Raw genomic sequence first — 55,746 nt, forward strand, 5'->3', positions numbered from 1 at the left:
GGCGGACCAGGCGTTGCGCCAGCACGCCCAGCAGTGACGAGGCCAGCAGGAACGGCTCGACGCCCATATCGATCAGGCGGTTGACCGCCGACACAGCATCGTTGGTGTGCAGGGTCGCCAGCACCAGGTGCCCGGTGAGCGAGGCCTGCACCGCGATTTGCGCGGTCTCCAGGTCGCGGATTTCACCGATCATGATGATGTCCGGGTCCTGACGCAGGATCGCCCGCAGCGCCAGGCCGAAGGTCATGTCGATCTTGGCATTGACCTGGATCTGGCTGATGCCCGGCAGGTCGTATTCCACCGGGTCTTCCACGGTGAGGATATTGCTGGTGCTCGCATCCAGCCGTGCCAACGCCGCGTACAGGCTGGTGGTCTTGCCGCTGCCCGTGGGCCCGGTGACCAGCACAATGCCGTGGGGCTGGCGGATCAAGGTGTCGAGGCGCGCCAGCAACTGCGGCTCCATGCCCAGGGTCTCCAGTTGCAAACGCCCGGCCTGCTTGTCGAGCAGGCGCATCACCACCCGCTCGCCATGCCCGGTGGGCACCGTCGACACGCGAATATCAATCGGCCGCCCGGCCACGCGCAGGGCGATACGGCCATCCTGGGGCAGGCGTTTTTCGGCGATGTCGAGCTGGGCCATGATCTTGATCCGCGACACCAGTGCGCCATGCAATGCCTTACGCGGCGACACCACGTCACGCAGGGTGCCGTCGACGCGGTAACGCACCACGGAGTGGGTTTCATAGGGCTCGATATGGATATCACTGGCCTCGTCCCGCGCGGCCTGTGTGAGCAAGGCGTTGATCATACGAATCACCGGCGCGCCATCCTGGGTGTCGAGCAGGTCGGTGATCTCGGGCATGTCCTGCATCAGGCGGTCGAGGTCGACCTCGTTCTCTGCCGCGCCCACCACGGCGGCGGCGCTGCCCGTATCGGCATAAGCACTGGCGAGAAGGCCGTCGAGTTCATCGTCGCGTACCTGCTCAACCCGCGACTGGCCGAACTGGCGCCGCACTTCGCTGATCGACCAACCGGGGGTGGAGGGGCAGACGGTCAGCAGCATGCCGTCGTCGCCGGGACGCAGGAGGATGCGTTGGCATTTGGCCCAGGCGTAGGGGAGCAGGCTCACGAGACATCCTCTTGACCGAGCGCGGTCCAAATGTGGGAGGGGGCTTGCTCCCGATGAGGGTGTGTCAGCCAGCCAATTTGAAACTGACCCACCGCTATCGGGAGCAAGCCCCCTCCCACATTTAGATCTCCACTCGAACTCATGGCCGTGCATTTCCAGAAACCGGCACCGCGCGAATCACCGCCCTCGGCCCCTGCTGCTGCCCGCCCGGAATAGCCTTCTCCACCGCCGGCAATTGCGGCGCCTGCACATCCGGCATCGCCCAGCTGTGCTCCGGCTGCAACCCACCCTGGGCACGACGCATGAATTCATAGCGGTTCAAGGTAATGCTACGCCCCGCGCCACTGTCGCGAATAATGTAAGGCCGCAAAAACACCATCAGGTTGGTCTTGCTCACACTGCGCTTCTCATTGCGAAACAACGCCCCCAACCCCGGAATATCCGAGAGCCACGGCACCGCGTCATTGCTCTGGCTGTAGCCGTCCTGCAACAGCCCGCCCAGCACCATGATCTGCCCGTCGTCGAGCAGGATGCTGGTATCGATCGCGCGCTTGTTGGTCACCGTGCCCGCCGACACCGACGCCCGTGTGTCCACGGTGCTGACCTCCTGGTAGATATCCAGCTTCACCGTGCCACCTTCGGAGATCTGCGGGCGTACATTCAGCTTGAGCCCCACCTCTTCGCGCTGCACGGTCTGGAACGGGTTATTGCTGGTGCCGCCGCCACCGGTCACATAACTGCCGGTGACGAATGGAATGGTCTGCCCCACGAAAATGCTCGCCGCTTCGTTGTCCAGGGTCAGCAGGTTCGGCGTCGACAGCACATTGGTGCCGCCCTTGCTCTTCAAGGCACGGGCCAGCACCTTGAGGTCGAGCACCTTGCCGATCCCCGGAATATCCACGGTGCCGTTGACCACGCCGATATTCAGGCCCTTGGGCAGTACGTCGATGCTGGTGGGACTGGCGGGCGTGCCGTTCACGCCGCTGCCACCCAGGTTAACACCACCAAAGCCACCTTTGCCCGCCAGGTTGCCGGCCTGCCATTGCACACCGAACTCGGTGGCATCGTCCTCGCCCACTTCCACGATCAGGCTTTCGATCACCACCTGGGCGCGGCGCTGGTCAAGCATGTCGATCACTTCCCGCAGGTTGCGGTACAGCGGGTCCGGCGCGGAGATCAGCAGGGTGTTGGTGGTGGCGTCGGCCTGGATGGTCACGCCGCCGGCGCTGAACGCGGTGTCCTGCTCGTTGGCGGTATTGCCGGTACTGGTACCGGTGCTGGAACCGGTGGCTTGCCCATAGCCCGACTGCACGCCACTGCCGGTGGGCGTGCCGCTGCTGTTCTGGGCGTTGCTCGTGCCCTGGCTGTTCTTGCTATTGCCGCCCATGGCACTGAGCTTGCCACGCGCATCGTCGCTCACCCCGGAATCACTCTCGCCGGTGAGCAGCCCGCGCAGCGACTGGGCCAGCTTGCCCGCCTGGGCGTTGCGCAGGTACACCACGTGCATATTGCTGGGGTTGCTCTGGGCATTGTCGAGCTTGTAGATGAGGTTGCGCGCGAGCTCCGTACGTTCGGGGCTGCCGGAACGGATGATGATCGAATTGGAGCGCGGGTCACCGACCACGTTGATCTTCTGGGTCTGGTCGGCGCCCTGGGTTTCCAGCAGCTCGGAAACCATGGCGGCGATGTCCACGGCAATGCCGTTCTGAATCTGCACCACATCGGTATCGATGGCGCTGGGGGTGTCGATGCCGCTGATGATCTGGGCGACCCGCGCAAGGTTTTCCGCATAGTCAGTGATGACGATGCTGTTGTTGCCGGGGTAGGCGTTGATCGGGTTGTTCGGCGACACGATGGGACGCAGCACCGGGATCAGGTTCACCGCATTTTCGTATTGCAGGCGGAAGGTGCGCGTCTGCATGCCACTGCTGCCGGCACTGTAGATCGGCCCGCCGAGCAACTTGGCATCGGCCTCCGGCACCACCTGGGCCACGCCGCCCACATCCACCACACTGAAACCCTGCATGCGCAGCGCCGCCAGCAGCATGTCGTAGGCCTGATGGGCCGGCACCTGGCCTTCGCTGACCAGGGTGAGCTTGCCCTTTACCCGAGGGTCCACCAGGAACTGCTGGCCGGTGGCACGGGACAGCGCACGCACCACCGCCTGGATATCGGCATCGACGAAATTGAGCTGCACCGGCTGGTCACCCAGCGGGTTGCGCGCCTTGACCGGCGCCGGGGCCTGGCCACGGACGCTGTTGGTCACCGGGTGCTGGACCCGCGGTTTCGGTGCTTCGTCGCGCTGGCGATCCAGCAGGGTATCGCCGCTGCGCCGGGTATCGGCCAGGGGTTGGCCAAGCTCACTGTCCACCAGTAACGGCGTGGTTGACGGGCTGCTGCACGCACTCAAGGCCAGCAACAGCAACGGCGCGGCCTTGCGAAAAGGGAGGACTGACCACTTCATGAAGCTTCCTTAGCGCCAGGCGCCTGATCCATGCGAACGGTCCCGGACACAGTGCCGGCCGAGTTATCGACGGCATCCGCAGCACGTTGCAAACGCGCCTCGGACACCTCCAGGGAAAATGAACGGGCATTGCCCAGCAGCCAGGCCACCACGGCGTCGGCCGGGGCGTTGTCGAAGGTCAGGCGCCAACCGCCGGCGTCCAGCGCCTGCACCTGGTAATGCCCTTGCAGGCCGGCACTGTCCAGGGCCTGGCGCAACGCGGCTTCGTCGGCCTGGCGCGGCGCGGCGACGTCCTGCAACAGCACCTGCAAGGCTTCGGCCTGGGCGCGCAGCCTGGGGGTTTCGGCCTGCCAGTAGTCGATCTTTTTCAACGCCGGCTGCACCAGCACCAGCCAGGTCAGCAGGCTTGCCAACACCAGCCCGGCGCCGATCAGCAGGCGTTTCTCGCGCAGGGCCAGGCCGCTCCAGAACACCTGGGCCTGGGTGCGCAGGCGCAGCCACCTATTCATCGCCGGCCTCCGGTTTTTCCGTGGCCGGCGCCGGGCCGATGCTCCAGCCCTGCTCATCGCGCGTGGCCGCAAAACCGGCCTGGGCCAACGCGGCCTGCCACTCACCCTCGGCCGCCGGGTTGCGGCTGTCGGCGAGTAACGCCAGGTGCAAGGTGCCCTGCTCAAAGTTCAGGTTATCGACGCTGCCCACCATAAAGGGCAGGTTGCTGCCTGCCAGTTGCAGCAGGCTGCTGAAGCGTTGGCCCGAATCGGCAGTCGCGCCGCTCTGACGTGCGGCCAACTGTTGACGGGCCTGCTGCAAAGGGTTGAGCACCACCGGTAATTCAGGAAACGCCTGGCGCACCTGTTGGTTCATCAACGCTTTGAGCCGTTGGCCTTCGTCGACCTGGCGCGCGGCATACAGGTTGAGGCCGACGGTCCAGATGGCAGCGGCCAGCGCCACACAAGCCAGCGCCCTGACCCATCCGGCACCGGAGGCTTGACCGAGGCGAGCATGCAAGCCCCAGCCAGGCACCGCGCCGCTCCAACGCTGCGCCTCCGCCACCAGCGGCACGTCGAGCGCCTGCAACCCCAGCGGGTGCACAGCGCCCTGTTGCAGGCTGTCGCGGGTCAACAGATAGCCGTCGTCCAACGCCGCCGCCCCCACCGGCAACGCATAGGGCGCCGGGTACAGGCCGCGCAGCTTGAGCTGCACCTGGGCCAAGACCTGGCCCAGTCGCTCCAGCCCGGCCTTGGGCACCCAGCCCACCTGCACGCGCCCATCGCTTTCGCGCGGGCCGTGGGCCACGTGCATTTGTTCCACCGGCCCGAGGATCAGCGCCTGGGCCGCACAGGCCACCGCCGCCTGGTTTTTTGCTGCGGGCAATGGCGGCAGCTCCAGGCTGGTGAGCAGGCTGTCATGCGGGTGCAGAAAGCAGTCCACCGCCTGCCGGCTCTTGCCCAATTGCGCCAGGCTTTCCTGCCCCTCGGACACCACCACGCCACGCTCGATCCAGGCAAATTTCACCTGGCTTTCAGCACTGACCTGATCCAGCGGCGGCAAGGCAATGCGCAAGCGTTTCATACGCCCACCCGCGACCAGATCACCTTGGGCTCACGGTCTTCGGGGCGGTGCAGCAACGCGTCGATTGTCACCCGCCGGCGCTCGCGTCGCGCCTGGCCCTGGAGGCGAAACCACTCGCTGGTAATGCCCACTTGCACCGCTTCCAACTCCACCTGGGGCAAGTGCAGACGGTTGACGAAATCCCCACGGTTGATAAACCAATGCCCGTTGTCGCGCTCGGCCACCAGCCCGTGGGCCTGGGACAGGCTGAGCTGCGGCACCACCGCGCTGAGCACTTCGGCGCTGGCAGTGTTGCCGTTGACCCAGGTATTGCCGGGCAGCACGCTGACGTACGCCTGCAGGCGCTGCAACACCTCCGGGGTCAGGCCTTCGAGGCCACTGAGGTCGTCGAGGCTGCGCAGCATCGGGTATTTGGCGGGCTGCCCGTTCTGTTCATAGGAAGCAATCACCCGCTGGCTGATGCGCCGGCTCACGGCCGGGGCCACGCCCAGGGTGCGGCACAGGCGCTCGAAGCTCTGCAATTGCTCGGCGTCGGGCTGCTGGCGGTTAACCAGGTTGCGCAGGTTGAACTTGCCCTGTTCATCGTCTATCCGCCCCTCGAACACGCCGGCCTGGGCCCGCGCCCAAGGTTGGTCAAGGCGGGTCAGCACGTCCTTCTGGCGGGCTTCCCAGAGCATCTGCCGGCTGCGTTCAAGACCACCGAGCAACAGCCATTGGCCCTGCACGCGCGACTGTTCGGCTTCCAGGCTGCGGGTGAATACGGTCTGGCGCGTGAGCATGCCGCCGGCGATCACCGCCACCACCGCCGCGATCAGCAAGGCACTGATAATCGCCATGCCGCGCTGCTTCGCCGCTGGGGGCGAATACCCTTTCATGGCGCGCCTTACAACTGCCAGGAGCCGATATCGGCATTGACGCCATCGCCATCCGGTTGGCCATCGGCGCCCAGGGAGAACACATCGACCTCACCGTTGGCGCCCGGATTGAGGTAGTGGTAAGGGTGGCCCCAAGGGTCGTTGGGCAAACGCTCGAGGTAGGCGCGCCAGTTATTGTTCTTGGCATCCGCCGGGCGTTCCACCAGCACTTTCAGGCCCTGGTTCATGCTCGGGTAAGTGCCGTGGTCGAGGCGATACAGCTTCAACGCCTGCATCAACCCGCCGATGTCCTGTTTCGCGGCGGTGGCCCGCGCCTGGTCCGGGCGATCGAGGACCTTGGGCACCACCATCGCCGCGAGGATCCCGAGGATGACCACCACCACCATGATCTCGATCAAGGTGAAGCCACGCTGGCCGCGAGGGCCTGGCAATGGGGATGTTAGGCGCGCGATATCCATCTCGACATTCCTTGGCTTGGGTACATTTCGTGGCGCAGTGTTGCAAGAACACATGTCAGTCGTATTGAAAATCCTCGGGAGTTTCGGTCGCCAATCGGTCAACTGCCGGCGCTAGTCTGCGGGCCTGTTTCCCGGCTTTGAGAACCCCATGTACGGCCGTCGCAAGGAGCAAGGTTTTACCCTGATCGAGGTGCTGGTGGCGCTGGCGATTATCGCTGTGGCGATGGCTGCTGCCATCCGCGTGGCCGGGTTGATGACCCAGGGCAACGGCCTGCTGCGGGACAAATCCATGGGGTTGCTGGCGGCGCAGAGTCGCCTGGCGGAGTTGCGCCTGGAAGGGCATTTGCGCGACGGCACAAAGACCTTCAGCTGTGACCAGGGGCGCTTGAAGCTGCGGTGCGAGCAGACCATCAGCCGCGATGGCCGCCTGTTTCAAGTCAACGTGCAGGTGCTCGACGCCAGCCACGAGGCGCCGCCGCTGGCCCGCGTGGAGACACAGGTCAGGGCCGAGTGAGCCGCGGCAAGGCCGGCCCATCGGGCAATTTGTCGAGGTTGACGCGCAGCTTCTCGCCGCCGCGCTCGATCTCGACTCCGTCGCCCTCGATGGCCGTAAGCCGCACGCCGGGGCTGAGGCGCTCGCCCAGCAGGAAACTGCGCGGCGGGCCGTCGTTGAGACTGAGGATCGCCACCGCACCGCGCGCCCCGGCCAGCACCCCAGAGACCTTGACCTGCAACGCCGCCGGCGCATTGGAAAACCATTGCAGCGCCGGATTATCGCTGCGCGCCGCCAGCACCTGGGGCGCGGCCTGGGGCGTATGGGACTCGGCGGACGTCAGCAACAGCGGCGTCCAGACCGCCACACCGGCCAATGCCGCCAGCAACGCCACGATCTGTACACCGTGGGCCGGTGAGAAACGCAGGGTAAATGCCATGGGAAGGACCTCCTGTTTGTCCATGGCACCAGCCTACAGGCCAATTCGCACGTTTTTATTTCACAAGCTCACCAGCTTTCGAGGGGCCTACCGATGAAACAGCAAGGCTTCACCCTGATCGAGTTGATGGTGGTGCTGGTGATCATCGGCATCGCCAGCGCCGCCATCAGCCTGACCATCAAGCCCGACCCGCTGCACCTGCTGCGCAAGGACGCCGAGCGCCTGAGCCAACTGCTGCAAGTGGCCCAGGCCGAAGCCCGCGCGGACGGCCGCCCGATCACCTGGCGCGCCGACGCCAAGGGCTTTCGCTTCAACCGCCGCACCGATGGCAGCGGCGTCGAAGCGTTCCAGGGCGACACCCAACTGCGTCCGCGCCTGTGGGAAAGCACGCCGATGCACATCGATATCGAACCCCGGCAAACCCTGGTGCTCGACGCCGAATGGATCAACCCACCCGTGCGCATCGTGCTGTCCGACGGCCAACACAGCCTCAGCCTGCAACGCGACACCGCCGGCTTGATGCGCGTTGTGAGCCAGCCATGAAGCGCTCCGAACAAGGCTTCACCCTGATCGAAGTGATGGTCGCGATCATGCTCATGGCCGTGGTCAGCGTAATCGCCTGGCGCGGGCTGGACAGCGTCACCCGCGCCGACCAGCACCTGCAGGCGAGCAGCGAACAGACCGAAGTGCTGCTGCGCGCCCTCAACCAACTGCAGCGCGACATCAGCCTGCGCGCCAGCGTCGAACTGAACACCCCGGAGCCCTCAAAGAACAGTGCAGAAAAGCTCGATGGACCGGCGGCGGTCACCGTGCGCAGTTCCGACAGCAAAGGCTTTCGGCTGGACATCATTCGCAGCGCACCCATCGCCGGCGATGGCCTGCAACGGGTGCGCTGGTGGCTCAAGGGCGACAGTTTGTATCGCGCTGCGGCACCCGCGCGGGATCGCTATCCGCTGCCGGCGGCGAAGGATGGCGTGGTGGTGTTGAGCGGGGTCCGTGACCTGCAGGTGCGGGTGTGGGAGGCGGATAAGGGCTGGCGGCAGTTGAGCGGGAATCGGCGTGAGGATCCGTTGGGGCTGGAGATCAGTTTGGTGCGGGAGACGCCGCAGGGGGTGGAGAAGTATCGGCAGGTGGTGGGGCCATTGAGATAGCCGTCCCCCACTCGCGCTTCTCATGCTAGTTGTCGAGCGCAAGCCATTGCAGAGCAGTCGGTTCACTAACTGACCATCCTGAAGAACGACATAGTTATATCTTCCTGCGCCTTGAGTCAACTTTGTCTCTGAGATTAGCGTTGGAACACCTGTTGGGTGATCTGGAGATCACTCGGTCAGACCCCGTTTACCCCCCACTTAACTGCATAAAGTGTGCAGGTAGGGTGCAAAAACACCGACGCAAGGCCGGTGTCAGTGGAGCAAGTTTAAGAGAACTCTATTTTGCACTCTGAAAGAGGAATGGAGCGGCCATCGGTAATAACAAATTGATTACCTTCGATTCGAGCCAGCAGCAACCCGAGGCCTTCGGCACCGGCTTTAATATCCTTTCTCCAGCCGTCAATATCACCGTGATATATGACAGCGTGAAACAGATGGGCCATCTATACGTCTCGAAGAGCCCCCTCGTAACTTTGTACCTTATCAATTGCGCACTTCCCAGTCACGACAACAGGACTGGTTGTCTCTAGAGCCGTTACTGCGCCTTTTGCACCATCAACTATCTTGCGTCAATATTCTTACAAAACTCTCAAATGCCTGAGAAACAGATTCTTCCTCTTCTGGAGAAAGCAACACATTCATAACCTGCTCATCAAGAGCACAGTCATATATATCAATACCCACCCAACCTTTAGACCAAAATTCGACAGTTCCTAGCTTGTTAAAACCTTCCAGCTCTATCCTTTCAAGGTTACCAAAATCCCCATCAGCAAATAATGAGCACTCTAGAGAAAACCCCTTCAAAAGTGGTTTTACGCTTTCATTAAACCAGGAGCCATCCATAAGACTTCTCACTTCTTATCTAGAATTTCAATGTTCTTGACCGTCGGAAGATGCTCGCCGCCCTGTTTATTAAGCAAGAACTGCTGAGACTTACCTTCATCAGGGCCAATCATTTTAAACCAGCCATCTTTCCCGCCCTGAAGCAAGCTGTTAGCTGGAAAATCAAACTCAACATAGACAGAGCCTCTGGGTGCAGCTTCTTTAAGGTCGGAGATGCCATTAGTCGAAACAAAGGTTTGTCCTCCAGCGCCTTGCACCACTTTATTTGTATTTTGCATCTGCACCAGCTCATCAGGAGGCATCCAAATCCGCCAAGGCCCTCATTTACTCCGACCAGAGGACGGGACCACTATGGCCCAGCGAGGAAAACCAGACACACCTTAATGTAACCTTAACGCCATTCGACTGCTGAATCAGTCTCAACGACTCTCGATGGGGAGTGTTTTTTACCAACCAATCCACATGTTCTCTAATATCTTTTGAAAGAAAACATCCCTCAATAGATACAAACCAACCTGATTCTTTCACTCTCCTTGTTACTCCACGACTATTAGTAACACTACTCCCCACAACATTAACTGAAATCAGCACAACCGTCATAAGGCGAGTGATTTTTTCCAGACTCATACCCCCAGGATATATCATTAATTTTACATAGCATTCGGCACACGTCTCAAACTCTGGCGAAACAAGAGTTATTCTAGACTTTTTATCCATGGCAATTAACCTCTTAGGACCACTTGGGATCAGGCCTCGTCTACCTTTAACGAACGTAATATTTTTCGAGGAGTATATTAATTTTTCGCCACCTCCTAGAAGTCGACTCCATGCAAACTTTAGAAGAACTGCTCCATCCATGGCTTTTTGACCAACTAATATTCCACAACTCCATCTACAGCTTCTCCCTTAATAGCTACTCGCCTCCAGTCACCGGTTAGCTCATAGCCACCATTACAACCAACGAAGCTCCGACAGGGTGTAAGAAACATCTCCCGAGTCGCGCCAAACTCCATTCGCAAAGCTTATCGGCCGCTGCGGATAACAAACCAACAACCCTTCGACGAACTGACGAAACGACAAGTCAAGTCGCGTTATCCAACGCATATTGTCGATTTCCAACAATCGCCAGCTGTCTCCACTGTCGAAACCGAAAGCAGTCCCGGTGCTATCCCAGCCGAACAGCCACACCTCGCCCTTAGCACCCGATTCATAGGGTCCGTCTTTATAAAACCCATCATCACCAAAGTAGTCTGCCGCCGGACACAATATGGGTTGAATAGTCAAAAGCGACAGCGCGCAGTCGTCCTCCTTTATCTCACCATGCCCCCGCTCCTGCATAAAAGTAAAGTAATCATCGGGAGCCGCTGGCCACTGCTGTCGCATCCCACTCACGTCACCAGAAGAAACAGGGGTCAGACGCTCTAATAGCACGCATGCGAGTGCATTGAAGGCTTCTAATTTTTCGTACATGGTCATGGTCGCCTCGGAGGGTTCTGCGGAAATGCTGTAGTTGTTGGACTTGCTGGGGCATGAACGCCACCTTGGTGAGCACTTCCACCCGGCACCGGATGCAAATTCCACCATTGGTTAGGTCCACCATACTGCTGTGGTATCACAAGGTGCGCTTGGAAATCCACACCACTCTCCGTCTTCGGCCATATCAAGCCAGTATTCAACTCCCACTCACGCTTGAGATTATTTCGCTGGCTATTGTATTCACGCTGTAAGGCTTGATAGTCGCTTCTGGGTGCGACATAAGTGTGATCCACCTGACGCAACTCATCTGCAAGTTGCGTGCGCTGATTAGAGGGCATCGGCACACCTGAATAGTACTCGACGTCCCGGACCACCGCGCGAGCGTCACTCGAGATGTTCGTCCATCCTAATGTGGATGTTGCTGTAAAACTCGCATCATCAGCCGCTGGTGTACCGTTATCGACTAATTTCGTTTCACCAGACGGCAAGCCGCTCGCAGTTCCTTTTGCATCTAATCAGCAGCTGTAAAAAAATGTTTATCTAGATCAACAGGAGGAAACTGACCAGGTAGAATTTTTGACGAAATATCTCTGCTAAGCAGCTTTAAAATAAACTCAACACAGCCGAAGTTGTAGATTTCCTCTTCCCCCTGATCCGAGCTATGAATAGCAACTTTCCATGAGTCTGGCTCCCCATCAACCAACCAAACAAAAGTTTCTCCATTATCCGTTACCGCCCAAGGAAGAAAAGAGCCTTCCGCAGGGTAATCTGGTCTTGGATAGTCCGATAAAAATTCCTGCCTCATTAAAGCGTACGCATCTATAAAATATTGGCTTTTGTCAAAATTCAAATTTGAGTTTTCTGAAAATGGATCTAACACCCATACGAAATCGTCTACTGCTCCACATCCGTAAATTGATATGAACTGTTTAAAATCAGATGGTAATCGCAGACCTCCCTCAGATTCAAAGGTCGCCCAAACCGCATTATCAAAGATTCGCTGAGAGGGTGGTGAAAGGAGAGCAATCAGTTTATTTATCATTCTTACTTAACTCCACTCACGTTCGGAATTTATACATCAAGAGTAAAACCGCCTGCCCCACGAGCAGACAACATTACACCGGTTGGCATTGGGTTTGTACCTGTATAAATGGGCACAGCACTATAGCTTACTGTTTCACCACTGGTCCGGTCGATTGGTTACGAATGGCGCAGCTCGTTTGTAAACAGTCGGTAACGTGCCTCAACAAAAACGTGCTGACCCCACACCCGAGAGAAGTTGCACTGAGTTACTCTAAGTTGCTCTGACTGGCATTAATTTTCTTTAAATCGCACTAATTTGCAATAATCAAGAATTTTCACGCCAACCTATTTACCGCCTTTAAGTTCGAACGCCCATGCATTCACCATAGATTTCCAAGTATCTTCATTTAAGTTCCCATTCATGGGAAGAAGGTTCAATCTCTCCCAAGGTCCGTTGAACATACTAACAATCAAGTGCCCACCCTCGCCCCCACTGACGCCGCACTTGCCTGCCACACATTGCTGATATGTACTCCGATCATATTTTATTAATGAAAGATTTGACTCGACCCTCTCAACGTGGCTCAAGCCATCTGTTGGGAAGTTTTTATTCACATAGACCTTATATACGGTATTCGGCACAGACTTATTCAACTCTTTATTCCACGCACCTTTACTGCCAGAAACAATCTCAACTTCCCGTAAAGCTTGCCCTGTTCCTTTTGCACTTTATGAATTCCCAACATAAACAATATTATTCGGAAGAGTCATTACCCAAGGCTCGCAAACAGAAGAGCAAAATACATCAAGCCTTCTACCATCAGAAAGTGCAAGAGATGGATCTACGGGCTGATTCTGGGCGATCCACGAAACACTTCCAACTGAAAGACCTACCAACTCTTTAATACGCACACTTGCCTGATCATCCCTACATGCAAACAACATGTCGTCATCCTTAGACACCCTCCAGGCACTACTACTGCTAAAGCTCCAACCGTCTCCAGAAACGTTCAAAAAATCACCATCCCACTCAATACTATTAATACGAAGTGAGGAAAATGACATGACAAGCTTTAAAAAATCAAACATTAGTCCACCTGCTCAATATGCGTTCTTTCTCTAATCCACTGTTTTCTTTCGATTTTAGAAATACCTTTCGGTGGCTGTGGTGGCTTGCACGTTGTTGGATCTATTGGCCCACCATTAGCATTTTCAAACGAAGCCCTCTGAGGACTACGGCTATCTGCTTGCATGACACGGACACGCGAACCATCCGGCATCGTAGATTGCGTACCAACCAATTTTCCTACAGGTGTTGATGGATAACCCCCAGTCTCAAAACTGGCAATCATCTGAGATCACTCGGGGTCAGACTCCGTTTAACTTGAATCGAAAAATCTAGCGCTTCTTGACCATTAACCGGAGCTCGACCATTAACTGCATTCTCGACTTTTCCGTGGTAGGGAGCACCTTCATAGTCCAATCGGCGCATGGCGCCTGCACTTTCACCGGCACCACCTGTCGCTTTTGCCCCAAATCGATTCGACATTACAAAAAGATCATACTATTGAAACAAAATCCGGCCGAGGTACTTTAGGCATGTTTTCGTATGCTTTCAAAACAGTTTGTAACGGTGTCAGAGCTTCATCGTTGTGCCAGTAGACAATCTTGAGCCACGTAGCTGCACGAATATATTGCCCACCGCCCAACCAAGTTTTTTGCAAATTGGCCTGAAGCATTTTTCTACCAGCTTTAAAAAGTTCGTCTTCATTAAACTCCTGACGGGCCGTTCGATGAAGGCACAAAGCATAGCCAAAGTCTCGGGGCTTCAAAGTGCTGGATAGCAATATTTCTCTTTTGCCACTCCAACGTTGATACATCTCAATACCTGCCTCAAAGCCTTCGTCGTGTTCGCCGCTCTGATATGCAAAAGCCATGTAGTCATCCAGGCCAGTTTTGACAATATGATGCGTTGACCAAGGGCGTTTTTCGTAACGCCAGCGAGCTTCCTCATACACACGGGCCGCGCCCCATTCGCCTTCAGAATTCCAGCCCGTTTCCATCCATTCACCCAGAGCTTTTGCCCAGTGCAATATTGTCCTGTGAGCATTAATGTCTGGCCCGAATTCCTCGTCGTTTTCTATGGCCTTATCTATCCATTGCAGAGAGCGGGGAAGTACCGGTGCAATCTCGCCTTGGAGGCCAACTAGCCATGCTGAAATCACATCGGACAAATCAGACTTGGCAACATTCCCCATTGGCCGTTTTGGATCATACTGCGTATCCAATTGCCATTTAAGCATTGCCTCACTGAAACCATTAAATCTGGTTTTGACTGGGTCAAAGAGCATGAATTATCCTCAACAAGGGTTATTTCCGCAAAACCTAACAGGTGTTGAATTTTTCGCAGCACCCGAGCCCACTGTATTGGCATTGAAATTACCATCTCTCAAATTTTGAATGGCTTGCTGCTTTACTGAATCCGGCAAATTTGAATTTCTGATTGCTGTCTGCGCGTTGGAAACTGCTCCATCCAGCGCATTCGAACCAGGCGTAAACGTTGGAGAAGATGGCACACTTTGAGCACTGCTACGATACTTGTTATCCCACAAAGTGACTTCACCTGTAGCTGAGTTGACAGACACCAGATCTGCGCCGCGCGTACCTATAGCATCGCCGTACCGGACTACCGTTTGATTGGGCAAGGCGGCAACATCATTTGCCAATTTCAACTCGCCGACATAGCCGTTAACCTGGGAGTTAGCAATGTTAGGATTGGAGGAACTCAGCGTTTTTGGCGTGTACTCCAGGCCAGCCACTGGATCAGGTAGACGCGGATCAAGTGGAACACCGTTGCTCACTCGAGGTAAAGCGGCGCCGGTGTCACCTGTCAGGCCCTGCGAGACTTTTGTACCACGCGCCACAGCCCGCCTATAAGCCACCACCCCCGCCGCTGTCCCCACCCCAACCGCCAGCGCGATCTTCAAATTGTCCGCAATGTCCTGCGCCTGAGCGTCGCTCAGTTCCCATTTCGCCTTGAGCGAATCGACCATCGCACCCACCGAGTGCTCGGTCGTGGCGGTCGCTAACATTTCCTGGAATTCGTAGTTGCCGTTGATGAGGTTCTGTACTGCTGCCCGGGCCTCAGGCGAGGCGTCGTCAGCGATATCGCGGATGGCGTTGAGGTTCGCCTGGGTGTTGGCGACTTCCATGGAGCGTGCGGCGCAAGAGTCGGGGTCGGCCTGGCAGCTGACTATCGCGTCAATGTCCTGCTGCAGGCTCAGTTCTATGAATTTGCGCGTCGCGTCTTCGATGCAGGAGGCGTCGGTGCATCGCGTTATCTGCTTGGCGGCTCGCTCCAGTTGGTTGTGTGACAGGTAGTTGTATTGCGTGGCGTTCTTCGCCACCCAACTGCCGGTCTCCAGCTTGGCTGCGTCCGTATCGCTCTGCGCCGCAGCCGCGAGCACGCCGACGATCTGCGAGCTCATGGTGAGCAGGTTGTCGTTGCCCTTGACCAAGTCATCCAGGTGGCCAACCAGCGCTTCGCTCGCCGCCGCAGCCAATGCGCCGGTTTTGAAGTCGCCGCCGGTGGCTTCTGCCAGCAACCCACCGACCATGGCGTGAATCACCACCTTCGGGGCCGAGCCGTCCACCAGGAGGTTTTTCGTGTAATCCCCGACCAGGTTGAAGCTGGCGGCCGCCAAGGTGTTGAACAAGGCATTTTTCAGCGCGTCACTGACACTGCCGCCCTGCCCCAGGGCTTTGTTCAGCAACACAGAGGTGCCGTTCTGCAGCGCCTGGTTGGCTGCGAACTGGCCGACACCGCTCCAGGTGCCCAGCGAGCCGGATGTAACAATTTTGCCTATGTCGGTCTGGGTGTGGGTGCCGGTCCATCGATCGAAATGGCCCACCGTCAGCCCCGCAGTGATCGCCGAAATCCCATAGCCCTTGATGGCATCGGACGCCGTCACATCCTTGAGAACCGCACCGAGATTGCCCCGGTTATTGACCACGCTGACGCCGGCATTGGTCGACGCGCCGGTGGCTACTGCACCGACCATGGCGCCGCCTACGCCGCCCCCCGCGGCAGCCGCCGCCATGGGCCCGATGACTGCCGACATCACGATGGCAATGATCATTTGCGAGGCGGGGCCCAGCCCGGAGTGGCTGTACTTGAAGCTGTCGTGGACTTCCCTGACCTGACGCCAGTCCACGTCCCCGCGTTGCTCTGCGTCCTTGAGCCAAGCCAATTGCGGGTCGGCCTTGACCATCGCATCGATGGACTGGGTGACGCTCTGCTGGTTGACCTGCTTGATGTCGATCTTCAAACCGTCGACGGCTTTGATCGCAATGGCGCCCCCGGCAACCAGCTGACTCTGGCGCAGCGTTTCGTCAGTGCTGCCCTTGCCCTTGGATGACACCCAGAATGCGTTGTTGTTGGTCTTCTCGTGGCTCTCCTGATGCAGGTCCTTCACCGCTTCGAAGGTCACCGCTCCACCACTGGTGATGGCGATGTCCGCAGCGCTTTCCAGCCTGGCCCCTTGATAAAGCTGGTCACCGCCGCTGATCAGGTTGAGGTTGCCGCCAGTGGTGACCTGGCTGCCCACCGCGCGCAGGTCGGTGACTTCGTCGCGTTGGGTCTTGAGTGCGCCGAAGCTGCCTTTTTTCTTGTAGTCATACAGGCTGTAGTCGCTGTCATTGGCACTCAGCAGCTGCAACTGCCCACCGGCCACCAGATACGCATCCTTGCCGCTGCGAACCTGGCTGGCGTGCAGCACGATGTCTTGCCCCGCACTGGCGGTAAGGGTGCCGCCGGCAGTGAGCTGGCTGCCCACGTGGCGGACCTGGGTGGTTTGCTCATGGACCCTGGCGCCGTCGCGTTTGCTGTTGACCTCATGATCGGTTTCGTTGGCGGCGGCCAATAGGTGGAGGTTGCCACCGGCGGCGACGGTCAGGTCTTTGCCGGCGTTGGCCTGGCTGGCCAATAGCGTGATGTCGCGCCCGGCGTGCAGGCTCAGGTTACCGGCGGCGTTGAGGTTGGCGCCGAGCTGTTCAGTGCGGCTGTGTTGGGTGACGCGGTGGCCGCCGTTTTCCGTGGTGCGGACCTGTTGGGTGTCGGTGACGGCGATGAGGTTGATGTCGCGCCCCGCACTCAGGCTGGCATCGCCAGCGCTGTTGATATCACCACGGTTGGTGATGTCACGACCGGCATTGAGCGTGAGTTGCTGTCCGGCACTGATCCGGCTGGCGGTGTCGAGATGGGTGACGAGGGTGCCGTCGCCCTGATGCCTGGCGTGGGCGGTGCGTTCGTTGAGGATGTCGCCGCTCACGCTGGTGAGATCGATGTGACTGCCACGGATCTCACCGGCCATCGCATTGCGGATACTGTCGCTGGCCAGCAGGCTGATGCGGTCACCGGCGCTGATCGTGCCGCCATTGAGCAGGCTGCCATCGCTGATAGCGGTCAGATCCTGCGAGGCTTTCAAGGTGCCCACGCTGACGATATCGCCACCGCTGACCAGGTTGACATCCCGGCCTTGCACCAGGCTGCCGCCCCGCAGGTTATGGGCATCGACCGTTGCCAGGTACAGCACCGGCACCAGCACGTCTTCGCCCTGCACCTGGCGTTTTTCCATCCACACGATGTCGTGGGTCAGGGCCGCCACCTGCTGCGCGGTGAGGCCGACGCCGACACTCAGTTGCAGGCTGTCGCGGGCGCTGAGGCCGTTGTCCATCAGGTAGCGGAACTGTTCCTCGTCGCTCTCCAGCCCGGCGAGAAAGCGTTGGCCGGTCTTCGCCAGCACGGCGTCACGGATCAGGCGGCTTTCGTAATAGCCGTCCCCCAGGCGCCGCCAGGCTTCGTCGTTGTTGTAGCCGATCTTGTCGAGCAGGTACTGGGAACTGAGAAAGCTGGCAAGGTGGGTGAAGAGGGGATTGGTTTCAATCAGGTAGGGGCCGCCCGGATTCCTGCTGGGGATAAACAGCCCGTATTCACCGCTGGGCAGTTGGAATTCCGGCGGTTGGGTCAGGTCTTCGCTGAGGCGATCAGGGCTCAGTTCGAGGTCGTTGGGGTTGTGGCCTGTTTCGCCCGTCAGTTGCGCCAGGGTGTTTTCACGCAGGGTGCCGTTTTGCAGGTACTCGCTGGCCTGCAGGTTGAGGCTGCCGCCGGCTTGCAGGGTGGCGGCATAGACTGCGCGGCCATCCTCGCGCCAGGTCGTGAGTGTGCCGGGGTTGCTGAAGCCCTCCCCTGTCGAGCGTGCCTTGAGTTCGGCAAAGCGCACCGGGTCGAACGGCGCGTTGTTGAAGGCCGGCAGGTCGTGGAACTCCATCTGGTCCCACAGGGCTTTGTCGATGCGCCCGGGGGTGCCGATGATGGTGCTGGAAGTACCGGTCTGGGAGGCCGCGCCCTGGTTGATAAGGCGGTGGGCGGCGAGGTGCATGTCGCCATTGGCGGCGAGCAGGCTGTAGCGGTTTTCCAGGGTATGCGCGTCGATACTCAGGTGTTTGCCGGCCACCAGTCGCGCGGCCTGGGTGGAGTTGGGCGCGGCGGTTTCGCGCCAGGTTTCGCTGATATAGATGGTGCCGCGCTTGAAGCTGTCGTCGCCGTCGCAGTGCTGGCCGCAGACCCACTGGATGCTGCCGCCGACCAGTTCGCGTTCGAGGGCAAGGTGGGTGCGGGCGTTTTCGAACTCGCGGGCGTTGATGTGCAGGTTGCCTTCGGTTTCCACGCTGCCGGAGAGGTTACTGAAGCGCGTGCCGCTGAAACTGAAATCACCGACGCTGTAGAGATCACCTTCGAGGTTGCTGAAATGCTCGCCGCGCACGTGCAGGTCGCCGCCGCTGAACAGCAGGCCGGTGTTGGAGACGTTGGCAGTGAGCAGGAAATGACCTTGGCTGCCGACGCTCCCATGGTTATTCAACTGAGCGGCATTGATCTGCATATGCCGCGCTGCACTGAGCACGCCGAGGTTGTGCAGTACATCGCGCACGCGCAGTTGGATGTCTTGACCGCTGAGGATCTGGCCGTGGTCTTGGGTGAGGTTTGATGCGCTGATGACGGCATCGCCTTTGGCGGCGATGAGGCCGGTGTTCTTCAGATCGCCATCGATCTGCAGTTGCAGACGGTGGTCGCCGAGCAGTTCGCCAGCGTTGGTGAACGTGCCGGCCGCAATACTCAGCTCACTGCCCGCCCCCACGATCTTGCCGCTGTTGTCGACGGTGTCGGCGACCAGGCTCAGATCGCCTTCGGCATGAATCGTCCCGGCGTGGTTGACGGCATGATGGGCGACAATGTCCAGTTCGCGGGCGGTGACGACCTGGCCGTTGTTTCTCAGGGTCTGGCGTGCGTCGACCCTGGCGCTGCCGGCGGCGATCCGGCCGTTGTTATCGAGGCTGCCGCTGGTGATTTCCAAGTGGCCACTGGCGTTGAGTTCGCCCTGGTTATCCAGGCGCTGGGCCTGGATGGCCAGCTGTTTGCCCGCGATACGCCGATCTTCCAGGATGCCGCTGACAACCTTGCCCTGGTTGCTGACCGAGGTGCCTTCCACGCTCACATTCCCGGCACTGGCCAGGGTTTGCCGCACCACCAGGTCACCCTGGGCCTGCAGGTCGACATCCCCCATCGCAAAGGTCGGGCCCTGCAAGTCAATCGACTCGGCCTTGGCAGTGAGTGCGCCGACGCTGGTGGTATGGGACAGGCTCAGGCCGCCATTGGCGTTGATCACAATGTCGCCGGCGGTGCTGGCCATATCGCCCGCCAGCCTTACGCCTACGCCCTGTTCAGTGCCCACCAGGCGAATCGTCCCGGCGTACATCCCGCCGAGTGCGCTGGCGTCGATGGCCAGTTGCGGTTTGTCCCGGCCATCCTCGGCATGGGCGTGGGCCTGCAAACTGTCGGCGCTGACATCGTTACGGCCGGTGATGACGGTGAGGTGGTCGGCATGCAACTGCGCATTCAGCTTGGCCGTACGGGTAATCAGGTCGAACTGGCTGACATTGCGTGCATTGAGCCCGGCGCCCTCCACTGCAATATCGCCGCCCTCTACGCGAAAGTGATCCAGCCGCCCACCCTCGATCACTGGCTTGCCGGTGGTCAATGTCGCGCGAGGCGTATTGATAAATCCGCAGCCATTGCAGGTGATGCCATGAGGATTGGCGACGATCACCCGCGCGGCCTGCCCGGCCACCTCGGTGTAGCCACCCAAGTGGCTGCGGTTGCCACCGGTGACTTCGTTGAGGATCACGCTGGCGGCTCGCCCTTGCAGGCCTGGGTTGCCGAGGATCACACCCCCCAGCTGGGTGTGTTGCGTGGCCTGGGTGGCGTTGTTGAGGATCAGCCCCTGGCTGCCGACGTTGTAGTCGGTGAACAGGTTATGGGACAGCCCGCTGCCATTGGGCCCGGCGATATTCACCACCGGCACGCCATTGGGTGCATGGCCGACGCTGGTGCCAGGGCTGGCTGGGTCCACGCTCAGCTCTGCGGCGGCGGCAACAATGGGGTTGAGGAAGATAATTCCCGCCAGGCTCAGGGCCAGGCACTGGTTAAACGGGCTGCGCACGTCCATAGGCAAGGTTCCTTGTTGTTATTAGAAAAACAGCTCGATTCGGGCGTAGATCGGGTGTTCGCGGCGCTCAACGACGGCCGGGCGCTCCAGGGAACGGGCGAGCACCAGTGACGCCGCAAGGTGAGTGCCGCGTGCGCTGAACTCCCAGGCATGGCCGGTAAGGCGCCCGGCGACCCCGGGGTTATGCGGGCCGCGGCTGATCACACCGACGTCGTAGCCAAAGCCCACGCCCACTTCGTGCACCCAGGGGCGCAGCGCATCCCAGGCAACCGGTTGGCGCCAGCGCACCTGGCTGCGCCAGTAGCCGCCGCTGTTGCCCGACAGGTTCTGTTGCTGAAACCCGCGCACAGCACCAAGGCCGCCGACGCTCAGGCGTTGTGGTCCATAGAGTTCGTCTTCGGCGTGTTGGCCGGTAGCAAGGCTGTCGACACTCCAGTACTGGCCCAGCCAGCGAAAGGACTGCAAATAGCTGAGGGTCAGGGTGTATCTCTGATAGCGCGAGGTAGGCGCGCCGCGCTGCCTGGAGAGATCGCGCTGGGCGTCCAGGGCACCGATGCCCTGTTGCCAACCGGCATCGAGATTGAGAAAGGCATTGCCGATTCGGCGGCCATGGTTGAAGCCCAGTTGACGCTCAGTGATGCGATGGCTGGAGGTGCGCAGCAACGCGTCTTCCAGGTAGTTGCGGGTGCGCAGGTGGCTCAGGCCCAGGTTAAATGCCGTCTTGCCCAGGTTATCGCGGTGCAGCACGCGTTCGGCGCGCAACTGCTGGCTGGAGGTTTCACCTGACAGCGCAAAGGCAAACCCGGAGAGGTCGTTACGCGTGCGGTAGTAGCTTTGGCCGTGGCTGAAATTGAAGGTCCACCAACCATACGGCAGGCTGTAGAACAGGTTCTGGCTGTGGGAATGGCGCCAGCGGTCGCTGACGGTGTCGCGGTTGGCCCGCAGGTTCAACTGATCCGCCAGGCCCAGGGGGCTGTCCCAGTCCAGGCCGATACCGGCCTGCTGGCGACCGGTGCTGGTATCGCCATGGTTGTTACGGTTGGCCGAGACGCGCCAGGGTTTGAAGCGCTCGCCTTTAAGCGTCACGCGACTGCCGCCCACCGCCTGCCCCGGCAGGACCTCAAGCTGCGGCTGGCGCGAGGGCAAGCGCGACAGCTGATCCACCCATTGCTCCAGCTCACGCAGGTCGAGCACCTCACCCACGGTGCCGGGGAAGGTCATGGCGGACTCCAGCGGGCTGGCCAGCGATGAGCTGTCGAGTCCTTCAAGGCGTCCTTCCACCACAATGATGGTCAGCTCGCCATTTTTCAGGTCCTGCTGCGGCAGGTAGGCGCGGGTGGTGACGTAGCCGCGATGCAGGTAATGATCAGTGAGACTTTTGAGCGCTGCGTTGAGTTGAGGCACCCCCAGGCAACGCCCCTGCCAGGGTTCCAGCAGCGCCTGCCGCTGGGCCGCCGACAGCAACGCAGCGCCTTCGACATTGATGCGCGTGAGGGTGATGCACTGGCCGTCGTCCAGCGGCGCGGGGGCGGTTGGTGCAGTGATCTGGCCCGGCAGGTGTTGCAGCTCTTCAAGGCGGCGACGCTGTTCTTCCAACACTTTTTGCTGACGCTCACGGGCCAGTTCACGGTCGCCGGGCGACACGGTGGACGCGGCATAAAGCGGACCTGAAAGCAGCGCCATCCCCAGCAGCGCAGGTCGGAAAACAGCTGGCATCCCTTCACCCTCACACAGGTACTCAAATGGAAAGAGCACCCATGCTGCCGAGGCTGAAACGCTTAAGGAAAAGAGGAAAAGTTACAAAAAGTTCGGCGTTTTTGACGTCGTCGCCCTGCCTGTCACACAGCCGTTCGAGGACTGTCAGAGGCTTCCGAACAATGTAAGTCGAAGGAAGAAATCGGATAGGCAGTGAGACTTGAAGAGCGTGTTTCCTGGTTTTTTCATACGTTAAAAATCTCTTCCCCTACAAACAAAAGAGAAAATTCAGAGAAGATAAGAAAGGAGGTCTGTCAGAGGGGAAAGACCGGTCGCTCAGCCCATGAGCACACAGGCATACCTGAAAGCGACAGGCGTAGAACAACGGGTGATCGCGGCTCTTTTACAGCGTAAAAATCGGAGTTACCCGACGAGCGGCAGGCCTCAACTCAACAACACCACCCCACCCGGCAACTCCGTACACTTGGCCCCATACGCATCCCGAATCAACAACGCCACCCCTGCCAACTGCTGCAGGCTGAACCGTGCCTGTACGCGCCGTTGGCCAAGTTGCTTGTTGAGCAGCACCAGCATCCCCGGGCGGTAGCGGTTGATTTCGTCCACCACCGTGGCCAGGGTGGCGTTGTTGAAGACCAGCACCTGTTCGCGCCAGGCCACGACCGCCTGGGTGTCCACCACCACCGGTTCGCCCAGGCCGGCCACGCCGTAGGTCAGTTGCCGGCCGCTCTCCAGCCGCACGCTGCGCCCGGCCACGGCCACCGACAGCCAGCCCTCGATACAGGTCACGCACACCGTGCGGTCGGTGTTGCGCAGATTGAAACGTGCCTGCGCCGCGCTCACCCAGCCTTCGCCCGCCAGCACCTTGAGCGGTTGTGCGGAATGGGCGATCACCTCGACTTCGCCTTCGAGCAATTCAAGCCCCTGGCCCACGCGGCTGACGCGCGTCTGGGTGTTGAGTTCCAGGCTGACGCCGTCGCTTAACAGCACTTGGCGCTGTTCGCCGACTTCGGTGCGATAGTCCGCGGTGAGGCCGGCAAAACCACCGGGGGAGCCGACCTGCACCATGAGCATGGCGGCCGATGCGGCAATCGCGCCGCCCAGGAATGCACGGCGGCCAAAGCTGCGCGGTTGCGAGACTTGCTCAAGGGCCGGGGCCAGTTGCTGCCACATCGCCTTGGCCTGCTCGAACGCCTGGGCATGCTCGGGGCTTTGCGCACACCAGGCCTTGAGCGCCTTGGCATCGGCCACGGTGGCGCGGCCCGAGGTCAGCAGGACCAGCCAGTCGCGGGCTTCATCGTGCAGGGGGCTGGCGGCGGAGTGCCGGGGGGCACAGAGGCTAAAAATGTTCAAGCGCGCAAATACTCACGGTTTTATCAGGGACTCGACTCTAAGACGGTTTTCCGGCCCCGGGACCGAACCGCTGGATCACTTTTCTTTCCAGGCGCTTGGCGCAGTGGCCCAGGGCGGCCTTGATTTCCTTCTCGACCATGCGCGTGGAAATGCCGAAACGCTGGGAGATTTCCAGGTGCGGGGCTTCTTCCAGGCGGGCGGCGATAAGGATCTTGCGGCGGCGGGCCGGCAGTTCGTAGAGCGCCTTGACCAGGGACTGGATTTCTTTCTGGCCGCCCACCACCCGTGACGGGTCCTGGGCTTCGTCGGCGCTTTGCAGCAGTTCTTCCAGCTCGCTGCCGGTGAGCAGGCGCGCGTCGGCCTGGCGGCGGTCGGCGGCGATGTTCAAGGCCATGCGGTACAGGTAGGCATTGGGTTGCGCCAGGTTGGGCGGCACTTCCATGCGGTCGACCCGCAGGTAGGTTTCGTGCAGCACATCGTTGGCCAGGTCCTCCGAGCCCAGGCGCTTGCGCAAACGCACCTTGAAGTCGTCGTAGGAGGCCAGGAACAAGCCGACCATCGTACTGTGCCCGGTATTTTTCATCCGCCCCAGGCTCCGTTTGCTGCTGTGCATTCCATGCGCATTCCTGTGGTGTCGGGCATCAAAAGTAAAGTCACCGGTTGACGCAGCGAGCTCGGTGCCGGTCGTTCGACCCGCGTGGTGCCCAGGTTGCGTACCAGTGCTTCATCGCGTTGTTCGTCGCCGGTGGAGCTGACCAACCGACTGTGTTCGATCAGCCCTTGGGGGTTGACCCACACCTGTACCAGCGCGCGGAAACTGCCGGGCCGGGTCAGCGGCGAGCGGCACAGGCTGGCCTCGATGGCCTGCTGCAAGGCCGTGGCGTAGCTGTTGTTGATCCGTGCGGCGTTGCGTGCCGCCGCACCACGGGTGGCAGGCGGCTGGCTGACCGCGGGCAACTGCAAGGTGAACGCATCATCGCGTGCATAACGCGCCATCAGGCCACTCCCCGTCAGCAACATCGCCAGAGCCTCCTGCGCCGTAAAACGCCCGCGCACACTGATGGAACGCCGGCCCCGCGTCAGTTCGCGGTCGACCAGCACCGCCATTCCGGTGGCGCGGCTGTACGCTTGCAGTGCATGTTCCAGGTCCTGCGCCGGCAGGTTCAACAGCAGCAGCGATGACTCCGCCTGCGCGACGCGACCACCGGCCAGCAGCAACAGCAAGAGCAGGGCGCATACGGCGCGCCTCCAGCCCCCCTGTTCACCCCCTGCTCTGCATCGCTGCACGGCCGACGCGCCCTAGAAAACCGTCATCCTGAGGCCAATTTATGAACCTGATGTTACGGTGATAGCAAAAAAAACATCACGGTGACGAGAGGCCCGCTGCACTAGACTTGTACACCAACCGGCCCCCCCCTCGGGCCCGCCAGGAGGCCTTGATGAAACGCTTACCGCTCCTCGCCAGCCTGTTGCTGTGCGCGGCCCTGCCCTTGCACGCCCACGCCGGCAACTGCGCCGAAGTCTCGGTGGATGGCTACAAGGCGCCCGACTATGGCTGCCTGAGCCAGCAGATGGGCAACGACACGAATGCGGCCAAAGCCGCGAAGAAAAACCGCGAGGCGCAAGGCATTGCCGTGGAAAAACGCCAGCCGAACAAGGTCGGCCTGGCCACCCCGGCGGCGACCAGCGTGCGCATGGGCAATACCTTCGGCACCTCGGTGAAACCACAGCGGCCTTGAGTTGTTCGATAACTGTTTGAGCAACACGGCACCCATGTGGGAGGGGCATAGGTATCTACACAACTTTGACTAAACGCTGTCCCCCCGGCAGATAGAGCTGTTGTGGTGAGCGGGCTTGTCGAATCGTCGCACCGCCCGCGCTGGGCTGCGAAGCAGCCCCAGGAAAGAAGAACGCGGTGTATCAGACACTCTGTAGAGGCTGGTTTTGGGGCTGCTTCGCAGCCCAGCGCGGGGCAAGCCCGCTCACCACCACCACCACCACCACCACCACCACCACCACCACCACCACCACCACAGTTACAGTGTTCCTCCTTAACTGACTGGCATCAGGGCAAGCCCCCCTCCTACATTGCCCCCAGTGTTTCCCGGAGCAGTTTTCAAGCCGCATGGCTTTCCTTTTTCAAGCTGTCCATATCGATCACGAACCGGTACTTCACATCGCCCTTGAGCATGCGCTCATACGCCTCGTTGATGCCCTGGATGTCGATCATCTCCACGTCCGAGACAATCCCGTGCCTGGCGCAGAAGTCGAGCATGTCCTGGGTCTCCTGGATCCCGCCGATCAGCGAGCCGGCCAGGCTGCGGCGCTTGAAGATCAGGTTGAATACGGTTGGCGACGGGTGCGGGCTGTCCGGGGCGCCGACCAGGGTCATGGTGCCGTCGCGCTTGAGCAGGTTGAGGAACGCATCGAGGTTATGCGGCGCGGCGACGGTGTTGAGGATGAAGTCCAGGCTGTTGGCGACCTTGGCCATTTCGTCCGGGTTCTTCGATACCACCACCTGGTCGGCGCCCAGGCGCAGGCCGTCTTCGCGCTTGTTGGGCGAGGTGGTGAACAGCGTGACATGGGCGCCCATGGCATGGGCGATCTTCACCGCCATGTGCCCCAGGCCGCCCAGGCCCACCACACCGACCTTCTTGCCGGGCCCGACCTTCCAGTGGTGCAGCGGCGAATAGGTGGTGATGCCCGCACACAGCAAGGGCGCGACGGCGGCCAGGTTGGAATCGTCGTGGGAGATGCGCAGCACGAACTTCTCCTTGACCACGATGCTGTCCGAATAGCCGCCAAAGGTATTTTCACCGCCGAACACCGGGCCGTTGTAGGTGCCGGTAAAACCGCTCTCGCAGTATTGCTCCTCGCCTTCGGCACAGGAAGCGCAGTGCTGGCAGCTGTCGACCATGCAGCCGACACCGGCGAGGTCGCCGACCTTGAATTTGCTCACATTGCCCCCCACCGCCGTCACGCGGCCGACGATTTCGTGGCCGGGTACCGACGGGTACAGGGTGTTGTTCCACTCGTTACGCGCGGTGTGCAAATCGGAGTGGCACACGCCGCAGTAGAGGATGTCGATCTGTACGTCGTCCGCCCCCGGCGCGCGGCGCTCGAAGGTAAAGGGCTTGAGGGCATCCGTGGCGTTCCGGGCGGCGTAGCTGTAGGTCTTGGCCATTTCGTTCACCTGTGTGATCTGACGGTAGAGGTCAGTGGACCAGCATAGACGCTGAACCGTTCAACCGAGCACGTTTGTACAATTTCCATCGCGTCCCTGCCCCTAACCTCACGGCTTTCAATCCCGTAGAAGTGCTGGAGAGTGGGCATGGGCAGCAAAGCAATCAAGGTATCTGTGGCATTGACGCTGCTGGCGAGCGCAATGATGGGCAATGCCTTCGCGGCAACCCCGAGCGTGGCCGTGGCGCCGCAATACGACACCAGCCACGTGTATGTGGCCCCGGCGGATGTGGAGCGTTTCGCCCAGAGTTTCCTCGCCACCTTTGGCGGCAAGAGCACGCCCCAGGTGGTGGTGAACGTGCTGCCGGTGCCGAGCAGCACCACCTCGCAACTGCTGCAGACGCCGGCGGGCACGGTGTCGCTGTTCGGTTTCACCACACCCATCCCGCACCCCTTCGGCCAGGAACGCAACGGCTACCTGGTCAAGGACATGGACGCGGCGCTCAACGCCGCGCGGGAAAACGGCGCCGCCGTTATCGTCAGCGACTTCCCGGACCCGATCGGGCGTGACGCCGTGGTGCAATGGCCGGGTGGCGTGAACATGCAGCTCTACTGGCACACCAAGACCCCGGACTACGCGGCGTTCCAGACCGTGCCGGAAAACCGCGTGTACCTGTCCACCGATCGCGCTGACGCCTTTATCAAAGCGTTTCTGGGTTTCTCCCACGGCAAGGTCCTGGCCGATGACAAACACGCGCCTGGCGTCGATGTGGGTCAGGCCACTGGCACTTACCGTCGCGTCGATATCGAGTCGCCATTCGGGCGCATGGCGGTGCTGGTCACCAACGGCCACCTGCCCTACCCCTTCGGCCACGAGACCACCGGTTATCAAGTGCCTGACCTGACGGCCACGCTGGGCAAGGCCACCGGTTCCGGCGCCAAGGTCTTGGTGCCGGCCTTTGACAGCAAGGGCCGGCGCAGCGCCGTGGTGGAATTCCCCGGCGGCTACGTCGCGGAAATTCACCAGCTCCACGCCGCAAAATGATTCGCCGCACAGGCTGGGGCCTGGCCGTGCTGTGGCCGCTGCTGCTCGGCAGCGCCCACGCCGACGAGCAACCGACACGACCGGCCATCAAGACCAATCGCTGGCAGGAGGACTGGTCGGTGCTGCGTGACCCGGCGTTACGCACGCAACCGCTGGACAGCTTGAAGTACATCCCGCTGTCCAGCGCCAACCCGTTCACCTATTTGTCATTGGGGGCGACACTGCGTGAGCGCTTCGAGATGAACGATGCCAGTGGTTTTGGGGTGAAGGACGTGAAGCGAGATCGCTACCTGATCCAGCGCTTCCAGGTGCACGCCGACCTGCACTTGAACGAATACTGGCGGCTCTTCACCCAACTGGAAGACGTACGCGCCTACGACAAGACCACGGTCGGCGGCGCCGACCAGAACCGCGTCGATCTGCGCCTGGCCTTTGCCGAATACGTCAATGCCTTCGGCAGCGGCACGCTCAAGGCCCGTGTCGGGCGCCAGGACTTCGCCTTCGACTTGCAGCGTTTCATCTCATCGCGGGATGGCCCGAATGTGCGGCAATCCTTCGATGCGCTGTGGGCCGATTGGGAAACGTCCAACTGGCGCTTTATCGGGATCGCCAGCCAGCCGGTGCAGTATCAGGACGAGCGGCACTTCGACGACACATCCAACCGTGACGCGCGCTTCCACATGCTGCGGGTCGAGCGGCTGGTGGGCGGCAAGAATGAGCTGTCGGCCTACTACGGCGTGTACGAACGCAGTGCCGCGCATTACCTCGACGCGGACGGCGATGAAACCCGCCACCTGTTCGACGCACGCCTGGGCGGTGCGGCCCTGGGGTTCGACTGGGACATCGAAGCCATGCTGCAAAGCGGCTCGGTGGGCAGCAAGGATATTCGCGCCTGGGCCGGGGGCAGCCGCACGGGGTACACCTTCGAGAGCCTGGCGTGGAAGCCGCGCATCGGCCTGCAACTGGACATTGCCTCGGGCGACCGCAAGACCGGTGACGGCACCGTCGGCACGTTCAACCCGCTGTTCCCCAACGGCTACTATTTTTCCCTGGCCGGCTATACGGGCTACAGCAACCTGATTCACGTCAAACCGTCGATCACCGTCAAGCCCATCGACAAGCTCAGCGTGCAGACCGCCGTCGGCCTGCTGTGGCGCCAGACCACCAGCGACGCGGTGTACACCCAGCCGAACCTGCCCGTCGCCGGAACCGCAGGCCAGGGTGAACGCTGGACCGGTGCCTATGGTCAGCTGCGTACCGACTATGTGTTTACGCCGAACCTCACCGGCGCGGTTGAAGCGGTGCACTACGCCGTGGGCCGCACCTTGCGCGATGCCGGCGGCGATGACAGCAATTACCTGGGGGTCGAGCTCAAGTTCAGTTGGTGACCCCAGGCAAGCACACCCGTACAAGCCCCCGGCCCGGTTTCGGGCAATAGTGAGGCTGGTTTTTCAGTCCCTCAATCAAGGAGTTTTCCATGAGCACATTCGTTGCCAAAGACGGTACCCAGATCTACTTCAAGGATTGGGGCAGCGGTAAGCCCGTGCTGTTCAGCCACGGCTGGCCGCTGGATGCCGACATGTGGGAATACCAGATGGAATACCTCAGCAGCCGTGGCTTTCGCACCATCGCGTTCGACCGCCGTGGCTTTGGCCGCTCGGACCAGCCGTGGACCGGCAACGACTACGACACCTTCGCCGACGACATCGCGCAGCTGATCGAACACCTGGACCTCAAGGACGTGACCCTGGTGGGCTTCTCCATGGGCGGCGGCGACGTGGCCCGCTACATCGCACGCCACGGCAGTGCACGCGTGGCCGGCCTGGTGCTGTTGGGCGCAGTGACGCCGATCTTCGGCCAGAAGCCCGATTACCCCCAGGGCGTGCCGACCGAAGTGTTCGACGGCATCAAGGCCGGGTTGCTGAAAGACCGTGCGCAGTTCATCGCTGACTTCAACACGCCGTTCTTCGGCATCAACAAGGGCCAGGTCGTTTCCGAAGGTACGCTGACCCAGACCCTCCAGATCGCCATGCTGGCGTCCCTCAAGTCGACCGTGGATTGCGTCACCGCCTTTTCCGAGACCGACTTCCGCCCGGACATGGCCAGGATCGACGTGCCGACCCTGGTGATCCACGGTGACGGCGACCAGATCGTGCCGTTCGAGACCACCGGCAAGGTTGCAGCCGAGATGATCAAGGGCGCCGAGCTGAAGGTGTACAAGGATGCGCCCCACGGTTTTGCCGTGACCCACGCTCAGGCCCTGAACGAAGACCTGCTGGCGTTCCTGAATCGCTGAAACACCCGCTCCTTTGGCCGGCACGCCACTCCCCTGTAGGAGCGAGCTTGCTCGCGAAGATCGTCAACGATGACGCAGTAAATCAGATTTGACGCGTCGCTATCGAGTTCTTCGCGAGCAAGCTCGCTCCTACAGGAGTTGGTTTACCCGGCCTTTTTTTCCAGTGCCAGGCGCCCTGGTCCGGCAATCAGGATGCTGGTGAACATGATCAACAGCAGCCAGCCGAATTGCCCTTCCAGCAGCGTCCACTCCGGATGCACCACCACCATAGCAATCACCAGCACCGCCAGAATCGGCAGGCACGCCAGGCGCACCAGCACCCCGGCGATGATCAGCAGCGGGCACAGCACTTCGGCGAAAATCGCCAGCAGCAAGGTGACATGGGCGCCTAGGTGAAACGGGTCTTCGATCTGCTTCAACTGCTCGCTGTAGTTGAGCAACTTGGGCAGGCCATGCACCCACAGCAGGAACAGCGCCCCGCTGCCTCGCAGAAACAACAGCCCCAGGTCCTGGTGTCTTGATTCGTTCATATGCGCTCCGGTGGGTTGACAGGTTATCGACGTCGATTGTGTCCACGGCGCGGTACGCATGCTTGCAAGCCTGTGCTGACTAATCCCCCGTTCCGGCAAACCCCGCGACGATTTCATCGATCACCGCCCGCACCCGTGCGGTGTGGCGCAGGTCGGCGTGGGTCACCAGCCAGACGTCGTAAGGCAACGGCCGCGCGCGCTCCGGCCACAGGCGTACCAGCCCGTCGCGCTCGCCGGTGAGGATCGGGATTTCGCCGATGCCGATCCCGGCGGCGATAGAGCGGCGCACCAACAGGCTGGAACTCAGGGCGGCGACGATGCGCCCACGGCCCAGGGGTTCCGAGACCAGGGTCATGTCCTTCTGGGTTTGCAGGTACGGTTGATAGACCACAAGATCATGCCCTTCAAACAGGCTGTCCGGCTCCGGCGTACCCTGGCGATCGATATAGGCCTGGGACGCAAACAACCCCACCGGCCAGCGCGCGAGACGCCGGGCGATCAGGTCGGGGCTGTCCGGGCGGGTGTTGCGCACGGCGATGTCGGTCTCGCGTTTGGCCAGGCTCAGGAACTGGGTAGACGCGTCGAGCTGCACGCGCACATCCGGGTGCTGGACGTGCAGGCGCGCAATCGCCGGGATCAGGAAGTCGATGGCCAGGGAGTCGGTGGTGCTGACCCGTACGGTGCCGGTCAGGCGGTCATCCAGGCCCTGGATCTGGCGCTCCAGCTCCAGGGCCGAGCGTTCCATTTTTTCCACCGAATACAGGGCGGCCTCGCCGACGGCGGTCAGGGCGTAGCCTTCGGAGGTGCGCAGGAACAGCGTGGCACCCAGGGACTTTTCCAGGGCGTTGACCCGCCGCCCGACTGTGGCCTGGTCGACCCCCAATACCCGTGCGGCCCCGCGCAACGTCGACTCGCGGCAGACCGCCAGGAATACCCGTGCATCATCCCAATTCATGCTGCCTCCTTATGCTGCATATCTGCATCACAGCGACGTGTATTCGCTGCATTATTGCATCCAAAAACCTGGATATGCTGGGCACCAGAGAAAAATACCCAGGACCGCCATCATGCTCGACACTCACGCCCCACCCCGCCGCTCCGTGTGGCTGCCGATCTTCGCAGGCCTGTGCGCCAGCCTGGTCAGCATCGGCCTGGCACGTTTTGCCTATACGCCATTGATTCCGTCGCTGATCCAGGCCCACTGGTTCAGCGCCAATGACGTGGTGTACCTCGGTGCCGCCAACCTGGTGGGTTACCTGATCGGCGCGCTGATCGGGCGGCCCATCGCCCAGCGCACCTCGAACAGGACCGCGCTGCGCCTCATGATGGTTGCGGTGACCCTGGCGTTCTTCGCCTGTGGCTTCCCGCTGTCGGTGGTGTGGTTCTTCGCTTGGCGCCTGCTGTCGGGGATTGCCGGTGGCGCAATCATGGTGCTGGTGGCGGCGACCGTGTTGCCCCATGTACCGGCCGCACGCCGGGGTCTGGCCAGTGGGGCGATCTTCCTCGGCATCGGCCTGGGCATCGCCGGCTCCGGCACCCTTGTGCCGCCGCTGCTGAGCCTGGGTTTGCAGCAGACCTGGCTCGGCCTCGGCCTGTTGGCCCTGGTGCTGACCGCCGCCAGCTGGTTCGCCTGGCCTGCGGGCACGCTGCATGAAGACGCGCCGCCATCCGGCGCGGCCGTAGCAACGCCTTCCGGCGTGTACCTGCTGTTCGCCCAATACGCCTTTATGGCCGCGGGGCTGGTACCGGCGATGGTGTTCCTGGTGGATTACGTGGCCCGTGGCCTGGGGGCCGGGGCGCATATCGGCGCGATGATCTGGGTGATGTACGGCCTGGGGTCGATTGTCGGGCCGGTCACTTACGGGTTCCTCGCAGATAAACTGGGGGCGCGCTTGAGCATCCGCGTGGTGCTGGTGGTGCAGGCGATTGCCGTCGGTGCGTTGCCGTTTGCCGGCTCGTTGACTGGCCTGGCGGTGCTCGCGGTGATCCTCGGTTCTTTCCCGCCGGGCATCGTGCCGTTGGCGCTGGCGCGGGTGCACGAACTGCTCCCCAACCATCATCAGCAGCAGGTCGCGTGGAGCCGTGCCACGGTGTCCTTTGCTACTTTCCAGGCACTCTCGGGGTTTGCCTATTCCGCCCTGTTCAACGTCAGCGGAGGCCAGCATGCGCTGTTGTTCATGATCGCCGCGGGGGCGATAGTGGTCGTCCTGGCCCTGGAACCGGGCATGCGCCTGCTGAACCGTCGGCCGTCCGACGCGGTCCCAACCCATACGCTCATCGCTGCAGGTAATCTGAAATGACGCTTCCCAAAGAAATGACCCTGATCGAAATCACCACCCCCGGTGGCCCCGAGGTGCTGCAACCACGCCGGGCAGATGTACCGGTGGCGGGCCCCGGCGAGATCCTGATTCGCGTGCATGCGGCCGGTGTCAATCGCCCCGACGCCCTGCAACGCGCCGGCAAGTACCCGATGAAACCCGGCATGAACCCGCTGCCTGGCCTGGAAGTGGCAGGCGAAGTGGCCGCGCTGGGCGACGGCGTGACCGAATTCGCCGTGGGCGATAAGGTCTGTGCCCTGACCAATGGCGGCGGCTATGCGCAGTTCTGCACGGTGCCCGCCAGCCAGGCGCTGCCGATTCCTGAAGGCATGGACTGGATTCAAGCCGCCGCCGTGCCGGAAACCTTCTTCACCGTGTGGGCCAACCTGTTCGGCCTCGGCGATGCCCACACCGGCCAGCGCGTGCTGATCCACGGCGGCACCAGCGGCATCGGTACGACCGCGCTGATGCTGTGCCGCGAATTCGGCATCCAGGCCTTCGCCACCGCCGGCAGCGCCGACAAATGCGCGGCCATTGCCCAGCTGGGCGGGGAGCCGATCAATTATCGCGAGCAGGATTTTGCCGAGGTCATCGCGCAACAGACCAACGGCCAGGGTGTGGATGTGATCCTCGACATCATGGGCGGCTCGTATCTGAACAACAACCTCAAGGCCCTGGCCATGGACGGCCACCTGGTGATGCTGGGTTTCCTCGGCGGCGCCAAGGCCAACGACGTCGACCTGTTGAGCATCCTCGGCAAGCGCGCGGTGATTACCGGCTCGCTGTTGCGTGCGCGCAGCAAGGCTGAAAAAGCCGCGATTGCCGAACAGTTGCGCGAGTACATCTGGCCGGTATTGGAGGCCGGGCGTTGCCTGCCGATCATCGACAAGGTGTACGCATACACCGACGCCGCCCAGGCCCATGCGCGGATGGAAGGTGGGGACCATATCGGCAAGATTGTGTTGCGGGTGGAGTAACCAGCAGGCAACACAAAGCAAATGTGTGAGGCGCAAGCAGCAACCTGTAGTGAGCGGGCTTGCCCCGCGCTGGGCTGCGCAGCAGCCCCAAACACAGCCCCGGAGCTGCCTGACACACTGCAGCGCTCTTATTGGGGCCGCTTCGCGGCCCAGCGCGGGGCAAGCCCGCTCACCACAAAAAGCCCGCTCACCACAGTTATAGTGTTCCTTCTTAAATGGCTGGCATCAGGGCAAGCCCCCTCCCACATTGACCGCGTTCTTACCCGGAATAGGTGGGGTAGTCGATGTAGCCAACCTCACCCCCACCATACATCCCCTCCTCCCGCAGCGGGTTCAACGGCCAGCCCTTGAATAGCCGTTGCGGCAGGTCCGGGTTGGCAATGAACGGCCGTCCGAACGCAATCAAATCCGCCAGACCGGCGTCCACCAGTTTCGCGCCGCGTTCAGCGGTGTAGCGACCGGCGTAGATAATGCGACCGCTGAAGGTGCTGCGCACGGCTTCACGGAAGCTGTCGGGCAGCACGGGGGCGTTGTCCCAGTCCGCTTCGGCGATGGACACGTAGGCGATGCCCGACTGTTCCAGCACCTTGATCGCTTCGATGTAGGTGTGATGCGGGTCTTCTTCCACCAGGCCGATGTACACACGGTCCTGGTCGGTGCCGCTGAACAACGGCGAAAACCGCACGCCCAGGCGCTCCGGCCCGACCACCTTGCTGACGGCTTCGACGATCTCGCGCAAAAAGCGCAGGCGATTGTGCAGCGAACCACCGTACTCATCGTCGCGCTGGTTGGAATGGGCCGAGATGAACTGGTTGACCAGGTAACCGTTGGCCGAATGAATTTCCACGCCGTCAAACCCGGCGTCCAGGGCATTGCGTGCGGCCTGGGCGTAGTGCCCGACCAATTCTTCAATCTCGAGCACGCTCAAGGCGCGAGGCACCGGCGGTTGCTTCAATTCACCCGTGCCAGGCCCGGTCTCGATAAAGGCCTTGGCTTGCTGGGCTTGAATCGCCGACGGTGCCACCGGTGCGGCGCCGTCAGGCTGCAAGGCGTTATGGGACACACGGCCCACATGCCACAGCTGGGCAAAGATCACCCCGCCTTCGGCATGCACCGCGTCGGTGACCTTGCGCCAGCCGTCGATCTGCGCCGGGGTGTAGATGCCCGGCGTCCAGGCATAACCCTGGCCACGGGGTTCGATCTGCGTACCTTCGCTGACCATGAAACCGGCCGTAGCGCGCTGGCGGTAATACTCGGCCATCAGGTCGGTGGCGATATCGCCGGGCTGGGCGCTGCGCTGGCGTGTCAACGGTGGCAGCACGATACGGTTGTTCAAGGTGTGATGACCCAGTTTGACCGGGGTACTTAAGATGCTGTTAGTCATTGGGGTATTCCAAATTCGAGACGAGCAAACGCATTGGCGACTGTTGCAAGTCGCCAATGAATGGAAGGGTTAATTAACTTACGCGGTGAGTTTGAGCAGCGCCTTGGCCACGTCACTGGAACTGGCAGGGTTCTGTCCAGTGATCAGCAAACCATCTTCGAGCACGAAGGATTGCCAGTCGGCGCCCTTCTGATAGTTGCCGCCCAGTGCCTTGAAATCATCTTCAATCAGGAGCGGCACCACCTCGGTCAGGCCCACCGCCGCTTCTTCCGAGTTGGAGAAGCCGGTGACGCGACGGCCCTTGACCAGCGGCTCGCCATTGACCGCCTTGACGTGGCGCAAGGCGCCCGGTGCGTGGCAGACAAAGCCGATGGGCTTGCCGGCACGCTCGAAGGACTCGATCAGGGCGATGGACACCGGTGACTCTGCCAGGTCCCACAGCGGGCCGTGGCCACCTGGGTAGAACACGGTGTCGAAGTCGGCGGCGTTGACCGTGTCCAGCTTGACCGTGTTGGCCAGGGCCTGTTGCGCGGCAGGATCGGCGGCAAAGCGGCGAGTCTGCTCGGTTTGCGCATCGGGCGCGTCACTCACCGGGTCCAGCGGCGGCTGGCCACCGGCCGGGGAAGCCAGTACCAGTTCGGCGCCGGCATCCTTGAACACGTAATAGGGTGCAGCAAACTCTTCGAGCCAGAAGCCGGTCTTGCGGCCGGTGTCTCCAAGCTGGTCGTGAGAGGTCAGTACCATTAATACTTTCATTTTCCAGTGCCTCGATCAGTGAATGTCTGTGTGTTCAGGGTGACCCAACAGCTGTCGGGTCAGCAGCAACGCCTCATCAAACGGCGCGGATGTACGGGTGATCTTGCTCATGACGCTGGTCCCCAGCCACAACGCGTACAGGCGCCGGGCCAGGCTTTCGGGGGCTTGATCGACGCTGAGGGAACCGTCGTCGACGCCGCGCTGTATGGCGATAGCCAGTAAATCGATGGTGCGCGAGGTGCCACGCAGCAGCGCCAACCGCATGGGCTCTGAAAGGTCTGACACCTCCGCACCCAGTTTGACGGCAAGGCATTTGCCCGCATCGGTGCAGCCGGTCTGGTTATCGATCCAGGCCTGCCAATAACGCATCAACTTGGCGTGCTGGGATAAACCGGGTTGGTCGAACAGTTGCTGCATGCCATGCACGTAGTTGTCGAAGTAGGTGTCGAGCAACACGACACCGAAGCCATCCTTGGAGTTGAAGTAGTGATAGAACGAACCTTTAGGCACCTGGGCGGCTTGAAGTATTTCGTTCAAGCCCACCGCAGAGAATCCTTTACGGCCAACAATCAACTGCGCCGTGTCGAGAATGGTCTGCCGTGCACTTTTAGTTTCGCTGCTCATGCTTCACTCCGTCCGATTAGACCAGTCGTCTAGTTCGTTGAGGGAATGTTAGGGGCCGCGCCAACCCCTCACAATGTCATATGCGCAAGGATTCCGGACATGACCCGAAGTCGGTTGCCGTTTTCCCGGCAGCCGCCGACAATCCACCCTCCCACGCCCCTGGAGACATGCGATGCACAGCGTTGCGCTGATGGTTTACCCGAACTTCCAATCCCTGAGCCTCAGCCTGGGCTCGGTGTTCGAGTGCGCGAACCTGCTGCGCGGTGAGCCCGTCTATGAGTTTCACCTGGTGTCGGAAAGCGGCGGCGCGGTGATGACGTCCCAGGGCTTCTCGGTGAACACCTCGCCCCTGCGGCCCCAAGGCTATGACACGCTGATCGTCAGCGGTTACCTGGAGTTTCGCCTGCCCGAGGCCAACCTGCTGGAACTGGTCAAGGCCGCCTCGGCTCAATCGCGGCGTGTCGCCTCGCTGTGCATGGGCATCTTCGTGCTGGCCGAGGCCGGCTTGCTCGACGGCAAGCGCACCACCACCCACTGGATCCACGCGCCGGCCTTTCGCAAGCGCTATCCGGACATCCGCCTGGAAGAAGACAAGCTGTTTATCGTCGACGGCCAGGTATGGACCGGCGCCGGCATGAGTGCCGGGGTGGACATGGCGCTGGCCATGGTGGAGAACGACCTGGGCAGCGACCTCGCCCGGCGCATTGCGCGCAAGCTGGTGATCGCCCAGCGCCGGGGCAGCGAGCAATCGCAGTTGTCTGCACTGTTGGAGCTGGACCCCAAGTCCGACCGTGTGCAACTGGCCCTGGCCTACGCCCGCGAAAACCTCACCCACGACCTGTCGGTGGACGCCCTGGCCGAGGTGGCCCGGCTGAGCCCGCGCCAGTTCAGCCGGGTATTTCGCGAAGAAACCGGGCAGACGCCGGCCAAGGCCATCGAATCCCTGCGGGTTGAAGCCGCACGGGCAATGATGGAAACCAGCCGTCATCCGGTGGAAGTGGTGGCCCGCGAAACCGGCTTCGGTGATCGCGAGCGCATGCGCCAGGCGTTTCTAAGGGCGTTCGGGCAACCGCCCCAGGCGATGCAGCACACCTTTAATGCAACACCGCCCGCGTAACCAGGTAACTCATCAACTGCGGATCATCCGCCAGCTCAAGGGCCTGCACCGGGCGCGGCAGGTTATCCAGCACCGTACGCCAGAACGCCTGGGACACTTCGTCCTGGTCATAAAACCGCACCAGCCAATCCGCCTCGCCACTGCACAGCACCTGAGTGGCGATGGCGCGGCCGATGCCTTTGCGGCGATAGCGCTTGAGGATAAACAGGTCGGCCAGTTCCAGGGCGTCGATGCCCGGCAACTCGCTGACTTCGATCAGCAGAAAGCCGGCGATATAGCCGTCCACCAGCAACAGGTTGGCGCTCCACTGCGGGTCTTGCCAGTAGCGCGTCAGGTGTTCGTCATGGATGTAGAAACGGCCGTCCGCCTCGACATCTTCCTGCTCCCAGTCCGACGATTCATAGGCGTAGTACTGGTAGAGATTGCGGATCAGCTCGGCTTCTTCGGGGCCGGTCTGGATCAATTCCACGGTGGTTTCAGGCATGGGGCTCTCGGTCAAAAAACGCAGGGCGCCATTGTTCACAAAACCTCGGTGCAGTCCAATAGTGCCGCGAACCTTTCTACTTGCTGAACCGATTGCAAATAGCGACGAGCCCTGCCGAAGCGCTGAAACATTTCGAATAAACTCCGCCGGCTCGCCACTTTTTCAAGGACACGCACTTTGACCAACGTCTGTACTGCCGGCCTGGATGTGGGCTTCGCCTCCCTGGATTACCTGCAGATCTTTATCCTGGGCGTGATCCAGGGCATTACCGAATTGTTGCCGGTCTCCTCCACCGCCCATATGCGTGTAGTGCCCGCCCTGCTCGGCTGGCAAGACCCCGGTTCGGCGTTTTCGGCAGCCATGCAGCTGGCGGCACTGGCGGCGGTGGTCAGTTACTTCTGGCGCGATGTGCGCCAAGTGACCACGGGCAGCATCGACGCGGTGCGCCGGGGCGACTACAACGATCCATGGTTCAAGCTGGCCGTGGCGATTGTGTTGGCGACCATTCCGATCGGAATTGCCGGGCTGGCCTTGTCGTCGACCCTGAACGCCTGCAATTCGCCGTTGCGCGGGCTGCGGGTGATCGGTATTTCCTGCGTGGTAATGGCGGTGCTGCTGGCGGCGGCCGAGCTGCGTGCCCGGCATACCCGCGAGGTCAGCCAGATGCGCCTGCGCGATGCGCTGATTGTCGGGGTCGCGCAGATCGGCGCGTTGATTCCCGGCGTATCGCGTTCCGGCTCGACCCTCACCGCGGCCCTGTTCCTCAACTTCAAACGCGAAGAAGCCGCGCGCTTTTCCTTCCTGCTGGGCCTGCCCGCCATCGCCCTCGCCGGCTTGAAGGAGTTGTGGGTGCTGGTGCATGCCGATATGCCCGCCCATGCCTGGCCGCATTTGCTGTTCGGGCTGGTGGTGGCCAGCGTCTCGGCGTTCTTCGCGATCTGGGGCCTGATGAAGTTCCTCGAACGGTTCTCCACCTGGCCGTTTGTGATCTATCGCGCGCTGCTGGGGGTGTTCCTGATTGTGGCCGTCAGTACCGGGCTGCTGGGTTGATATAACACCCCGTCTCAACCCGGCATCAATCTCATGTGGGAGGGGGCTTGCCCCCGATGAGCATGGGTATCTACACAACTCTTAAAGGCTGACACATAACTCTGTGGTGAGCGGGCTTGTCGAATCGTCGCACCGCCCGCTCACCACAGAAGCCTAATTGCCACAGATTCCGTATTCACTGGAAGTTGTGTAGATACCTATGCCCCGATGAGGGCGTGTCAGTTGATGCAACTTTAACGGACCCAATGCTATCGGGAGCAAGCCCCCTCCCACAGTTTTGACCGTGCCAGGCGGCCTTATACCTCAGGCCGCACCACCGTCTGTGGTTGCTCCTGAGCATGGTCGGGTTGGTGTACGCCCCCCCATTTGAACTGCTTTGCTTTACAGCCCGCCCGTACGCTCCGCCAGTGCTTCGAGCAGGTCGGCCGATGGCACGAAAAACAACCCGCCGGTGACCGCCGTGCTGAAGTCGAGCAAGCGGTCGTAGTTGCCTGCCGGGCGGCCGACGAACATGTTTTCCAGCATCTGCTCCAGCGGCTGCGGCGAGCGTGCGTAGCCGATGAAGTAGGTGCCGAACTCCCCGGCCCCTGGGCGGCCGAAGGGCATGTTGTCGCGCAGGATTTTCACTTCTTCGCCGTTCTCGTCGGTGATCACGGTCAGGGCGCTATGGGCATTGCTCGGCTTGGCGTCTTCGCCTAACTCGATATCCGACAGTTTGGTACGCCCGATCACCTTCTCCTGGGCTTCCACCGTCAGGCCGTTCCAGGCGGTCATGTTGTGCAGGTATTTCTGCACCAGCACGTAGCTGCCGCCTTCGAATCCGGGATCTTCGTCGCCAACGATAGTGAAACCCACGGCCTTGCGCCCCACCGGGTTCTCGGTGCCGTCGACAAAGCCAATGATGCTGCGCATGTCGAAGTAGCGGAAACCCTGGACTTCATCCACCACCTTCACGCTATCGCCCAACGCTGTCATCAGTTGGGTAGCAAGTTCAAAGCACAGGTCCATCTGCTCGGCGCGGATATGCAGGAGGATGTCGCCGGGCGTCGACACCGCCATGCGCCCTTCTACACCGAACTCCCGAAACGGGTGCAACGCCGCCGGGCGCGGTGCGCCGAACAAACGGTCCCAGGCCTGCGAGCCAAAGCCGCAGACGCAGGTGAGGTTGCCCGCCGGCACGCGCTTGCCCACCGAACGCACCAGCCCGGCGATGTCTGCGCACCAGGCGCGCACGCTGTCTTCACTGCCGGGGGCGATGGTGGCGACCATAAAGATCGCGCTGCTGGTGATCGGGTGGCAGACGGACTGCGGTTCAAGAGGCGGCTGAACGGAGGAAGTCGGCATGGGGCAAATCCAGGCTAAGGGCGGGAGTGAACCCGCGCAGGTTAGCAGATCATTTCCGACACGCCTGCCACACGTCGCGAATCAAGGCCTTGAGCTGCAACGCCTCGGCCCAGCGGTCACTGATTTCACGCCCATCGGCGCCGGTGATGGCATAGGGCGGCGGGCCCAGTTCGCAGGTGAAGGACAGGCTGTGCGGGGTCTCGGGGCGGGCCAGCCAGTCCTCGATCCCGTAGCGCCACCACTGGGTAAAGCGCTGCACCCAGGCCTGGTGCTGGGGGAACGCCAGCGACACCTGCACCTGTTCGCTGCTGGCCACACGGCCATGAAAGCCCCAGCTGTGGCGCAGGATCGTGCGGATCTGCTCGTCGTCTTCGGCGGCGCCGGGCTCGGGCAACTCGCGGCCGACCACGTAGTGAGACAGGTCGGCCAGCAGCTTCAAATCGGGCATCTGCGCCAGCAGGTCGAGGGTGAACAGCAGGTCGTTGGTCAGGCGATAGCGGTGGGTTTCCAGCAGCACCGGAAAGTCCACCTGCTCGGCCAGGCGTTGCCAGCCTTCGATCAAACGGGCGGCCTCGGTTTGGGTGCGCGGGCGCACATCGGCTTGCAGGGTGAGGTGGTGGCAGCCGTGGCGGCTGATCACGTCCAGTGCCGCCGCCAGGTCGTCGACGCTTTGCGGGAACAACTGGCCTTCGATCTGCAGGCCCCGCGCCGTGGCGGCGGCGTGCAGGCGCGCAACATCGGCGGCGTGCCAGTAGTGATCGGTAATGCCGTCGAAACCGGCGGCCTTGATGCGGTCGAGTTGGGCCTCCATGGGGCCGGGCTCGGTGTGCATCGCCCAGAGGGATTGGAATACCAGGAATTGGCGCATATCAGCCTCGCAGCAGGTGTTTGAGGGACACGTCGGGGTCGGCCAGGCTGGCCGCGTTCAGGGCGATGCGCGCGCTGATCAGGCGTTCGCACAGCTTGATGTCCTTGGCCACGCTGTTGCCGGGGCCCCAGCCGCAGGCGCCTTGCAAACGTTGCTCGGCGTCGAGGTAGAACAGCAACAGGCCCGCGCCCGGCAAGGCACGGCTGACGGTCAGCGGCGTGATCACGCCCACGGTCTGCAAGCCCCAGTCGTACTGGTCGGACCAGAAGCCGGGCAGCGCTTCGAACGGCTCATCACGCCCGAGCATGTTCAGCGCCGCATGCCGCCCTTGGGCCTCGGCATTGCGCCAGGTTTCCTGGCGCTGGTACTCACCGCCGAGGCGAAACTCGCACACGTCACCTGCCGCGTAGATGTCCGGCGCGCTGGTGCGCAGGTGCGCGTCGACGCGAATGCCCTGCCCCACCTCCAGCCCCGCCGCCACGGCCAGCTCGATATTCGGTTGCATGCCGATGCCGACCACCACCAGGTCGCAGGGCAGTAACTGCCCGTCCACCAGTTGCACCGCCTCTGCATGGATCGACTCCAACGCCACATTCAAGCGTACGTCGACACCCTGTTGCCGATGCACCTGCAGCAGCGCTTCGGAGATGACCGGCGCCAGCACCCGGCCCGCCAAGCGCGGCCCGGCTTCGAGCACCGTCACCTCACAGCCCAGGCCACGAGCGGTCGCCGCGACTTCCAGGCCGATAAACCCGCCGCCGATAATCACCAGCCGCGCGCCGGGCCGCAACGCGGATTTCAGCGCCAGCGCTTCATCATGGGTGCGCAGGTACAGCACGTTGGCCTGCGCCTGGGGCAAGCGTCGCGCCCTGCCGCCAGTGGCCAGCAACAGCCCGGAGTAGCTCAACCACTGGCCGTCGGCCAATTGCAGGCGGTGTTGCGGCGGGTCCAATTGGCTGACCGGGTTACCGGCGATATGTTCGATGCCCAACTCGGCGAGCCGGGCGCTGTCGCACAGGCTGCAGCCGGCCAGGTCCATGTTGCCTTGCAACAGGCCCTTGGACAGGGGCGGCCGCTCGTAGGGCACGTGCGGCTCGTCGCCGATCAGGATCAGGCGTCCGCTGTAGCCTTCTTCACGCAGGGTCAGTGCCGCGCGGCCACCGGCATGGCCGGCGCCGACGATGATCAGGGCGGCGTCCATCATCAAGCCGTGACGGCGAGCAAAACCCGCCCCGCTTCGACCCGTACCGGGTAGGTCTTGAGGTTGACGCACACCGGCGCGCCCAGGGCCTTGCCCGAGCGGTAATCGAAGCGCCCGTTGTGCTTGGGGCACTCGATCACATGGTCCATCACCAAGCCGTCGGCGAGGTGGATTTTCTCGTGGGTACACAGGCCGGCGGTGGCGAAAAACTCATTGTCCGCCGAGCGGAATACCGCGTAGGTGTGCGCCCCGTGGTCGAAGCGCAGCACGTCTTCCGCGTCTATTTCGCCCACGGCGCAGACGTCGATCCATTGATCGTTCATGGCGTTTTCTCTTGTTCTTGGGTGGGATTCAGCCGGCAGTGGCTTCTGCATGCATCGGGGCCCTGGCAGCCGGTTCAGCACTGGGGCGGATGGGACGCTGGACGAAGTAAGTCGGATCGCTGCGCTGCTTCCAGATCGTCGGGATGATCTCCCTGTACGCCTCGAACAGGTTGGCGTACGGCGGCGGGCAGTCGCTGCGGATCTCTTCGTGCAATTGCGCCAATGCGTGGTACGGCACCATCGGGTACATGTGGTGTTCGAGGTGGTAGTTCATGTCCATGTAGATAAAACGCAGCACGCGGTTCATGTAGATGGTGCGGCAGTTGCTGCGGTGGTCAAGCACATCTTCGGCCAGGCCCACATGCTGGGTGAGGCCGAACACGTAGCCGAGCCAGGCGCCGTAGATACTGGGCAGCCCGACCAGCATCAGCGGCAGCCAGCTGTGCAGGTACAACGCGGTGCCGATCACCAGCGCATAAATGCCGACCCAGATACGCGCAGCACGGAACACCTTCGGCCACTCGGATTCGGGAATGAAGTCCGCCTCCTGGGCACTCATCTGGCCGATGGCATGGCGCGCCACGCCGCTGAAGGTCTTCCAGGCCAGGGGCAGGTTGAACAGGCTGAGAAACATCATCGGCAGGCTCGGCGGGCGTGGCTCGACGATCTCCGGGTCGCGGCCGACGACGATGGTGTCGGTGTGGTGCCGGGCATGGCTCCAGCGCCACACGTGGGGTTCGAAGATGCACATGAAGCTTGCGACCTGGTACAGCACGTCGTTCATCCAGCGGGTCTTGAACGCGGTGCCGTGGCCGGTTTCGTGCCAGCGCGGGTTGGACGCGGTGCCGTACAGCACGCCATAGGCGAGGAAGAACGGTACGCAGGCCCACGTGCCCCAGAACCAGTAACCGCCGAAGCCGGTGGCGAACAGTGCACTCACCCACATAGCGGTGTCGAGCAAGGCCGGGCCGTCGCGGCGTTGCATCAGTTCTTTCATGCGTTTACGGGAAATCGGCGATTGGTACCAACTGGCCGAGACCAGGCCTTTTTCCGCCGCGCGGGCGGCTTCGGGGCCGGTGAGGCTGTAGTCGCGCCGAGCGGTGTGAGCGGTGTGTTCAGGCATTGTTATTGTTCTCCGCAAGCGAGAGGTTTCAGGTGCTTTGCGAAACCAACGATAGAGCGCGGCTAAATCACTCTCAAGGCCTTGAATCCATTCCCTATCAAGCTATCATCCAGGCCCAGCGGGGCTTGATAGTTTTCTATCAAGACGCTCAAGGGGGCTGTCATGAACAACAATAAACGCCCGACCATCGCCACCGTCGCCGCCCATGCGGGCCTCAGCGTGGCCACCGTCGACCGCGTGCTGAATGCGCGCGCGCCGGTCAATCCGCAAACGGCCGAGCAGGTGTTCCAGGCCGCCGAAGCGGTGGGCTATTTTGCGGCGCGGCTGATCGGCCAACGCATACGCGAACGCCGACCCACCTATCGCTTCGGCATCCTGCTGCTGGGCACCGCCCAGGCGTTCTATGCCCACCTGGCGCAGTCGATCAGCGAGGCGGCGCAGCATCACGCCACCGCCAACCTGACCTGCCAATTCGACTACATCAACGACCGCACACCCAGCGCCATCGTCGCGCAGATCGAACAACTGGCCGTGCAGTGCGATGGCCTGGCGGTGGTCAGCTTCGCCCACCCGCTGATCAACGCCTGCCTGGCGCAGATCCGCGAGGCCGGTGTGCCGGTGGTGGCCCTGCTCTCGGATATTCATGAGCAAGCCCTTGAACCCTATGTGGGCCAGGACAACCACGTGGTCGGGCGCACCATGGGCTGGCTGCTCGCCCGCACCTGCGGCGCACGCAAAGGCAGCGTGGGGATCCTGCTCGGCGGCCATCGCTTCCTCGGTCACCAGGCACGGGTCGAAGGCCTGCACAGCTACCTCGCCGAACACGCCCCGGGGCTCAAACCGCTGGAGCCGCTGATCAACCTGGACAACTGCGACATCACCGAAGAAGCCACCCTCGACCTGCTCACCCGCCACACCGACCTGCGCGGCTTGTGTGTGGTGGGCGGCGGCGGCGACGGCATCATCAGCGCCCTCGCGCAACTGCCCAAGCGCCCGGCGTTGTGCTGCATTTTGCAGGAGTCCACGGCGCTGTCACGCCAGGCGCTGAGCCAGGGGTTGATCGATGTGGTGATGGATTCCCAGCCCAGGCAGACGGCGAACGCGCTGGTGCAGTTGCTGGTGGAATTGCAGAGTGCCGAGGGGTTTGATCCGGGGCGGCATCGGGTGCATATCGCGCCGCAGATTGTGACCTCGGAGAACATATGTGCCTGATACATGGAGATCAAAAGGTGGGAGGGGGCAAGTCGAATCGTCGCACCGCCCCTCCCACATTGACCGCGTTCCATTGGTGGGCAGGTGGCGTTTTGTCATGATTTGTAAAGGGCCAGCAAGGCCGGTCCCTTTTAATTGCAGGACGTTTCCTAGACAATCCTGGCCGCCTTGTGCCTGCTGGAATCGGTGGCTAGTCTGCGGTCCGTCACTGCTCATCAGTGATCGGGTTTAGTCGCCCGTTACCAGTTTGCGCAAGCTGTCGCCATGTTCATGGTGGCTGTGCGCAGGGCACCTTCGGGTGCGCCGGGTTCAACTGGCCGGTCGACTAACCTGCGTACAGCCGCCACCCGACGTTTAGTCGCGAAAGGTTCGGTTCCTTACCTACCAGTTGGAATTACACCATGAACAAAGTCCTACCCGATCCACCCCACGATCCCGCCAAAGACCGCGCCGCGTTCAACCGCGCCATCGATCACTATCTCCCCACCCAAGGCTTTCACTCCGTCAACGAAGACCTGAGCTTTGAAGATGCCCTGCTCTACACCGCCAGTTTGCTCGACAGTGCGTCGGCGACTGCGTTGGATTGTGGGGAGCAACTGGAAAGCCCGGAGCGGGCGAAGATCTTGGCGGTGTGGCATTTGCTGGAAATTGCCAAAACCACTGTGGATCGCTCCATCAACTGCCTGAAACGCGGTTAGACATGTGGGGGGGCTTGCTCCCGATGGCGGTGGGTCAGTTAAGTAGATGTCAACTGACACTCCGCTATCGGGGCAAGGGTATCTACACAACTTTTCAGACCCTGACAAATCTCCCTGTGGCGAGCGGGCTTGTCCCGCGCTGGGCTGCGTAGCAGCCCCAGTCAAGAAGATCGCGGTGTATCAGACACTCTGTAGAGGCTGGTTTTGGGGCTGCTGCGCAGCCCAGCGCGGGACAAGCCCGCTCACCACGACAGCCCTATCCGCCGCGCTTTCAGCGTTGAGCCAACGTTGTGTAGATACCTATGGCTATCGGGGTGTAGCCCCCCTCCCGCATTTCAACCTTACGCGCCGCGAAAATCTGCGGCATTCAGCCCGAACCGACTCATCTTGTTGTACAGCCCACCCCGCGATACGTTCAGTTGCCGGGCGGCCAGGCGGATGTTGCCGCCGGTGCTTTTGAGGGCGGCGAGGATGGCGTGCATTTCGTGGCTGCTCAGGTCCTGGGCGGGCTGAGGTTCGTGGTGGCGCAGCGTGGCGCGCGGTCTGGTTTCCAGGGGTAGATCGGCGGCCTGGATCAGTTCGCCCGTCGCCAGGTTGGTGGCGCGTTCGATGCTGTTTTCCAACTCGCGCACATTGCCTGGCCAGGCGTAGGCCGAGAGCAATTCCAGCGCATCCGGGGCAAAGCCCTGCACCGCTTTACGCAGCGAACGAACACAGCGCGTGAGGAAGTGCCGCGCCAGCAACGGGATGTCTTCACGGCGCATGCGCAGCGGCGGTACGGTCAGGTTCAGGACGTTGAGGCGGTAGTAGAGGTCTTCACGGAACGCGCCTTCGGCCACCGCCTGGCTGAGGTTGCGGTGGGTCGCGGCGATGATGCGTACGTCCACTGGCCGTGAGCTTTTCGCGCCGACGCGGGTGATCTCGCCTTCCTGCAACACCCGCAGCAGGCTGACCTGAGCGTCGAAGGACATATCGCCAATCTCATCCAGAAAGATGGTGCCGCCATCCGCCAGTTCAAACTTGCCCGCCGACCCGCCCCGGGCCGAGCCGGTAAACGCGCCTTCGACGTGCCCGAATAGCTCGCTCTGCACCAGGTCCCGTGGGATCGCGCCGCAGTTGACCGCCACGAACGGGCCATTGGCGCGGTCGCTGGCGTTGTGGATGGCCTGGGCGAACAGCTCCTTGCCGGTGCCGCTTTCGCCGAGGATCAGGGTGGTGGATTCACTGCGACTGGCGATGCGTCCCAGGTGCAGCGCGTCCTGGATCGCCCGCGACGTGCCCTGGATGGTGTCGAAGGTGTAGCGCGCCTGGGTGCTGATGATGCGCCGGGTGATTTCACGGATGCGGCGGTTCTCGCGCAGGGACACGATCACCCCGCCCTGCTCCAGCGGGCACACCGAGACCAGGCAGGCGAGCTGGCTGCGGTCGTGCAGGTGGAACGTGCAATCGAGGTCACGCACCGGCTCGCCGCCGCGTAGAAGCATGGCGTCACTCAGCTCACTGCGGCCCAGGCGCTGGAAGGGGCTGCCGATCAGCTCCAGCCCCACCCCGAACAGTTGCCGGGCATAACGGTTGAGCGCCTTGATGCAGCCGCGCTCATCGAGCACCACCAGGCCTTCGTTAAGCACTTCGAGCACGGTTTGCTGCTCTTCCAACAGCGCTTGCAGGTCCATCTGGCGGGAGACCGCTTCGGCAGCCGCTTGCACGGTGCCGAGGGTGTGAAAGTGAAACCAGCCGGGTTCGGCGGTGAGGGTCAGCATCGCCAGGGTCTGGCCCTGGGCATTCCTGATCGGCGCGGCGGCGCAGTGCATACGGCGTTGGCGCAGGCCGCTGCCGAAGTTCTCCTCGGCCAGCACGTACACCAGGCGGTCTTCGGCCAGGGCCAGGCCCGTGCAGTTGGTGCCCTGGACCGATTCGAGCAGGCGGCTGCCGACGGGGGTGATGTCCAGCCCGCAGAAATACAGGGTGGTGCCCTCGGCGTCGGTGAGGTTGATATGCCCTCGCGGGTTATAGGCCAGCAGGCCATGCATGACCTGCGCAGCGGCGGCGATCAGGACACGGTGGGTGGCCAGGGTGGCAGCAAGGTCGTGGGGCGCCACAAAGCGGTACTGGCTGTCATCCGGGTCGATACCCGCCTCGACACTGCGGCGCCAGGAATCCCAGATCACCTGCCGCACCTCGGCCGGGCGCTGCACCTGCCCGGCCAGGCACGCGCGCCACGCCTGTTCCAGCGCAGCCACGGGGCCGTCGTTCAGCGCCGCAGGCCCCAGGGCCGTCAGGTAGTCGAGGTCTTGTACGCTGAACGCCATGCTCATCGGGCGGTATCCATGTTCATATTTTTGACATGTCAGTATAGGCATGTCATCAGAATGAACACCTTCTGTTTATTGTATTTTATAAACCCTTAATTATCAGTCGCTTGTAAATTGGCATAACCTTTGCTCCTGCCCCTTTGCCAGTCAGGGCTGTCCTGCGGCCAACAATAAAAAGGGGTTATTTCATGAGTACACAGAACATCCGCCTGGGCTTGATCGGCGCGGGTCGCATGGGCAGTTTCCACGGCCTGACCGCTGCGCGACACATCCCTGGCGCAACCCTCGCCGCCATCGCCGACCCCACTCCCGGCCAAGCCGCACGCCTGGCGGCCGAACTGGGGGTAGCCAAGGTCTACACCGACCCGCAACAGCTGCTCGACGACCCGGACATCGACGGCGTCCTCATCGCCGCCCCCGCCCGCAGCCACGCCGAACTGGTGATCAGCGCCGCCCGCGCGGGCAAGGGGATCTTCTGCGAAAAACCCATGGCCATCACCCTCGACGAAGCCGACCGCGCCATTGCCGCCGCGGCCGATGCGCGCGTGCCGCTGCAGGTCGGTTTCAATCGGCGTTTCGCCAAGAGCTTCCGCACGGCCCACCTCGATGTGGCGGCCGGCCGCATCGGCACGCCGCAGTTGTTGCGTTCGCTGACCCGCGACCCGGCACTCAACAACCCGGCCAATTCGCCGCAATGGGTGATCTTCCTGGAAACCCTGATCCACGACTTCGACACCCTGCGCTACCTCAACCCCGGTGCCGAAGCGGTGCAGGTGTATGTGATGGCCGACGCATTGATCGCGCCGGAGTACAAAAGCAAAGGCTTCCTCGACACCGCCGTGGTCGCGATCCGCTTCGACAACGGCGCCATCGCCACCGCCGAGGCCAACTTCCAGGCGGTGTACGGCTACGACGTGCGCGGCGAAGTGTTCGGCAGCGCCGGCATGCTGAGCATGGGCAGCCTCAACGACTCCGACCTGGTGCGCTACCTGGCCGAGGGCATCCAGGCCGACACCCAGCGCATGGACACCGACCTGCTGCGCGACGCCTACATCGCCGAACTCAACCACTTTGTCGACTGCCTACGCACCGGCGCCAAACCCATGGCCAGTGGCGAAGACGCGCGCGCCGCCCTGGCGATTGCCCGCGCCTGTATCGAGTCGTTCGAGACCGGCAAGGCCGTGGCCGTGCAGGGAGCCCGCTGATGAGCCCGTTCAAACTGGCGATCAGTGCCGAGATGGTGTTTCTCGACCTGCCCTTCGTCGAGCGCGTGAAGCGCATCCATGCACTGGGTTTCAGTGCGGAGATCTGGAATTGGACCAATAAAGACATCAGCGCCCTGGCCGCCACCGGCGCCGATTTCACCTCGATGACCGGCTATATCAGCGGCACCCTCACCGACCCCGACGGCATCCGCCAACTGCTCGACAGCGCGCGCGAATCCATCGGCGTCGCCGAGCGCCTGAATTGCCCCAGCCTCAACCTGCACGGCACCGGCCTGGGTGACGGCGGCCTGCCGGTGCAGCCCGTGAGCCAGACCACCGGACGCATGTGGCTGAGCGCGTGCAAGGCGCTGGAAAAAATCGCGCGCCTGGGCGAAGACGCCGGCCGCGTGTTCCTGCTGGAAAACCTCAACACCGAGGTCGACCACCCCGGCACCCCGTTCGCCCGCGCCGACGACACCCTGGCGCTGATCGAAGCCGTGGGCAGCCCGCACCTGAAGATGAACCTGGACCTGTACCACGCGCAGATCGGCGAAGGAAACCTGATCGAGCTGATCCAGCGCGCAGGCAGCGCCATCGGTGAAATCCAGGTGGCCGACGTGCCCGGACGCAAGGAGCCTGGCACCGGCGAAATCCACTACCCGGCCATTGCCAGGGCCTTGCACGCCATGGGATACAACGGCGTGGTCGGCCTCGAAGGCTGGGCCAGCGGCGACAGCGAGTTGGCCTTGGAGCGTTTCCGTCAAGCGTTCACCCTATAACAATAAAAGGAACACCCTCATGCATCGCTATTCATTGCTTGTTGCTGCATTTTTACTGCTTTTCAGCCAATGGACCTTCGCCGCGTATCGCATCGGCGTGAGCATCGCGCGGGTCGACGATAACTTCATGACCTACGTGCGCACCGGCCTGGAAAATGCCGCCAAGCAACAGGACGTGCAGATCCAGTTCGAAGACGCCCAGGGCGACGTGGTGCGCCAGCTCAACCAGGTCGAAGGTTTTCTCAACCAGAAAGTCGACGCCGTGATCGTGCTGCCGGTGGACACCGCCGCCACCGCTAACATGACCCGCGCCGCCGTGGCGGCCAAGACGCCGCTGGTGTACGTCAACCGCCACCCGGATGAGCGCACCTTGCCCAAGGGCGTGGTCACCGTGGCATCCAACGATATCGAGGCCGGGCAATTGCAGATGCGCTACCTCGCGGAAAAGCTCGGCGGCAAAGGCAATGTGGCGATCATCATGGGCGACCTCGCACAGAACGCCACCCATGACCGTACCGAAGGCGTCAAGCAGGTGCTCAAGGACTTTCCCGGCATCAAGGTGGTGGAGCAGCAAAGCGCCGAGTGGCAACGCAACAAGGGCATGGACCTGACCAGCAACTGGCTGCTGGCCGGCACGCAGTTCGATGCGATTGTGGCCAATAACGATGAAATGGCGATTGGCGCGGCCATGGCCTTGCAACAGGCGGGCAAGGCCAAGGGCGAGATCGCGATTATCGGCATCGACGGCTTGCCTGACGGTCTGGCGGCGATCAAGCGCGGCATGCTCACGGCGTCGGTATTCCAGGACCCCAAGGCCCAGGCCACGCAAGCGGTGCAGTCGGCGATCAGGATGATCAAGGGCGAGCCGATCGAGTCCGAGGTGTGGGTGCCGTTCGAGCTCATCAAGCCCGAACAGGTGGCGGTGTTCGAACAGCGCTACAAGTAAATCGAAGATCAGTGATCGTTCCCACGCGCGTGGGAACGATCAGCGAATCAGTCCAGGTCACTTGCATCATGGCGTTCGGGCAACTGTTCCTCGCCCGACACCCGATTCACCCGCCGCCCACGCTGCACCGCCGGCCGCGCCTCAATCGCGTCCGCCCAGCGCTGTACGTGCTTGTACTCGTGCACCGAGAGAAACTCCGCCGCCCCATACAAGCGGCCTTTGACCAACCCGCCGTACCACGGCCAGATGGCGATATCGGCGATGGTGTATTCATCCCCGGCGATGTATTCGCTCACGGCCAGGCGCTGGTCCAGCACATCCAGCTGGCGCTTGGTTTCCATGGCAAAGCGGTTGATCGGGTATTCCATCTTGCTCGGCGCATAGGCATAGAAATGCCCGAAGCCGCCGCCCAGGTACGGTGCGCTGCCCATCTGCCAGAACAACCACGACAGGCATTCCGCACGGGCCCCAGGCTCGGTGGGGAAAAAGGCGCCGAACTTCTCGGCCAGGTACTGCAGGATCGCGCCGGACTCGAACACGCGAATCGGCTGGGCGCCGCTGTGGTCCATCAAGGCCGGGATCTTCGAGTTCGGGTTGACCCCGACAAAGCCGCTGCCGAACTGGTCGCCGTCGCCGATCTTGATCAGCCAGGCGTCGTATTCCGCGCCGCTGTGCCCCAGGGCCAGCAGTTCCTCGAGCAGGATGGTGACCTTCTGCCCGTTGGGCGTAGCCAGGGAATACAACTGCAGCGGATGCTTACCGACCGGCAATTGCTTTTCATGGGTAGCGCCGGCGATGGGCCGGTTGATGCTGGCGAAGGTGCCGCCACTTTCGGCGTCCCAGGTCCAGACCTTGGGTGGGACATAGCTGGATGAATCGGTCATGCTCACTGCTCCTGAGGCGCTTGGGATGGATGAATTCAAAGCGCATCTTACCGATTGGCTCACATTCAGATACCCCCACATGGCCGACAGACTCGAAGATATCCTCGCCAATCACCTGAAGGTCGTGTTCTGCGGCATCAACCCCGGCAAGGGTTCCGCCGCCCTCGGCCTGCATTTCGCCAACCGCAGCAACCGCTTCTGGCGCACCCTGCACCTGGCCGGCTTCACGCCCCATGAAATCCGCCCCGAACACGGGCGTACGCTGCTGCACTACCACTGCGGCCTGACCACGTTGGTGGATCGTCCCACGGCCAGCGCGGGCGAATTGGCACGGCATGAGTTCACACAGGCCGCGACGAACTTCGAACACAAAATCCGCCACTGCGCGCCGCGCTTCGTGGCGTTCATGGGCAAGCCCGGCTACAGCGCGTTGAGCGGCCAACGCGAGATCGCCTGGGGCTTGCAGCCAAAAGTGTTGGGCGGCGCGTCAGTGTGGGTGCTGCCCAATCCCAGCGGACGCAACCTGGCGTTCAGCCTGGAGCAGTTGGTGCAGGCGTATCAACAATTGCGCCGGGCGACCGAGTGCCCTTAATCTCTTGGCTCGTCACCCTGATAGCAATGGAGGCTTCATGAAACTGATCGGCATGCTGGACTCGCCCTACGTGCGCCGCGTGGCCATTTCCCTGGACCTGTACGGGGTGGATTTCGTGCATGAACCCTTGTCCGTGTTCCGCACCTTCGACGAATTTGCGCAGATCAACCCGGTGGTCAAGGCCCCTACCCTGGTGCTGGACGACGGCACGGTATTGATGGACTCCAGCCTGATCCTGGAGTACCTCGAAACCCTGGCCCCGGCTGACAGGAAGCTGTTGCCCCAGCATCCTGCGGCACTTGCCAAGGACTTGCACGTTCTGGGACTGGCGCTGGCAGCCTGTGAGAAGAGCGTGCAGATCGTCTATGAACACAACCTGCGCCCGGCCGAGAAACTGCATGCACCGTGGCTTGAGCGCGTGACCGGCCAATTGCTCGCGGCCTATGGATTGCTGGAGAAGCAGCTGGGCGACAGCGAAGCACTGACCCAGGCGTCGATTACGGCGGCGGTGGCCTGGTCGTTCAGCCAGTTCACCGTGGCATCGGTGGTCAAGGCGGATGCATTTCCCAACCTGCAACGGCATGCCGAAAGGCTGGAGCAGCATCCGGCGTTCAAGCGTTACCCCATCGCCTAAGCACCGCAGTTCAAATGTGGGAGGGGGCTTGCCCCGATAGCGGTGTGTCAGTCAGCAGATGTATTACTGAAAGACTGCTATCGGGGCAAGCCCCCTCCCACATTGGCCTGGGTTGCATGAAGGATTGAGTCAGGCTCAGACCCAGCCGCCATCCACAATAAAGTTCTGCGCCGAACACATCGCCGAGGCATCGGAAGCAAGAAACAGCGCCATATTGGCGATGTGTTCCGGCAGTACGCTGCCGGGCAGGCACTGGCTGCGGCTGATCAGTTCCTTGGCGGCGTCATCCACCCACATGGACAGCTGTTTTTCGGTCATCACCCAACCGGGCACCAGCGTGTTCACACGGATACGGTTCGGCCCCAGCTCCCGTGCCAGCGCGCGGGTCATGCCGTGGGCGGCGGCCTTGCTGGCGGCGTACACCGGGTAGCCGGCGGAGGCCATCATCCAGCCGACGGAGCCGAGGTTGATGATCGAGCCGCTGCCGGCGCGTTTCATCATCGGCACCACGGCCTTGGCGGCAAAGAAGGCGTGTTTGAGGTTGACTGAGATCAGCTTGTCGAAGGTTTCCGAATCGACTTCTTCCAGGGTGTGGCGCACGTCATTGGCGGCGTTGTTCACCAGTACGCTGATCGGCCCCAGGGAATGCTCGAAGCGCCCTATGGCCGCTTTGTAGGCGATTTCATCGGTGATGTCGCAGCACACGAACTCCACAGCATGCCCCTGGGAACTCAACAGCGCCGCCAGGCGTTCGCCCTGGCTTTGCGCGCGGTCCACAAACCCGACCCTGGCACCCTGCGCGGCGAAGGCCCGCACCATGAATTCGCCGATCCCCGAGGCGCCCCCGGAAATCAATACGGTCTTGCCCTTGAGGTCGGGATAAACGGCGTGTTCAGTACTCATAAAAGGATGCCTCGATCAATTAGTCTTATTTTATTTTACGAAATCGGCTTTAAAGGCTATAAATTCGCTGTCCAACCGACAAAATATCGCTATTAGTAGAACTATTCCACTCAAAACAACAAAAGGAAGTTCGACCATGAAGCACCCTCGATACCTGCTGTCCGGCCTGGCGCTGTCCATGATGATCGCCAGCGGCGGCGCCCAGGCGGCCGGCCTGAGCAGCGAGCAAAAACCTTTCGGTAAAACCAACGACGGCACCGCCGTCGAACAGTACATCCTGCGCAACAGCCACGGCATGCAAGCCACGGTGATCACCTACGGCGGCGTGTTGCAATCGCTGAAAGTGCCGGACAAAAACGGCAAGGTCGACGACGTGGTGCTGGGCTTTGACGACGTGCAAGGCTATCAAAGCGGTACGGCGTTTTTCGGCGCAACCATTGGCCGCTTCGGCAATCGCCTGGCCGGCGGCGCCTTTGAACTCGACGGCAAGCGCTTCCAGGTGCCGCTCAACGACGGCCCCAACTCACTGCATGGCGGCGCCCAGGGCTTCGACAAGCAGGTGTGGAAGGCCGAGCCGGTCAAGGACAAGGATTCGGTCGGCGTGAAGCTGAGCTACCTGTCCAAGGACGGCGAGATGGGCTTTCCCGGTAATTTGAAAACCGAAGTCACCTATCGCCTCAACGACAAGAACGAACTGCACATCGACTACAAGGCCACCACTGACAAGCCGACGGTACTCAACCTCACCAACCACAGCTACTTCAACCTGGCCGGTGCGGGTAACGGCGACATCCTCAAGCACGTCACAACATTGCATGCCAGCCATTACACCCCGGTGAATGCCACCTTGATTCCTACCGGCGAACTGGCACCGGTCAAGGGCACGCCGATGGACTTCCTCAAGCCCACCCCGATCGGCCAGCACATCAAGGAAGATCACCCGCAGCTCAAATTTGCCGAGCCGAAACAGGGCGGGTTTGACTTCAACTGGGCGCTGGACACCAAGGGCGACGTCAAGCAACTCGCCGCCGAGGTGCACGACCCGGCGTCAGGCCGGCGCTTGCAGCTCTACACCAGCGAACCGGGCGTGCAGTTCTATACCAGCAACTTCCTGGATGGTTCGGTGAAGGGCAAAGGTGGCAAGACCTACCTGCACTGGAGTGGTTTCACCTTGGAGACCCAGCACTTTCCGGATGCGCCTAACCAGCCGACGTTTGCCTCGACCCGTTTGAATCCGGGGCAGACGTATACCCAGAACACCGTCTTCAAGTTCTCCGCTGATTAACCTGACAGCAACCCGCTTCGGTTAACGAAGCGGGCTTTTTTTGTGGTGAGCGGGCTTGACCCGCGCTGGGGCGCGAAGCGGCCCTAAAACCCGCCACCCGGTTCAGCCTGGAAGAATGCA

At 61.8% G+C, this 55,746-nt stretch carries 54 protein-coding genes and 1 pseudogene; 19 read left to right on the forward strand and 36 right to left on the reverse strand.

All coding sequences use genetic code 11. From position 1 onward, the window contains the following. From PspCFBP13509_RS29935 to gspG, 6 genes are all read right to left on the reverse strand, one after another. Positions 1-1,129: ATPase, T2SS/T4P/T4SS family (locus tag PspCFBP13509_RS29935; protein ID WP_137213084.1), on the reverse strand; the 1,129-nt coding region annotated here is incomplete at its 3' end. A 139-nt stretch (positions 1,130-1,268) separates the two neighbouring features. Next, complete coding sequence (gene gspD, locus PspCFBP13509_RS29940) at positions 1,269-3,593, reverse strand: type II secretion system secretin GspD (protein ID WP_137213085.1); 2,325 nt, start codon at positions 3,591-3,593, stop codon at positions 1,269-1,271. After that, a complete protein-coding gene (gene gspM / locus PspCFBP13509_RS29945; RefSeq protein ID WP_065926280.1) occupies positions 3,590-4,102 on the reverse strand; it encodes a type II secretion system protein GspM in 513 nt (170 codons plus the stop codon). Before gspM ends, gspD begins: the two co-directional genes overlap by 4 nt. Next, on the reverse strand, positions 4,095-5,165 hold the full coding sequence (gene gspL, locus PspCFBP13509_RS29950; RefSeq protein WP_137213086.1) for a type II secretion system protein GspL: 1,071 nt from the start codon (positions 5,163-5,165) through the stop codon (positions 4,095-4,097). Before gspL ends, gspM begins: the two co-directional genes overlap by 8 nt. Continuing rightward, entirely contained in the window at positions 5,162-6,040 is an 879-nt protein-coding gene (gene gspK, locus PspCFBP13509_RS29955) for a type II secretion system minor pseudopilin GspK (RefSeq protein ID WP_083221209.1), read from the reverse strand. Before gspK ends, gspL begins: the two co-directional genes overlap by 4 nt. An 8-nt stretch (positions 6,041-6,048) precedes the next feature. After that, positions 6,049-6,498 (reverse strand): type II secretion system major pseudopilin GspG, encoded by a 450-nt coding sequence (gene gspG, locus PspCFBP13509_RS29960; RefSeq protein ID WP_049708805.1) that lies wholly within the window; start codon positions 6,496-6,498, stop codon positions 6,049-6,051. Between the two features lie 148 nt (positions 6,499-6,646). Here gspG and gspI point away from each other — a divergent pair, with 148 nt between their 5' ends. Next, positions 6,647-7,012 (forward strand): type II secretion system minor pseudopilin GspI, encoded by a 366-nt coding sequence (gspI, locus tag PspCFBP13509_RS29965; protein WP_065926283.1) that lies wholly within the window; start codon positions 6,647-6,649, stop codon positions 7,010-7,012. On the opposite strand, the gene PspCFBP13509_RS29970 is transcribed toward gspI, so the two are convergent. Further along, on the reverse strand, positions 6,999-7,430 hold the full coding sequence (locus PspCFBP13509_RS29970) for a type II secretion system protein N (RefSeq protein ID WP_027607547.1): 432 nt from the start codon (positions 7,428-7,430) through the stop codon (positions 6,999-7,001). The genes gspI and PspCFBP13509_RS29970 overlap by 14 nt on opposite strands. A gap of 93 nt (positions 7,431-7,523) precedes the next feature. Between PspCFBP13509_RS29970 and gspH the strand changes: the two genes are divergently transcribed. Continuing rightward, positions 7,524-7,973 carry a type II secretion system minor pseudopilin GspH gene (gene gspH, locus PspCFBP13509_RS29975; protein ID WP_137213087.1) on the forward strand — a complete coding sequence of 150 codons (450 nt, stop codon included), beginning with the start codon at positions 7,524-7,526 and terminating at the stop codon, positions 7,971-7,973. Further along, positions 7,970-8,581: a type II secretion system protein GspJ gene (locus tag PspCFBP13509_RS29980; RefSeq protein ID WP_065926285.1), complete on the forward strand. Its 612-nt coding sequence runs from the start codon at positions 7,970-7,972 to the stop codon at positions 8,579-8,581. Before gspH ends, PspCFBP13509_RS29980 begins: the two co-directional genes overlap by 4 nt. Before the next feature lie 266 nt (positions 8,582-8,847). On the opposite strand, the gene PspCFBP13509_RS31455 is transcribed toward PspCFBP13509_RS29980, so the two are convergent. The 14 genes from PspCFBP13509_RS31455 to PspCFBP13509_RS30045 all read right to left on the reverse strand — a co-directional run bounded on the left by PspCFBP13509_RS31455 (position 8,848) and on the right by PspCFBP13509_RS30045 (position 24,777). Further along, on the reverse strand, positions 8,848-9,024 hold the full coding sequence (locus PspCFBP13509_RS31455) for a hypothetical protein (RefSeq protein ID WP_162556797.1): 177 nt from the start codon (positions 9,022-9,024) through the stop codon (positions 8,848-8,850). A 112-nt stretch (positions 9,025-9,136) separates the two neighbouring features. Beyond that, positions 9,137-9,424 (reverse strand): hypothetical protein, encoded by a 288-nt coding sequence (locus PspCFBP13509_RS29985; protein ID WP_137213088.1) that lies wholly within the window; start codon positions 9,422-9,424, stop codon positions 9,137-9,139. Positions 9,425-9,432: 8 nt separating this feature from the next. After that, the gene (locus tag PspCFBP13509_RS29990; protein WP_137213089.1) at positions 9,433-9,726 is read right to left on the reverse strand and encodes a TreTu family toxin; all 294 of its coding nucleotides are present in this window, start codon (positions 9,724-9,726) and stop codon (positions 9,433-9,435) included. Between the two features lie 22 nt (positions 9,727-9,748). Further along, on the reverse strand, positions 9,749-10,282 hold the full coding sequence (locus tag PspCFBP13509_RS32055; protein WP_342636597.1) for a DUF4279 domain-containing protein: 534 nt from the start codon (positions 10,280-10,282) through the stop codon (positions 9,749-9,751). A 93-nt stretch (positions 10,283-10,375) separates the two neighbouring features. Continuing rightward, on the reverse strand, positions 10,376-10,900 hold the full coding sequence (locus PspCFBP13509_RS30000; protein ID WP_027607552.1) for a hypothetical protein: 525 nt from the start codon (positions 10,898-10,900) through the stop codon (positions 10,376-10,378). A gap of 511 nt (positions 10,901-11,411) precedes the next feature. Then, positions 11,412-11,942, reverse strand: coding sequence for an SMI1/KNR4 family protein (locus PspCFBP13509_RS30005; RefSeq protein WP_137213090.1), 531 nt, complete (start codon positions 11,940-11,942; stop codon positions 11,412-11,414). Positions 11,943-12,268: 326 nt separating this feature from the next. After that, positions 12,269-12,565, reverse strand: coding sequence for a DNA/RNA non-specific endonuclease (locus PspCFBP13509_RS32325; RefSeq protein WP_446730751.1), 297 nt, complete (start codon positions 12,563-12,565; stop codon positions 12,269-12,271). 87 nt (positions 12,566-12,652) lie between these two features. Further along, positions 12,653-13,012, reverse strand: a complete 360-nt coding sequence (locus PspCFBP13509_RS30015) for a hypothetical protein (RefSeq protein ID WP_137213091.1) — start codon at positions 13,010-13,012, stop codon at positions 12,653-12,655. Positions 13,013-13,482: 470 nt separating this feature from the next. Next, the gene (locus PspCFBP13509_RS30020; protein WP_137213092.1) at positions 13,483-14,274 is read right to left on the reverse strand and encodes a hypothetical protein; all 792 of its coding nucleotides are present in this window, start codon (positions 14,272-14,274) and stop codon (positions 13,483-13,485) included. Positions 14,275-14,283: 9 nt separating this feature from the next. Continuing rightward, positions 14,284-20,487, reverse strand: a complete 6,204-nt coding sequence (locus tag PspCFBP13509_RS30025) for a two-partner secretion domain-containing protein (RefSeq protein ID WP_137213093.1) — start codon at positions 20,485-20,487, stop codon at positions 14,284-14,286. A gap of 21 nt (positions 20,488-20,508) precedes the next feature. Then, positions 20,509-22,203, reverse strand: coding sequence for a ShlB/FhaC/HecB family hemolysin secretion/activation protein (locus PspCFBP13509_RS30030; RefSeq protein ID WP_137213094.1), 1,695 nt, complete (start codon positions 22,201-22,203; stop codon positions 20,509-20,511). A gap of 423 nt (positions 22,204-22,626) precedes the next feature. Next, the gene (locus tag PspCFBP13509_RS30035; RefSeq protein WP_137213095.1) at positions 22,627-23,553 is read right to left on the reverse strand and encodes a FecR family protein; all 927 of its coding nucleotides are present in this window, start codon (positions 23,551-23,553) and stop codon (positions 22,627-22,629) included. 37 nt (positions 23,554-23,590) lie between these two features. Further along, the gene (locus PspCFBP13509_RS30040) at positions 23,591-24,136 is read right to left on the reverse strand and encodes an RNA polymerase sigma factor (RefSeq protein ID WP_137213109.1); all 546 of its coding nucleotides are present in this window, start codon (positions 24,134-24,136) and stop codon (positions 23,591-23,593) included. Then, positions 24,133-24,777 (reverse strand): secretin and TonB N-terminal domain-containing protein, encoded by a 645-nt coding sequence (locus PspCFBP13509_RS30045; protein ID WP_065926293.1) that lies wholly within the window; start codon positions 24,775-24,777, stop codon positions 24,133-24,135. Before PspCFBP13509_RS30045 ends, PspCFBP13509_RS30040 begins: the two co-directional genes overlap by 4 nt. Positions 24,778-24,992: 215 nt before the next feature. Here PspCFBP13509_RS30045 and PspCFBP13509_RS30050 point away from each other — a divergent pair, with 215 nt between their 5' ends. Beyond that, positions 24,993-25,292: a hypothetical protein gene (locus PspCFBP13509_RS30050; protein WP_074846122.1), complete on the forward strand. Its 300-nt coding sequence runs from the start codon at positions 24,993-24,995 to the stop codon at positions 25,290-25,292. A gap of 377 nt (positions 25,293-25,669) precedes the next feature. Here PspCFBP13509_RS30050 and PspCFBP13509_RS30055 read toward each other — a convergent pair whose 3' ends face one another. Next, positions 25,670-26,737: an NAD(P)-dependent alcohol dehydrogenase gene (locus PspCFBP13509_RS30055; RefSeq protein ID WP_065926250.1), complete on the reverse strand. Its 1,068-nt coding sequence runs from the start codon at positions 26,735-26,737 to the stop codon at positions 25,670-25,672. Positions 26,738-26,884: 147 nt separating this feature from the next. On the opposite strand from PspCFBP13509_RS30055, the gene PspCFBP13509_RS30060 reads away from it, so the two are divergent. The 3 genes from PspCFBP13509_RS30060 (at position 26,885) to PspCFBP13509_RS30070 (ending at position 30,077) form a co-directional block, all read left to right on the forward strand. Beyond that, positions 26,885-27,781: a VOC family protein gene (locus tag PspCFBP13509_RS30060; RefSeq protein ID WP_065926249.1), complete on the forward strand. Its 897-nt coding sequence runs from the start codon at positions 26,885-26,887 to the stop codon at positions 27,779-27,781. Then, a complete protein-coding gene (locus PspCFBP13509_RS30065; RefSeq protein ID WP_065926248.1) occupies positions 27,778-29,169 on the forward strand; it encodes an alginate export family protein in 1,392 nt (463 codons plus the stop codon). The genes PspCFBP13509_RS30060 and PspCFBP13509_RS30065 overlap by 4 nt, the downstream gene beginning before the upstream one ends. Before the next feature lie 89 nt (positions 29,170-29,258). Then, the gene (locus PspCFBP13509_RS30070) at positions 29,259-30,077 is read left to right on the forward strand and encodes an alpha/beta fold hydrolase (protein WP_027607561.1); all 819 of its coding nucleotides are present in this window, start codon (positions 29,259-29,261) and stop codon (positions 30,075-30,077) included. 143 nt (positions 30,078-30,220) lie between these two features. On the opposite strand, the gene PspCFBP13509_RS30075 is transcribed toward PspCFBP13509_RS30070, so the two are convergent. Then, positions 30,221-30,607, reverse strand: a complete 387-nt coding sequence (locus PspCFBP13509_RS30075) for a DoxX family protein (RefSeq protein ID WP_065926247.1) — start codon at positions 30,605-30,607, stop codon at positions 30,221-30,223. A gap of 79 nt (positions 30,608-30,686) precedes the next feature. Continuing rightward, a complete protein-coding gene (locus PspCFBP13509_RS30080; protein ID WP_137213096.1) occupies positions 30,687-31,562 on the reverse strand; it encodes a LysR family transcriptional regulator in 876 nt (291 codons plus the stop codon). Between the two features lie 112 nt (positions 31,563-31,674). Between PspCFBP13509_RS30080 and PspCFBP13509_RS30085 the strand changes: the two genes are divergently transcribed. Both PspCFBP13509_RS30085 and PspCFBP13509_RS30090 read left to right on the forward strand, forming a co-directional pair. After that, positions 31,675-32,907, forward strand: coding sequence for a YbfB/YjiJ family MFS transporter (locus PspCFBP13509_RS30085; protein WP_137213097.1), 1,233 nt, complete (start codon positions 31,675-31,677; stop codon positions 32,905-32,907). Next, positions 32,904-33,902 (forward strand): NAD(P)H-quinone oxidoreductase, encoded by a 999-nt coding sequence (locus PspCFBP13509_RS30090; protein ID WP_137213098.1) that lies wholly within the window; start codon positions 32,904-32,906, stop codon positions 33,900-33,902. The genes PspCFBP13509_RS30085 and PspCFBP13509_RS30090 overlap by 4 nt, the downstream gene beginning before the upstream one ends. 259 nt (positions 33,903-34,161) lie before the next feature. Here the strand turns inward: PspCFBP13509_RS30090 and PspCFBP13509_RS30095 are convergent, their stop codons facing one another. The 3 genes and pseudogenes from PspCFBP13509_RS30095 to PspCFBP13509_RS30105 form a co-directional block, all read right to left on the reverse strand. After that, positions 34,162-35,286 carry an alkene reductase gene (locus PspCFBP13509_RS30095; protein ID WP_137213099.1) on the reverse strand — a complete coding sequence of 375 codons (1,125 nt, stop codon included), beginning with the start codon at positions 35,284-35,286 and terminating at the stop codon, positions 34,162-34,164. Between the two features lie 78 nt (positions 35,287-35,364). After that, positions 35,365-36,042, reverse strand: coding sequence for a type 1 glutamine amidotransferase domain-containing protein (locus tag PspCFBP13509_RS30100; RefSeq protein ID WP_137213100.1), 678 nt, complete (start codon positions 36,040-36,042; stop codon positions 35,365-35,367). Next, positions 36,039-36,666: pseudogene (locus PspCFBP13509_RS30105) on the reverse strand (TetR/AcrR family transcriptional regulator). Before PspCFBP13509_RS30105 ends, PspCFBP13509_RS30100 begins: the two are co-directional and overlap by 4 nt. Positions 36,667-36,838: 172 nt before the next feature. Between PspCFBP13509_RS30105 and PspCFBP13509_RS30110 the strand changes: the two are divergent. Then, positions 36,839-37,783 (forward strand): GlxA family transcriptional regulator, encoded by a 945-nt coding sequence (locus PspCFBP13509_RS30110; protein ID WP_137213102.1) that lies wholly within the window; start codon positions 36,839-36,841, stop codon positions 37,781-37,783. On the opposite strand, the gene PspCFBP13509_RS30115 is transcribed toward PspCFBP13509_RS30110, so the two are convergent. Further along, positions 37,761-38,267, reverse strand: a complete 507-nt coding sequence (locus PspCFBP13509_RS30115; RefSeq protein ID WP_137213103.1) for a GNAT family N-acetyltransferase — start codon at positions 38,265-38,267, stop codon at positions 37,761-37,763. The genes PspCFBP13509_RS30110 and PspCFBP13509_RS30115 overlap by 23 nt on opposite strands. 177 nt (positions 38,268-38,444) lie before the next feature. Here PspCFBP13509_RS30115 and PspCFBP13509_RS30120 point away from each other — a divergent pair, with 177 nt between their 5' ends. After that, on the forward strand, positions 38,445-39,317 hold the full coding sequence (locus tag PspCFBP13509_RS30120) for an undecaprenyl-diphosphate phosphatase (protein WP_065926239.1): 873 nt from the start codon (positions 38,445-38,447) through the stop codon (positions 39,315-39,317). 381 nt (positions 39,318-39,698) lie between these two features. Here PspCFBP13509_RS30120 and PspCFBP13509_RS30125 read toward each other — a convergent pair whose 3' ends face one another. Genes PspCFBP13509_RS30125 through PspCFBP13509_RS30145 form a run of 5 tightly spaced genes read right to left on the reverse strand, consistent with a single transcriptional unit; the run spans position 39,699 to position 44,176 of the window. Continuing rightward, the gene (locus tag PspCFBP13509_RS30125; RefSeq protein WP_065926238.1) at positions 39,699-40,661 is read right to left on the reverse strand and encodes a Dyp-type peroxidase; all 963 of its coding nucleotides are present in this window, start codon (positions 40,659-40,661) and stop codon (positions 39,699-39,701) included. 49 nt (positions 40,662-40,710) lie between these two features. Beyond that, the gene (locus PspCFBP13509_RS30130; protein WP_065926237.1) at positions 40,711-41,529 is read right to left on the reverse strand and encodes a sugar phosphate isomerase/epimerase family protein; all 819 of its coding nucleotides are present in this window, start codon (positions 41,527-41,529) and stop codon (positions 40,711-40,713) included. Position 41,530: 1 nt separating this feature from the next. Next, complete coding sequence (locus PspCFBP13509_RS30135) at positions 41,531-42,730, reverse strand: NAD(P)/FAD-dependent oxidoreductase (protein ID WP_137213104.1); 1,200 nt, start codon at positions 42,728-42,730, stop codon at positions 41,531-41,533. 2 nt (positions 42,731-42,732) lie between these two features. Next, complete coding sequence (locus PspCFBP13509_RS30140; RefSeq protein WP_027607575.1) at positions 42,733-43,053, reverse strand: MocE family 2Fe-2S type ferredoxin; 321 nt, start codon at positions 43,051-43,053, stop codon at positions 42,733-42,735. A gap of 28 nt (positions 43,054-43,081) precedes the next feature. Further along, positions 43,082-44,176 (reverse strand): fatty acid desaturase family protein, encoded by a 1,095-nt coding sequence (locus PspCFBP13509_RS30145; RefSeq protein WP_065926235.1) that lies wholly within the window; start codon positions 44,174-44,176, stop codon positions 43,082-43,084. A gap of 162 nt (positions 44,177-44,338) precedes the next feature. On the opposite strand from PspCFBP13509_RS30145, the gene PspCFBP13509_RS30150 reads away from it, so the two are divergent. Further along, positions 44,339-45,388 carry a LacI family DNA-binding transcriptional regulator gene (locus PspCFBP13509_RS30150; RefSeq protein WP_065947653.1) on the forward strand — a complete coding sequence of 350 codons (1,050 nt, stop codon included), beginning with the start codon at positions 44,339-44,341 and terminating at the stop codon, positions 45,386-45,388. A gap of 401 nt (positions 45,389-45,789) precedes the next feature. Next, entirely contained in the window at positions 45,790-46,086 is a 297-nt protein-coding gene (locus PspCFBP13509_RS30155) for a DUF6124 family protein (protein ID WP_053128775.1), read from the forward strand. A 341-nt stretch (positions 46,087-46,427) separates the two neighbouring features. Here the strand turns inward: PspCFBP13509_RS30155 and PspCFBP13509_RS30160 are convergent, their stop codons facing one another. Then, a complete protein-coding gene (locus tag PspCFBP13509_RS30160; protein ID WP_137213105.1) occupies positions 46,428-48,401 on the reverse strand; it encodes a sigma-54 interaction domain-containing protein in 1,974 nt (657 codons plus the stop codon). Positions 48,402-48,586: 185 nt separating this feature from the next. Here PspCFBP13509_RS30160 and PspCFBP13509_RS30165 point away from each other — a divergent pair, with 185 nt between their 5' ends. From PspCFBP13509_RS30165 to PspCFBP13509_RS30175, 3 genes are read left to right on the forward strand one after another with little or no spacing between them, the layout of a single operon-like run. After that, complete coding sequence (locus tag PspCFBP13509_RS30165) at positions 48,587-49,603, forward strand: Gfo/Idh/MocA family oxidoreductase (protein ID WP_065923814.1); 1,017 nt, start codon at positions 48,587-48,589, stop codon at positions 49,601-49,603. Continuing rightward, the gene (locus PspCFBP13509_RS30170; protein WP_053139449.1) at positions 49,603-50,382 is read left to right on the forward strand and encodes a TIM barrel protein; all 780 of its coding nucleotides are present in this window, start codon (positions 49,603-49,605) and stop codon (positions 50,380-50,382) included. The genes PspCFBP13509_RS30165 and PspCFBP13509_RS30170 overlap by 1 nt, the downstream gene beginning before the upstream one ends. Positions 50,383-50,401: 19 nt before the next feature. Continuing rightward, positions 50,402-51,328 (forward strand): sugar ABC transporter substrate-binding protein, encoded by a 927-nt coding sequence (locus PspCFBP13509_RS30175; protein WP_027607581.1) that lies wholly within the window; start codon positions 50,402-50,404, stop codon positions 51,326-51,328. A gap of 47 nt (positions 51,329-51,375) precedes the next feature. Here PspCFBP13509_RS30175 and yghU read toward each other — a convergent pair whose 3' ends face one another. Further along, positions 51,376-52,212 (reverse strand): glutathione-dependent disulfide-bond oxidoreductase, encoded by an 837-nt coding sequence (gene yghU, locus PspCFBP13509_RS30180; RefSeq protein WP_065923812.1) that lies wholly within the window; start codon positions 52,210-52,212, stop codon positions 51,376-51,378. A 79-nt stretch (positions 52,213-52,291) separates the two neighbouring features. On the opposite strand from yghU, the gene mug reads away from it, so the two are divergent. Together mug and PspCFBP13509_RS30190 are read left to right on the forward strand one after the other, a co-directional pair. Then, the gene (gene mug, locus PspCFBP13509_RS30185) at positions 52,292-52,804 is read left to right on the forward strand and encodes a G/U mismatch-specific DNA glycosylase (protein ID WP_137213106.1); all 513 of its coding nucleotides are present in this window, start codon (positions 52,292-52,294) and stop codon (positions 52,802-52,804) included. Positions 52,805-52,841: 37 nt separating this feature from the next. Then, complete coding sequence (locus PspCFBP13509_RS30190) at positions 52,842-53,438, forward strand: glutathione S-transferase family protein (protein ID WP_074846076.1); 597 nt, start codon at positions 52,842-52,844, stop codon at positions 53,436-53,438. A gap of 135 nt (positions 53,439-53,573) precedes the next feature. Here the strand turns inward: PspCFBP13509_RS30190 and PspCFBP13509_RS30195 are convergent, their stop codons facing one another. Then, positions 53,574-54,341 (reverse strand): SDR family NAD(P)-dependent oxidoreductase, encoded by a 768-nt coding sequence (locus PspCFBP13509_RS30195; RefSeq protein ID WP_065923810.1) that lies wholly within the window; start codon positions 54,339-54,341, stop codon positions 53,574-53,576. A 136-nt stretch (positions 54,342-54,477) separates the two neighbouring features. Between PspCFBP13509_RS30195 and PspCFBP13509_RS30200 the strand changes: the two genes are divergently transcribed. After that, positions 54,478-55,626: an aldose epimerase family protein gene (locus tag PspCFBP13509_RS30200; protein ID WP_065923809.1), complete on the forward strand. Its 1,149-nt coding sequence runs from the start codon at positions 54,478-54,480 to the stop codon at positions 55,624-55,626. Positions 55,627-55,746: the final 120 nt, after the last annotated feature.

The sequence above is a fragment of the Pseudomonas sp. CFBP13509 genome (assembly GCF_005233485.1).
In the GTDB taxonomy this organism is placed as follows: domain Bacteria; phylum Pseudomonadota; class Gammaproteobacteria; order Pseudomonadales; family Pseudomonadaceae; genus Aquipseudomonas; species Aquipseudomonas marginalis.

Bases quoted from the DNA above. Each gene is read 5' to 3' on its own strand.
- gspD (WP_137213085.1), bottom strand. From the start codon at position 3,593: ATGAAGTGGTCAGTCCTCCCTTTTCGCAAGGCCGCGCCGTTGCTGTTG.
- gspM (WP_065926280.1), bottom strand. From the start codon at position 4,102: ATGAATAGGTGGCTGCGCCTGCGCACCCAGGCCCAGGTGTTCTGGAGC.
- gspL (WP_137213086.1), bottom strand. From the start codon at position 5,165: ATGAAACGCTTGCGCATTGCCTTGCCGCCGCTGGATCAGGTCAGTGCT.
- gspK (WP_083221209.1), bottom strand. From the start codon at position 6,040: ATGAAAGGGTATTCGCCCCCAGCGGCGAAGCAGCGCGGCATGGCGATT.
- gspG (WP_049708805.1), bottom strand. From the start codon at position 6,498: ATGGATATCGCGCGCCTAACATCCCCATTGCCAGGCCCTCGCGGCCAG.
- gspI (WP_065926283.1), top strand. From the start codon at position 6,647: ATGTACGGCCGTCGCAAGGAGCAAGGTTTTACCCTGATCGAGGTGCTG.
- PspCFBP13509_RS29970 (WP_027607547.1), bottom strand. From the start codon at position 7,430: ATGGCATTTACCCTGCGTTTCTCACCGGCCCACGGTGTACAGATCGTG.
- gspH (WP_137213087.1), top strand. From the start codon at position 7,524: ATGAAACAGCAAGGCTTCACCCTGATCGAGTTGATGGTGGTGCTGGTG.
- PspCFBP13509_RS29980 (WP_065926285.1), top strand. From the start codon at position 7,970: ATGAAGCGCTCCGAACAAGGCTTCACCCTGATCGAAGTGATGGTCGCG.
- PspCFBP13509_RS31455 (WP_162556797.1), bottom strand. From the start codon at position 9,024: ATGGCCCATCTGTTTCACGCTGTCATATATCACGGTGATATTGACGGC.
- PspCFBP13509_RS29985 (WP_137213088.1), bottom strand. From the start codon at position 9,424: ATGGATGGCTCCTGGTTTAATGAAAGCGTAAAACCACTTTTGAAGGGG.
- PspCFBP13509_RS29990 (WP_137213089.1), bottom strand. From the start codon at position 9,726: ATGCCTCCTGATGAGCTGGTGCAGATGCAAAATACAAATAAAGTGGTG.
- PspCFBP13509_RS32055 (WP_342636597.1), bottom strand. From the start codon at position 10,282: ATGGATGGAGCAGTTCTTCTAAAGTTTGCATGGAGTCGACTTCTAGGA.
- PspCFBP13509_RS30000 (WP_027607552.1), bottom strand. From the start codon at position 10,900: ATGACCATGTACGAAAAATTAGAAGCCTTCAATGCACTCGCATGCGTG.
- PspCFBP13509_RS30005 (WP_137213090.1), bottom strand. From the start codon at position 11,942: ATGATAAATAAACTGATTGCTCTCCTTTCACCACCCTCTCAGCGAATC.
- PspCFBP13509_RS30015 (WP_137213091.1), bottom strand. From the start codon at position 13,012: ATGTTTGATTTTTTAAAGCTTGTCATGTCATTTTCCTCACTTCGTATT.
- PspCFBP13509_RS30020 (WP_137213092.1), bottom strand. From the start codon at position 14,274: ATGCTCTTTGACCCAGTCAAAACCAGATTTAATGGTTTCAGTGAGGCA.
- PspCFBP13509_RS30025 (WP_137213093.1), bottom strand. From the start codon at position 20,487: ATGGACGTGCGCAGCCCGTTTAACCAGTGCCTGGCCCTGAGCCTGGCG.
- PspCFBP13509_RS30030 (WP_137213094.1), bottom strand. From the start codon at position 22,203: ATGCCAGCTGTTTTCCGACCTGCGCTGCTGGGGATGGCGCTGCTTTCA.
- PspCFBP13509_RS30040 (WP_137213109.1), bottom strand. From the start codon at position 24,136: ATGAAAAATACCGGGCACAGTACGATGGTCGGCTTGTTCCTGGCCTCC.
- PspCFBP13509_RS30050 (WP_074846122.1), top strand. From the start codon at position 24,993: ATGAAACGCTTACCGCTCCTCGCCAGCCTGTTGCTGTGCGCGGCCCTG.
- PspCFBP13509_RS30055 (WP_065926250.1), bottom strand. From the start codon at position 26,737: ATGGCCAAGACCTACAGCTACGCCGCCCGGAACGCCACGGATGCCCTC.
- PspCFBP13509_RS30060 (WP_065926249.1), top strand. From the start codon at position 26,885: ATGGGCAGCAAAGCAATCAAGGTATCTGTGGCATTGACGCTGCTGGCG.
- PspCFBP13509_RS30065 (WP_065926248.1), top strand. From the start codon at position 27,778: ATGATTCGCCGCACAGGCTGGGGCCTGGCCGTGCTGTGGCCGCTGCTG.
- PspCFBP13509_RS30070 (WP_027607561.1), top strand. From the start codon at position 29,259: ATGAGCACATTCGTTGCCAAAGACGGTACCCAGATCTACTTCAAGGAT.
- PspCFBP13509_RS30075 (WP_065926247.1), bottom strand. From the start codon at position 30,607: ATGAACGAATCAAGACACCAGGACCTGGGGCTGTTGTTTCTGCGAGGC.
- PspCFBP13509_RS30080 (WP_137213096.1), bottom strand. From the start codon at position 31,562: ATGAATTGGGATGATGCACGGGTATTCCTGGCGGTCTGCCGCGAGTCG.
- PspCFBP13509_RS30085 (WP_137213097.1), top strand. From the start codon at position 31,675: ATGCTCGACACTCACGCCCCACCCCGCCGCTCCGTGTGGCTGCCGATC.
- PspCFBP13509_RS30090 (WP_137213098.1), top strand. From the start codon at position 32,904: ATGACGCTTCCCAAAGAAATGACCCTGATCGAAATCACCACCCCCGGT.
- PspCFBP13509_RS30095 (WP_137213099.1), bottom strand. From the start codon at position 35,286: ATGACTAACAGCATCTTAAGTACCCCGGTCAAACTGGGTCATCACACC.
- PspCFBP13509_RS30100 (WP_137213100.1), bottom strand. From the start codon at position 36,042: ATGAAAGTATTAATGGTACTGACCTCTCACGACCAGCTTGGAGACACC.
- PspCFBP13509_RS30110 (WP_137213102.1), top strand. From the start codon at position 36,839: ATGCACAGCGTTGCGCTGATGGTTTACCCGAACTTCCAATCCCTGAGC.
- PspCFBP13509_RS30115 (WP_137213103.1), bottom strand. From the start codon at position 38,267: ATGCCTGAAACCACCGTGGAATTGATCCAGACCGGCCCCGAAGAAGCC.
- PspCFBP13509_RS30125 (WP_065926238.1), bottom strand. From the start codon at position 40,661: ATGCCGACTTCCTCCGTTCAGCCGCCTCTTGAACCGCAGTCCGTCTGC.
- PspCFBP13509_RS30130 (WP_065926237.1), bottom strand. From the start codon at position 41,529: ATGCGCCAATTCCTGGTATTCCAATCCCTCTGGGCGATGCACACCGAG.
- PspCFBP13509_RS30135 (WP_137213104.1), bottom strand. From the start codon at position 42,730: ATGGACGCCGCCCTGATCATCGTCGGCGCCGGCCATGCCGGTGGCCGC.
- PspCFBP13509_RS30140 (WP_027607575.1), bottom strand. From the start codon at position 43,053: ATGAACGATCAATGGATCGACGTCTGCGCCGTGGGCGAAATAGACGCG.
- PspCFBP13509_RS30145 (WP_065926235.1), bottom strand. From the start codon at position 44,176: ATGCCTGAACACACCGCTCACACCGCTCGGCGCGACTACAGCCTCACC.
- PspCFBP13509_RS30150 (WP_065947653.1), top strand. From the start codon at position 44,339: ATGAACAACAATAAACGCCCGACCATCGCCACCGTCGCCGCCCATGCG.
- PspCFBP13509_RS30155 (WP_053128775.1), top strand. From the start codon at position 45,790: ATGAACAAAGTCCTACCCGATCCACCCCACGATCCCGCCAAAGACCGC.
- PspCFBP13509_RS30160 (WP_137213105.1), bottom strand. From the start codon at position 48,401: ATGAGCATGGCGTTCAGCGTACAAGACCTCGACTACCTGACGGCCCTG.
- PspCFBP13509_RS30165 (WP_065923814.1), top strand. From the start codon at position 48,587: ATGAGTACACAGAACATCCGCCTGGGCTTGATCGGCGCGGGTCGCATG.
- PspCFBP13509_RS30170 (WP_053139449.1), top strand. From the start codon at position 49,603: ATGAGCCCGTTCAAACTGGCGATCAGTGCCGAGATGGTGTTTCTCGAC.
- PspCFBP13509_RS30175 (WP_027607581.1), top strand. From the start codon at position 50,402: ATGCATCGCTATTCATTGCTTGTTGCTGCATTTTTACTGCTTTTCAGC.
- yghU (WP_065923812.1), bottom strand. From the start codon at position 52,212: ATGACCGATTCATCCAGCTATGTCCCACCCAAGGTCTGGACCTGGGAC.
- mug (WP_137213106.1), top strand. From the start codon at position 52,292: ATGGCCGACAGACTCGAAGATATCCTCGCCAATCACCTGAAGGTCGTG.
- PspCFBP13509_RS30190 (WP_074846076.1), top strand. From the start codon at position 52,842: ATGAAACTGATCGGCATGCTGGACTCGCCCTACGTGCGCCGCGTGGCC.
- PspCFBP13509_RS30195 (WP_065923810.1), bottom strand. From the start codon at position 54,341: ATGAGTACTGAACACGCCGTTTATCCCGACCTCAAGGGCAAGACCGTA.
- PspCFBP13509_RS30200 (WP_065923809.1), top strand. From the start codon at position 54,478: ATGAAGCACCCTCGATACCTGCTGTCCGGCCTGGCGCTGTCCATGATG.